This is a genomic window from Methanohalophilus halophilus (assembly GCF_001889405.1).
Lineage (GTDB): Archaea > Halobacteriota > Methanosarcinia > Methanosarcinales > Methanosarcinaceae > Methanohalophilus > Methanohalophilus halophilus.
On record NZ_CP017921.1, the window covers coordinates 1,263,731 to 1,321,401 of the forward strand.

Consider the following 57,671-nt stretch of genomic DNA (forward strand, 5'->3'; position numbering starts at 1 on the left):
CATCCGGCATAAAACCGGGAGAACCTGTAGCAAATACGGGAATGCCTCTTTCAGTAGAACTGGGTCCAGGCCTCCTGGAAAGTATTTATGATGGTATACAGAGACCTCTGGAAGTCCTCCAGCAAAAGATGGGAGACTTCATTGAAAGAGGAGTAACAGCAAACGGTCTTACCAGAGAGAAAAAATGGGAATTTACCCCTACAGTATCCAAAGGAGACAGTGTCAAAGGTGGAGATATTATCGGTGTTGTCCAGGAAACACCCAATCTCGAACACAAGATAATGGTCCCTCCAAGAAAGTCAGGAACTGTAGAAGATATCAAAAGTGGTAAATTCATAGTCGATGAAACCGTTTGTGTACTTTCTGACGGCTCTGAACTATCCCTTATGCAGAAATGGCCTGTAAGAGATCCCAGGCCAGTGGGCAAGAAACTCTCGCCAACAAAACCTCTTGTAACAGGACAGAGAATCCTTGATGGAATGTTCCCTGTGGCAAAAGGTGGTACAGCAGCGATCCCCGGCCCTTTCGGGTCAGGAAAAACTGTTACCCAGCAGCAACTTGCAAAGTGGAGTGACACTGATATTGTGGTTTACATCGGATGTGGCGAACGTGGAAATGAAATGGCCGATGTACTGAATGAATTCCCGGAACTGGAAGACCCAAAGACCGGAAGGCCACTGATGGAACGTACAGTTCTTATCGCAAACACATCCAATATGCCTGTGGCTGCTCGTGAAGCATCTGTTTATACAGGAATTACCATTGCGGAGTACTACCGTGACATGGGTTATGATGTATCGCTCATGGCAGACTCAACCTCCAGATGGGCAGAAGCAATGAGGGAAATTTCCTCCAGGCTTGAAGAGATGCCCGGTGAAGAGGGATATCCAGCATATCTGTCCGCCAGGCTTTCTGAATTCTATGAACGTGCAGGAGCAGTCCATTCCCTGGCAGGCCTTGATGGTTCCATTACTGTCATCGGTGCAGTTTCACCTCCTGGTGGTGACTTCTCCGAACCTGTTACACAGAATACCCTGCGTATCGTAAAGGTATTCTGGGCACTGGATGCAAAACTGTCCCAGAAGAGACACTTCCCCGCAATTAACTGGCTTACCAGTTACAGTCTTTACAATGACAGGCTCGCAGGCTGGTTTACAGAAAATGTCGGAAGCGACTGGAATGAACTAAGGGATAATGCAATGGATATTCTTCAGGAAGAAGCCGAACTTCAGGAAATCGTGCAACTCGTAGGTTCAGATGCACTCCCTGAGGACCAGCAACTAACCCTTGAAATTGCCAGGATGCTTCGTGAATACTTCCTGCAGCAGAACGCTTTCCATCCCGTGGACACATTCTGTCCCTTTGATAGGCAGTACAAACTTCTGAAATCTGTATCCCGGTTTGGCGAAAAGGCAACCGATAAAATGGAAAATGGTGTCCCCATCAACAAGATCATGGAAATGGAGTCCAAGGATGAACTTGCCAAGGTCAAATATGAAGAAGACTTTGATGCAGCCCTTGAAACAATCATGACAAAGATGGATGAAGAGTTCACACAGCTTGGAGGCAACTGAAAATGACCAAAGAATACAAAACCATTGTAGATATTGCAGGACCACTCATCTTCCTTGAAAAAACAGAGCCTGTAGGATATGGGGAACTTGTTCAGATTAATCTCCCTGATGGGACTACCAAGAGAGGTCAAGTCCTTGATACCTCCGCAGATATGGTTGTTGTACAGGTTTTCGAAGGAACTCAGGGTCTGAATAATGAATCCGGTGTAGTATTCAGTGGAGAAACCATCAAACTTCCTGTTGCAAAAGACCTTCTCGGTCGTATCCTTTCCGGTTCTGGAGAACCCCTTGACGGTGGTCCAAGAATCATCCCCGAAAAAAGGGTAGATGTGAATGGGGCTTCAATGAATCCCTATTCCAGGAGACCGCCTGAAGAATTCATCCAGACAGGAATATCAACTATTGATGGTACTAACACTCTTGTAAGAGGACAGAAACTTCCTATCTTCTCCGGATCAGGTCTGCCACACAATGAGATTGCTCTTCAGATTGCAAGACAGGCAAAAGTTCCAGGATCAGAGGAAGAGTTTGCGGTGGTATTTGCTGCAATGGGTATCACCAATGAGGAAGCCCAGTCATTCATGGAAGACTTTGAGAAGACAGGTGCTCTTGAAAGAGCGACAGTTTTCCTCAATCTTGCAGATGACCCTGCAGTCGAGCGTATTATTACCCCGAGGATGGCACTGACAGCAGCAGAGTATCTTGCATATGAACATGATATGCATGTACTTGTAATCCTGACAGATATCACAAATTACTGTGAAGCTCTCCGTCAGATGGGTGCAGCCCGTGAAGAAGTGCCCGGTAGACGTGGATATCCCGGTTACATGTACACTGACCTTGCATCCCTCTATGAACGTGCAGGTGTAATCAAAGGTAACAAGGGATCTGTAACCCAGTTTTCCATCCTGACTATGCCTGGTGACGATATTACCCACCCAATCCCTGATCTTTCCGGTTATATCACTGAAGGGCAGATTGTAGTATCCCGTGAACTTCACAGGAAGGGTATCTACCCACCTATTAATGTGCTACCATCCCTTTCTCGTCTGATGAACTCCGGTATCGGAGATGGTAAGACAAGAGATGATCATAAAGCAGTATCCGACCAGTTGTATGCCGGATATGCTGAAGGACGTGACCTTCGTGGACTGGTTGCAATTGTCGGTAAAGAATCCCTTTCCGAAAGAGACCAGAGAATCCTGGAATTTGCCGATCTTTTCGAAGACCGTTTTGTAAGACAGGCAAAAGATGAAGACAGGAACATCGAAGATACTCTGTCCACAGCATGGGAAATCCTTTCCGAGCTTCCGGAAGCACAGCTCACCAGGATAGACAATAAGTATATCGATAAATATCACCCTGCACATCAAAATGCAGAGTGAACAAAGAGTGATCCACTATGGGTACAAAGGATGTTAAACCAACTCGTTCCGAACTCATTGAACTGAAGAAAAAGATAAAACTGTCCCAGAGCGGCCACAAGCTGCTTAAAATGAAACGGGATGGTCTTATCCTGGAATTCTTTGAGATTTTGAACAAGGCCAAGGGTGTAAGGAACGAACTGGATGACGCCTATAACAATGCCACTGAAAAAATAGGGATCGCTGAGGCAGTCGAGGGCAGAATGGTAATAAAATCCACTGCTCTTGCTCTCAAAGATGGACCAGAAATAAGTCTTGAAAGCCACAACATTATGGGTGTGGTGGTCCCTAAGATCGAAGCATCCAGTGTGCATAAACCCATCAACAAAAGGGGATACGGTATTCTCGGGACAAGCTCCTACATCGATGAAGCTGTCGATTCATATGAGATCCTTGTTGACAAGATTATTCTTGCAGCAGAGATTGAGACCACTATGAAAAGGTTACTTGAAGACATCGAGAAAACAAAAAGACGTGTTAATGCCCTTGAATTCAAGGTAATTCCCGAAATGCAGGAAGCAATGGACTTCATCCGTTTCCGGCTGGATGAGATGGAACGTGAAAATACCTTCCGCTTAAAGAGGATTAAGGCATAATGCCTAACGCAGCACCTGATCGGCCAGGACTGGCCGACAGGCTTTTTTTAAAATTCACACAACCCCACAACCTTGCGCGTATTCTGCGCTGGGCATGGTTAATATCCCTTGTGATGCTGGTATTTGGGTATCTTATCATTTATTTCAGGGTTTCAGAGTACTTGAATATCTGATTGTATAATTGATTGGAACCAGTCAGTAAAGTATATATATCTTCTTCCACTATATATGAACCGATAAATAAACAACATGCGGTTCTACTAGTTGTGATATTTTGCTCAACAAAGGTGATATACCTATTTAATTTCATTTTGCCTGCATTATTTTTTAGCTGTGCGTATATTTTTATGCAACTTTTGCAGGCAAATTCATTCAATAAGCAATATAAATTTAAAATGTGGTACATTTATGACACAGCACACACAAGCACAAAAAGAAATAGCTAAAAAAATCGATTCTGATACTGTTATTGCCAACTGGAAGGACTGGAGATGGCAACTCAAGCATTCCATCGGGGATATTGATACATTTGAGACTTTACTCGGCATCAAATTCAAAGCCGGGGAAAAAGATGAACTCAAACAAACCCTGGAAAAATTCCCATTATCCATAACTCCCTACTACCTGTCCCTCATAGATGCCGATGATTTCAGGAATGATCCCATATTCCTGCAGGCCTTCCCTTCACCAAAGGAGCTGGACATCGATGAAGATGATCTTGAAGACCCTCTTTCCGAGGATGAGGACAGTCCTGTTGAGGGAATCACACACAGGTATCCGGACAGGGTACTGTTCCATATAAGTAACACCTGTTCGATGTACTGCAGGCATTGCACACGCAAGAGAAAGGTGGGAGATGTGGATTCCATTCCTACCAGGGATGCAGTCTCTGAAGGACTGGAATACATAAGGAACACCCCCCATGTACGGGATGTCCTGCTTTCAGGTGGAGATCCTTTTATGCTGCCTGATGCTTATCTGGACTGGATTCTGACAAAACTGAGGGAAATCCCCCATGTTGAGATTATTCGTATCGGTACAAGGATGCCTGTGGTGCTTCCTTACAGGGTAACTGATAATCTTGTAGAAATACTCAAAAAGCATCATCCTCTCTGGATCAATACCCACTTCAACCATCCACGTGAAGTAACAGCATCTTCCAGAGAAGCCCTGCGCAAACTTGCAGATGCAGGAATCCCCCTCGGAAACCAGACAGTGTTGCTTTCAGGAGTTAATGACTGTCACAGGATTATGAAAAGGCTTGTACAGAAACTTGTACAAAACCGTGTACGTCCTTATTACCTTTACCAGTGCGACCTTTCGGAAGGCCTGTCCCATTTCCGCACTCCTGTAGGGAAGGGTATAGAGATAATGGAACACCTCATCGGTCACACAAGCGGTTTTGCAGTTCCTACCTATGTTATCGATGCTCCCCACGGAGGAGGTAAGATACCTGTCATGCCTTCCTATCTTATATCCTGGTCCACCAACAGGGTGATTTTGCGTAACTATGAGGGTGTGATCACCTCTTATAAAGAACCGGATTCCTATGAGCCGATATACTGTGATCGTAAATGTGAAGATTGTAAACTCCAGCTCAAACTTGATGATGCAGCTGAATATAAATCTACAGGTATTGCAAAATTGCTTGCCGATTATGATGAAGTTGTAAGTCTTGTACCGGAAGATACCGAAAGAATGGAGAGAAGGGACGTTGAGTGATATAATCGAAAAAATAGGCAACTCCCTGATCCAGCACGGTACGTACAACAATCGTATTTACCTTATGAAACTGGATACTGGCGATTTGCCGGATATTATACCTGAAATGGATCAGTTGGCAGAAAAGCATGGCTATAGCAAGATATTTGCAAAAGTCCCTGCAGATTCCAGAGCTGCCTTTGATGCAAAGGGCTATGTAAAGGAGGCGGGTGTTCCCGGTTATTATTCCGGCAAGAAAGATGCCCTGTTCATGTGTAAATATTTCTCAGAGCACAGACAGGAAGACACACAGGCCGAGGATGACCGGATCATCTCCACTGCCAGAGGTAAGGCAGGAGACATAATGAAACCTGAATTGCCCGAAAGTTTCCTTATACGGATATGTACGGAAGCGGATGTGCCTGCAATGGCAGAAATCTACGCCAAAGTGTTCCCTACATATCCTTTTCCTATCCAGGACCCGGCCTACCTGAAAGAGACCATGGAAGATAATGTTGTATATTTCGCAGTTGAAAATGAAGGTGACATAGTTGCTCTTTCCTCTTCAGAGATTGATTTTGAAAACTGGAATGCGGAAATGACCGACTTTGCTACACTTCCTCAGTTCAGGGGAATGGGTCTGTCCACTTACCTCCTCTCAAAAATGGAAACAGAAATGAATAAGAAAGGGATCCTTACCCTTTATACCATTGCCCGGGCCGCATCCTATGGTATGAATACTGTTTTTGCAAGGCTTGGGTATGAATTTACCGGAAAACTTGTTCAAAATACCAATATCTCTGGCAATCTTGAGAATATGAATGTATGGTACAAGCGCCTTTGAGTAACTCTTAAATAAACATTCTCCATATAATTATTGTTTACCAAAAAGGGAAAGATGATATTTTATGGAAGGCAGAGACAATCCAGGGAATTACAAACAAGCAAGTATGGATAATGAAACTGTATTTCCCTGGGATGATGGGCCCCACCATTTGGAAAAAACACAACCTGATGAAAGTTATATTACTGAAAGTCCTGCGGGTTTTGTCCAAAAGTTGACATCAATTATAGGTCGATTGACCCGCCGCAGGGATTTCTTCCAGAAGATGGATAATATTAAGGAAGGAAATCAAAGATCCAAAACAAAAGATCCTGGAAAAAAATTCTCCCCTGCAGAGTTACAGGTTTCAGATGATTTTGACAATGAAGATTTTTTCGATAATACAGAAACCTACGGGAAAAATCAGGAATCATCCCAGTCGTACGCTGAAGAAGTGATATCTCTTCAATCCAATACGGAAATTGCAAAAATAAATACTCAGATAGAGAACATCTATCAGGCCATGCAGAGTCTTGAGAGTGAACAAAATACATTATCTTCAGAAAAAAAGCAAGTTCAGGAAACTTTTGCCTCACAGCTTGATTATAACGGCTCCAAAATAAACGATCTTCAGGACAAGATCGACACTATTGAATTAAATGTTCAGTCCCTGCAGGAAGAAAGAAATGAAATTCGTGATTCACTGCAGGCTATAGAACAAAATATGCAAACAATTAATTCTTCACATACCAACCTTCAGCAATTACTGGAAGAAAACAGGGAAGTTGCTCAATCAAGCATGGAATATTCCAACAAAATTGTCCAGGTTTTTGCGGATGACCTCGATGAACTCAAGATTTGCGGCCAAAAAAATGAAAACAGGATGGATACAATTACAGATACCCTTTCCCTTCTTATGGAAGACATATCACTTGTGAACAGTCTGAATCAGGAAGAAGGCAGTAAGGTTGAAGAGTATCGGAAGGAAAGTATGCAGGTAATCGAGGAAATGAAAGATTTTGTTGATGAAGAACTCAAAAAATCAGGTTCTTCCGGTTACCATACTGGCAACAATGGTGTGATGATAAATAATATTGCCAAGAATTCTACTAACATAAAACTCTGTATGGAATGGCTTGAATATCTCATGGAACTTGTTGGAAGGAACAATTTACAGGAAATCCTGGCTTATTACGAAGAACTTGGATGGATAAGTGAGGATGTACGCCTGGATCTTTTGAGGTATGCTGAAGGAATTGATTTCTATATCGAAAAAACTGATTGGAAAATATCTCCCGATGATCATGTACGATCCATCTGGTTTATGGAAAAACTGGCAGGACGTGAAATAGACAGGAATAAACTTTCTGTTGTGGAAAAAGACATAAAGAAAGTCAAGAACGGCACAGAAATATACGGGTTATAATAATAGTTATATTTTATAAAATACTAATGTATAATGATTAGTAGTATGAAAGATGAATCTGGACAGATAGCAATTGATTTTTTAGCGGGACTAGCACTCTTCCTGATAGCACTTACTTTCACTGTACAGTTTGTACCCGGCCTATTTTCAACTATATCTTCCAGTGATGAAGATTTAAGTATAATTTCGTACAGAACTGCCACTATCCTTTCAGAGGACCCCGGCTGGTGGGATGAGAAATCCGGAGTTCCAAATAGTACTGGTACTGATTGGGAAGATCATACAGATCATGTGTTCAGATTGGGGTTTGCAGAAGATTCCAGTCATCAATCCAGAACAACAAACAAACCAAATATTTTGAACTATTCAAAAATAGAAAGTACAAAAGGTCTTAATGAAGATGAAATCATCACAATGCTAGGGCTTTTTGATAATATAAATGGAGCAAGAATTGAATATGAATATAATATTTCGATTCTCCAGAACGGCATACCTGTTCGTATAGGTAACCAAACGGCAACATTTGGCACTCAATCCCCTAGCAGAGATAATGTATTCCAGACCAAAAGACTGGTTCTTGTGGAAAAAGGAGAAATTGCAAATTTTAGTGCAGATGATTTAAAGGCATTCAGTTCCAATGACGATATGGCTATACTAAATATCACAGGTACGATTGAAAAGAATATTATAGTCCAGATTTCAGGTTTCAATGTGACAAACAACACATCTTATATGAATTCGAAATTAAATGGGGATTTACTTATACAAGATTCACAAAATTACAGTGCCTATATAAAAAAGGACGGTAGCAATGACTTTAGGCCCTATACAGACCCCATTAATCCCAACGACACACTTAAACTTGTATATTATCAGGATATTTTCAATGAAACTCACAACCAGTTGGGAATCAATTTTTCGGAGATGAATATTGCACCGGGTCCTCCATATATAGAATATGCAGATTATGCCAAACAACATTATGAAAAGGCTGAATTGGTTGTGAAAGTATGGAGATGAATGATAAAGCCCAGCTCCAGACTATAGAGGGTCTTGCTGCCGCATTACTGATAACATTAACCATAATGACGGTGACACAGAACTCTGTACTTGTTACTCCACAATCTGAAATGCAAACAGAAGTGCAACTTCAGCAAATAGCAAATGATGCATTAAATATTGTTGATAGTGCCCCAGAAGGTACTTTCCAGACAAATCTTACAGAATCAGTTGCCGGGTTGAATCTAAGTCAAAATGCGAATTTCAACCAACCTATTACTGAAGAACTCGACTTGTTATTGAGTGGAAAAATCATTCCGGATACTGTGTACAACGTTGATATTGCATACGTTGAAGGAAATAACCTGAAAACAAAAAACGTCATAATGAATGGTGTGCCTACGGAAAATGCAGTTGTGGGAAGAAGACTTGTGACACTTGATAACAGTACCGTTACGGCAGCTGGAGGGAGCTGGAATATAAACGAATCCAGTATACGTGTTGTAGAAGTGAGGTTGATATTATGGAAGGTTTGAAAAACGACACATCCGGTCAATGGATATTGTTATCTGGTCTTGCAATTGCAATCGCACTTGTAACCATTGCAGTCTTATTAAATCAGGCAAATCTTAACGGATACTATTCAGCAGACACTGCAATTGGTTTCCCTAAGGATGACATTCGTGAACTTAAATTACAAACTCACGAAGTCGCAGGTATAGCTGCAGATATTGCTTATAGCGAGAATCAGACTTCAAATCAGAGTATTGATGTCGGACTTTCAACTGTAATGGATAGTTATAATGAACAAGTGCAAGTACTATATGCTGCCCATGGGGAATTTGTGGATGTGGAATACATGAAATACACAAGGGAAAATAACTCTACAAACAATTCCATTGGGCAGGTGTGGGTCAATGTTACTTTCCTTAATGCCGACACTTCCTACTCATCAAAACCTGAAATTATTGAGGTGGGTCCATGAAATCATTTCTGAAAAATGAGAATGCTGTTTCGATAACAATGGGATATATCATTTTTTCAGCTATTTTCATCTCATTTTTTATAATTGTCCAGTTTGGAATCACAGATGTCATCGTAGATGAGCCTACCGAAATTGTTATGGAAAAAAATTATGCGGATGTTGGAAATAAAGTCGCAACACTAGTTACTGAAATATATCTGATAGCTCCGGAAAACGGGAAAATAGAAACAAGTTATTCCATACCATACCGTATTGCTGGGGAATCTTATCTAATTAGTGCACAGCCTATAAAAGATGATCAAATTATCTCGGTAACTTCTTCTACCTCTGAAAAAGAGGTCAATGTAACCCTTGCGGGCATTTCACCTGTTGTTGGAATATATGGAACAACAATGAGCAACAATGAAACACATGGTATCACATATGTATCAAATGAATAATTTTATGGACGACAGGGCTGTCTCAGAAGTAGTGGGTTTTATCCTGATATTTGGGATAGTTGTACTTTCCATCGGTATGATTTATACAGTTGGTTATCCGATTTTAAGTTCAAATATGGAAGCCAGTGTATTTGAAAGTTCGGAGCAGAGTTTTGTTGTTTTACAGAGTAATATGGAAACAGTTGCCTTTAATGAATTGCCTGTAAAAACAATGAAATTCAAATTATATTCATCAAGCTTGGGTTTATCAAACAAATCAAATATAACCATAGATTATCCGGGGATAGACTCATCGCCCCAGGCCATTGGTACTGTGGAATACGGCAAAAATGATAAACGAATAGTCTATGAAAACGGCGCAGTCTTCAAATATTACCCCGGCCAGAGGGTGGTGCTTACTTCCGCTCCTCCGATATTCACTTCAAAACTTGATTCGGAAAATATTACCACGATCACAGTTATAAGGACTTCAGGAAATTCATTTCAATCCGGTAGCGGAGTATCCACTCTAAAAATGAGCTACAACAATAGTAGTCTTACAACGAACAGTTCTGTGAATAATTTAACAATTACCATAAACAGTGAATTTGCAAGTCTTTGGAAAGAATATCTGGAAGAAAATGATTTTTCCATATCTTCATCTTCACCAGATCAGGTAGTAGCTCATAGGAATGACACTTATCTGATATACGGCGAGCATCTTATTGATGTCGATATCAATTAAGGGTTATAGAGCCTTTTGGTCTGACATAGATTTTTGCTGAGTCAGAAACACTGTTATTTCCATTGCTTGCAAATGAATAAATAAATGCATTCCCGGCAGTTGAACTACTGAAATTGACAGTTTCAGAACCGCTTACCGTGAGATTAAATGGATAATGGCTTCCACCAAATCCTCCCAGGTTTGTATATAGCAACACATTTGCAATAGCAGGGTTGCCATCGGAATATCTTGCCGTTATTGTAACAGGATCATTATCACTGATATTGATAATATCTGATTGTGGCTCGATATTTACGTCTCCCAAGGATACATAATCAACAGAAGCCCCGCTTCCGCCAATACTTGTATCTCCACTGTAGGATATACTGATATCTATTGAAGTCCCATTGACATCAGTGTAGTTCAATGTGGATGTGGGGAGGATCAGTGGAACTGTACCTGCTCCCTGTACCTTCAATTGATACCAGACACCCCATTTGTCGCCCATACCCATAGTAGGGGGAAGATCCCACATGAGCACGTCTCTGTCACCTATATTTTCAATATCTGGCTCACTACTATCAGTTACGTTAGAAGGATAACTTGGCTCTACAAATGTAGAGTTGTTCCCTATCGTTGAGTTACTGCTATTGTCCCGATAAGTAGCCGTTGCAATGGAAAGATTGGTTATGTAGTTGTGAGGAATGTGCAGTTCAAGTCTTGGGCCTGTTGCACTAAAGTTTGTTATATCTGATGCAATGCCCACAAATATATCTTCAAGAACTGTGGAGTTGGGTGCAAAGTAATATTCCCCTCCCGTGATATTTGCAATCTGTTCCAGCACCGGATCAACTTCAGATTCGTTGTTACCAAAGCCCACGGTATATATCACTGTGTTCTGGTCACGTGCACGCTGTGCTTGCTCCAGAAGAGAATGGGAACCTGCATTGTCAATTCCGTCTGTCATGAGAACCATTGTGGAATTACCGGTTATTGAGGATAATTCATTATTGGATTCATACAATCCTTCATCTATAGCTGTCAATCCCTCACAACTCATTGTACCTATGGCATTTTCAATATGAGATATGGAATCATTGTTGAGATCTGAACTGAGCCATGCGGACCACGATTTCCAGCTTACGGATGCTTCTGCAGCGGTATTGTTCCTTTTTTCAAAAACCAGATCGAAATTTTCATATTCAGAGGAAGAAGACGTTTCAAGTTCAGAGGATACAGACCAGCTGCCATCATCCCATTTCTGGATGTTAATATCATCGTGGTCATCAGACGTGATCAGCAATATAGAATCTGAATATGGGTCAGGATGTAACTGTACCCAGTTCATATCATCGTATTCTGAAAGAGTAGATGCGTCCATCTCTTCACTCCAGCTGCCGTTCCATGTACGGTATTTTGGTGTGCTGGTTTTGTCACCCCATACTATCATACCGGTTCCACTATTCTTCTCAAAGACTACATCAAAGGCACGTTTATTGTAAGTATAACAGTCATTTTCGATCTGAATTCTGGAAGCTGACCAGTCACTACCATTCCAGGTACTTACATATAGGTCCTCATCAAGGTCCAGCATACCCATTATAAGATTATTTGAAGATGATTCAGAGGCCATTTTTATCCAGTATACCCTGTGACTATCATCAAAACTGTAAAGATCCTTTTCGGCACTCCACTGACTGCCGTTCCATGTACGAGAATGTACGTTCCCCTCGATGTCCGACCAAGCCACAATGGCATTACCTCTTTGCTGTTCATAGACCACATTGAAACACTGGTAACCATAGGCACGTGCACTGTTTGTAATGGTCACAGGATTTGCCCAGTTATTCCCATCCCAGACCTGTGCACGTATGTCCCTGGCATCATCCAGGGTTACCAGAATCATTTCATCGGAAGAAGGATGTGCTGCAAGGGATGCCCACCAAACGTCTCCTGCTCCCATATTACTACCGTCTACAGAAGATTCGGCAGACCATGAGTTCCCATCCCATATCCTGTATCTGGGTGTACTGGACGAATCAGCATAAACTGCCATTGCATCCGATGATAAGCTTTCATAGGCTAGGTCAAAACCCCTTCTTGAGTATGAATCAAGGGAAGTGGAAAATTCCCTTACCTCGCCCCAATCGTCGGAATATACTTGGAAGTTTGCATCATAATGGTTGTCCAATGTACCAAGAATTATTTCACCAGAAGCAGGTGAAGTTTCCAGTACCATTTGCCTGATGCTCCCTCCTACATAATTTGCCGAGTACTCAGAAGACCAGTCAAAACCCTCGAGGCTGCGATATCTGGGAGTTCCCGGGCTGCCGGTGTCATAGTATGCTACCATTGCCCCGTGCAATGGTTTTCTGGTTACATTGAAATCAAAGGCAGAATCGTTTAACTTACCACCTGTCTTTTCCACAACAAGACGATAATCATTACCAGCATAGAGGGTTGATGTCAGGTCGACGGGTGAAGCAGAAGCAGTGGTAGAATTGAGAAGATCAACGCCGTTATAGAGTCCGATCTCCATCGAAGAATTATCTTGCCAAGAAAGATCAAATGAATATGTTCCCTCCTCATCCACATTGAAGTAACCTGTCCATTCACTTCCATTACGCAAATAAGATGATAGACTACTACTGTTTACAATCGAATCAGTACTGTATAATACAAGGCCTATGCGATCCCCGTTACTTTCATTGAAACTTGAAAGGAATGAGTTCGATGCCAGTCTTGTTGCACTTTTTTTATCAATATAGGTTTCCAGATCAAATTCTCCTTCTGGGAAAGATGAGGCAATTCTGACAGTCCAGTTCCCTTGTTCAATTGTTTCATCGTCATCTTCAGGATAAGATCCGGAAAGGGGGTATAGCCAGATGTATTCCGAATTGTTGGCAGTGTAATAGCCGGTAGTATCCGCCCCATTTCCATATTCGGTTCCAGATGGGCTTTTCAAGTATAGGTCCATGTCAGTTGAATTATTTACCCAGCTTAGACTTACCTTAAGGTCATTAAGGGTATTGTTGACCAAAAATGAATCCTGAAAGCCTGTATATGAAGTATTGAATTCACAGTTATAAGATGTCAGATCACCGCTTTCTTCCGGATATTCTGCCAGCCTTATTTCATTTTCATAGATATTGATTTCACGAATCTCATTTGTATAATCTTTTTCATCCCGGAAGGTAACCGTGTTATCCCCATCTTCAACAAGAGGTGTAATATTATATTCAAAAGACACCCATTCTTCATTGGGATTTGAGGATGAGCCAGCATCTGTGAGATAATTGCCGTTCACTTCAATTACGCATTCGCCACTGAAGTCAAGGTCCCATCCTTCAAAGTAAAGGTAGTAAGGAGGTTCGGAATCCAAGACGTCTAAAGATATGTTATCAGCACTGTATGTGTAGGGAGTAAATCCCTCTTCTCCATATTCAATATCACTTATATCGTAATCCGATATTTCTTGTGCTATGGAATAATATACATCCTGAAGGTCTGCACCTGTGGGTGCGTTGTAATAGTTACCAGATGTTTCTAAGGCGATTCGTTGCAATGTCGGCTCATCTATATAATCTGGACTTCCCAGACCAATGGTATATATGGTGATGCCATTGGAGTTTGCCCTTTGGATACCATTAGTACAATCCTGATCGGAGCCGGCGTTACAAACACCGTCCGTAAGCAACACAATTACTTTTCTTGATGAATCTCGGCCATCGTCAATCAACATATCGATTGAATCAGCCAATCCGTCCCCCATTGCGGTAGATCCGGATGCGGAAAATGAATAGATTGCATCTTCGATCTGGTCTTTGGAACTCGAGGAGTTCAGGAGGGTAAGGTCTGATTCGATTGTACTGTCACTTGCAAAAGAGACAACACCAGTCAGGCTATTTGAGACAAGATTATCCATAAATGTCCTGGCAGCATCCTGAGCATCTGTAAGGGGTTGTTCCGGTGAGGATCCAAGGTCATTCATACTACCCGAGCGGTCCAGAACAAGTACCACATCAAGGGGGGTGCCTGCATATGAATCAGGGTCCATGCTGCCGGATCGATCCAAAGTGAGCATGGCAGTTGCTGCCTGTCTTGTTACAGGTAATTCACCTTCTACAGAGACTACCGTTGTTACATTTACTATATCGCCTGAATCGACTTCATCAGGTTCAGCCAAAACATATGAACTGATGAAAGGTGAATCACGTATGTCAATGATTGTAGAACTTTTTATGTCACCACTGGTGGCATTAATTGTACAATTGCCTTCAAGATTCTTGCTCTCAAAGGTTGCACTGAATCTGCCTGCTGAATTGGTGGTGGTGTTAATTGAGTTTGTTTCATTTATCCCTTCCATGGTAAGATTTCCCATGGATACATTCGTGTTAGCAAGGGATATATTCATATCACTTAGAGAATGGCCCCATTCATCAAGTGCTATCCCCCGAATTGAAGAAATATGGTTACCAATCAGATTTTTAGTTAAGATCATTGAAGGGGTTGCAAATAACTTTATCTGCGCAAGGTCACCTTTAATAAAATTCAAATTTGTTGAATTATTTATACCTGTATCACCGGTTTCATTTCTGAAACTCGCTGTCACGGAAATATTTTCTACATAAGGGGTAGGGCCCACTTTCGTAGTGGCAGTGCCATAAGGATTCAGGGGAATTTTTGTTGATCCTTCATCGAAGTATACCTGCTCTTTTATATTTGGGCCGTTTGGAAGGATTGGATTCAGGAACTGGTCTACAGGAGTTGCTGATAGGCGGTAATAGTCTACATTGTTTGCATAACACAGGGAAGGGGAATACGTCAAATGCATATCTTCTGCGGAATCTGCGATACCGGTTATGGATATTTCCTTATAGAGTGTCTCATTTTCAGATACTGATATATTTATAATGTTGTCCCCTGCTCTTTTATCAGTCCTGAATGTAGCATTGCCAATACCTTCGATGTTGGTTATTGTAGAAGAGGGATGAATTTCAAGTGAATCATAGGTAATAGGTGAGTTGTAACTCGTATTTATGGGTGGTGTAATGTTAAATATTAAAGTCGAATTATTGACCGGATTCCGGTAACGATCATAGATGTTGACTGATATGTCTTCTGTTGTATTGACCGTATATTCATCTCCATAGCTTATATCAAGTATTGAAGGACGAGCTGGAGAATAACTTATATTTGTTGCATTTGATATAGAATCAGAGGACACATTTAAATTCACTTTGGATGCAAAAGTAGAATTTATTTCAAAGGTAATGAAAGGGTTTGTTGTGGATGAAAAATTGAATTCCAATGAATCAGCAGTAATATTGACCCGACTCAGTTCATAAGGTGATATACTTGTAGAAGTGCTTGTTTCTTTTATGTTTCCTTTTAGGTCAATTACTGAAATCTCAACGTCCATAGGTGCAGTTGTGTTGATATTGCCGTAGGTATCGTATGCAGTGAAATTGATGGTAGAAATGTTTCCTACTACAAGAGCCTGAGACGAACTGGACCAGTCAATAAGGTTTACCTCAGCAGGTTCAACATCGATGGTCAGATTATCGGATATGTTCCCGTAGGTTGCGCTTATGTTTGCCCTTTCCGCTACTGTGGAGTTAAATATTGCAGTTGCTACACCTGAGTCATCGATAGTTCCATTGGAAGATATCTGGCCAACGTCAGCAGAAAAATTGATCATCTCACCGGAAACAAAAGTCGAATTATTACTCAAAGTGGCATAGATGAATGCATCTTCGCCTGCTTCTAAAGAATCAGGGCCACTTATTTCAAGAGTCTGTCCCGTCACAGGTGTAACTGATAATGCAAGAATAAAAAGGAAGCATATTGCAGGGATTATTTTCACTACCATCAATAAATATATTGTGTGTTTTAGTATGTAAGATTTATGGAAATTAAAAGATAAAAAAAATTGAAAAAAATTAAAGGGGCCTCTGAACCCCTTCATTTGCATCAGAAGAAGTGTCATCAACTTCTTCAAAATCCGCCACATAGGTATATGCGGTTTCATTATTTTCGATCATACGATATGTAACTACCACAGATGCGATCACAACAATCGGAGTGGTAATCAGGGAACCAAAGACTACATAGCTGCCAATGCCACTGATAATCCAGAGGATGACGGAGATGATTGCTGTATCCAGGAAATTGTTTTTTCCAATTTCAACACTTTCCTTGATGGCATCAACTCCACTGTAGCCCCTGATGACAAGTAATGGAAAAGCATACAGCAGCAGGATGGAAAGGATTAATCCCGGTATAATGAGCAACATGTAGCCGACTATCAATAAAACACCCGCCACAATAGCGAAAACCCAGCTTCTCACGAAGTGATCAAATCCACTGAATACATCTTTGTAATCAATAGGCTCTCCCTTAACGCCCCTGACGGCCATATCTACCAGCCCATAGAGCAGCGGGGCAATTGTTACAATAAGAATCGAACCGATCATAGCAACCAATGTAGCAATGATGTATGTTACGAAGTTTTCTTTGAAAACATCCCATGTGTCTGAAAATATCTTTTCATAATCCATAAATGATCTCCTGGAATTGTGTATAATAGCGACTCTAAAATATATGAGAACTTTATTATATAAATAGATAACCTGTCGATTTATAGTCGCCCCTGTGATATGGAGTGGAAATGGATTGCTCAGGTTGTATTCTCTTGAAAAGCAATTTAATGTAAAACATACATAGTAAAGCCAGGAGAGTAAGAATGAAAAATACCATCACCAAAAGTTTTGGACTGGGGGATTATGCAATAAAAGGAGCACAGATTGATGGATTCTCCATGACGCTGCATGACCGCGAACATTTGAGCACTGAAGTTAAATATGTGCCCGCCTGCTGTGACAGTTTTACAAAAGACCAGGTAGAGGAACTGATCCAAAGAATTATGGAAAAAGCAAGATATTTCATGGAAAAACTTCATGAAAACATCAAATGCAAAATCATTCTCATGGATTTTGAAGAAACAGGTTTCACGCCTGATAGTGACCTGCCATCAATAGAAGTGCGCTCCCTGGAAAAGTTACACGTAATATACAGGTTCTCAGTGGAATATTATATATAAAAAAAGAAATTACAGGAGCCGGGTAGATTCTTCCTGCTTTTGCATTTTCACAACCAAAAAGCGCAGAATCCCCTCGCCTGCGTTACCCACCAGATGGGGAATCTTTGCCGGACTCTCGACAATTGAATCCTTCTCCACAATCTCGGCTTCATCGCCAATCTCAACCCTGGCCTTGCCTTCAAGTATATAGAAAAACACATCTACCGGAGTAATATGTTTTTTTAGGGACTGTTTTGGTTCAAGGGTTATGTGCATTGCCTGGCCATGGTCTGATGCATACATCTTTCGCACATCTGCACCATGTGGATTCTTTTTTTGCTCGGCATCTTTTACGTATCTGATTTGCATATTCGATTCTCCTAAAAAGGGGATGGGAGGCTTTAGAGCAGCCTCTCCAGATCATTTTCTACAGTTGTGTTCTTGCTGATGTTGAAATTTTCAACCAGCACGTTCAACACATTCGGGGAAACAAACGCCGGCAATCTCGGTCCCAGTACAATGTCCTTGACACCAAGACTTAGCAGGGCAAGCAATACAAGGACTGCCTTTTGCTCATACCATGCGATATTGTAGGAAACGGGCAGGTCGTTTATATCATCCAGTTCAAAGGCTTCAGCCAGCTTTTGGGCAATGACAACCAGTGAGTAGGAATCATTACACTGGCCCGCATCCAGTACTCTGGGGATACCGCCGATGTCTCCAAGGTCCAGTTTATTATACCGATACTTGGCACAACCTGCTGTAAGAATTACAGCATCCTGTGGCAGTTGTTTTGCAAATTCAGTGTAGTATTCCCTGTCGTGCTGTCTCCCGTCACAACCCGCCATTACAATAAACCTGGAGATCTGGCCGGCTTTAACTGCATCCACGATCTTGTCGGCAACTGAAAGGGCGGCATTGTGGGCAAATCCGGCAGGTATTGCGCCATTTTCCAGTTGTTCGGGTGGTCTGGATTGTTTTGCCATTTCAATGATTTCAGAGAAGTCTTTTGTCCCGCCTTCTTTCTCTTCGATATGCTTGAGCCCTTCAAATCCGACCATTGCTGTTGTGAATACCCGGTCAGAATAGGAATCTTTTGGAGGTACAAGACAGTTTGTGGTCATAAGCACCGGGCCATTGAATTTTTCAAACTCGGTTTTCTGTTGCCACCATGATCCACCATAGTTGCCCACCAGATGTTCATACTTCTTAAATTCTGGATAGGCATTGGCAGGCAGCATCTCACCATGGGTATATACATCAACACCGGTGCCTTCAGTCTGCTTCAGGAGCTGGTCCATATCCTTTAGATCATGCCCGCTGATAAGGATACCCGGATTGTTCCCGGTTCCAATATTGATCTCTGTGGGTTCCGGATGGCCATAGGTTGTAGTGTTAGCTTCATCCAGCATTGCCATTGTCTTGACACCGAAACTTCCACATTCCAGCACCAGGCCTGTGAGGTCATCTACGGAAAGGGAGTCATCAAGAGTGGCTACCAGTGCCCTGTCAATAAAGACTGCAATATCTTTATCTTGGTGACCAAGCACACTGGCATGGTATGCATACGCAGCCATTCCCTTTAGACCGTATACAAGTAATTCTCTCAGGGATCTGATATCTTCATCTTCAGTTGCAAGGATACTGACTGATTCAGCGTTTCCAAGTTCATCGGGGTTGATCTTTGCAGCCTGTGGAAGATCGCTCAGGTCCACTCCATGTGCCTGAAGTTCGGATTTAATTTGTTCCCTTTTATCATATGCATCCTGGATCCACTTCTCGAAATCAGTAGCACTGAAGTTTACATTGGTTACTGTCGAGAAAAGGGCTTCTACCATGAAATGGGAATCAATATAATCTTCTGGTTCCCCTTCCTTTGATTGTTCGTTTCCTTTCAGGGCATTTATTAATCGGGTTTTCAGGCCCGGATTTTCATGTACTGTGTCTCTTGCTTTCTGGTTGACAGCGGCAAGACCTTTAAGCATATAAATAAGCTGATCCTGCAGATCTGCAACTTCATTCGATTTCCCGCATGCTCCACCCTTTGTACAGGCTTCTCCTTTTGCTGTTTCTTCGCATTGGTAACAAAACATATTTTTCCTCCACACTTTATTGGTATTTTTGACATTTGTCTCTATCAAAGTATCTTATCGATACTAAGTATTATTAGGATACTGGTTTATATAATAGAAGGTTTCTAACTAGATACTATGAAAGATTGCACCCTTTACAAGATGATGGACATAATTGGCAAGCGCTGGACCCTGTGTATCCTACTGGAATTGCATAAAGGCGATAGATACCAGAAACAGTTCAATGAACTCAAAGCAATGTTGGGAGATATTACGCCAAAAATGCTGTCTACCCGCCTGAAGGAACTTGAGGCACATGGCCTTGTCGAAAAAAGAATTGATTCCTCGGCTATTCCAGTAAAATCCTTCTATTCACTAAGTGAAAGTGGACAGGATTTTATCGAAATAATCAAGCAAATCAAGGGATGGGGACTCAAATGGAAATTTGACAATCCTCTTTGCAGTGTTTCCGATTGTAGGTATTGCGGTGTTGGGAAAACAGCCGGTAACTAAAACTGTAATTTTTATCGGGTAGAAATTTCCAATATTCCTCTTGCTGCCAGGACACCAGTTGCAGAAGCATTAACTATGTCCCTGGACAATCCTGCTCCGTCCCCGGCTGCAAACAGGTTCCTTATACTTGATTGCATATTTGCGTCAATCTGTATCCTCATGGAATAAAACTTGACCTCCGGAGCATAGAGAAGGGTGGAGTCACAAGCCACGCCGGGAATGATCCTGTCAAGGGTTTCCAGTCCTTCTATGATGTCCATAACTATCCTGTGAGGCATGGCCATCGAAATATCCCCGGGAGTTACATCTTTTAGAGTATTCACCACCGGATTCCTTACAAGACGCGCTTCGGTGGAACGCCGCCCTCTTCTCAAATCCCCCATTCTCTGGAGGACAGGTTTGCCACCTCCTATGGTGGTTGCCAGTTTTGCCACTGACCTGGCATACTTGATTGTGTTCTCAATGGGTTTTGTCAGTTCGATATGTACCAGAAATGCGAAATTGGTATTCTCAGAAACCGTGTCATGCATTGAATGCCCGTTAGTGGCAATGAATCCTTCATACTCTTCCCTGACTACAAAACCGTGTTCATTGGTACAGAAAGTGCGTACAAAATCGTCATATTTGCGGGTCTGGATGTGGAATTTCGGATCACGGTTTATTTTGGTCACAGGGTCCATTATAATTCCGGGAACTTCAACACGAATCCCGATGTCCACCCCTGCATAACGGGCACTGATTGAATGTTTATCAACTATTTCATTGACCCATTTCCCCCCAATCCGGCCTGGTGCCAGAAGTGTATAACTGCATTCTATTGTCCTGCCGTTATTCAGGAAAACACCTTTGCAGACATTGTTCTCTATCCAGAGGTCTTTTACATCAGTATTCAGGAGAAAATCCACTTCACTTTCATCCAGTTTCTTTTTAAATTTCCCAATAACAGCAGGTGCATTATCGGTTCCTATATGCCGTTGCTTTGTATCGATGAATTTTGCTCCCACCGATGCAGCCCGGCGTTGAAGTTGCTCTACATCTTCCTCCTTTGGTGAGATCATTTTTTTTGTGGCACCACACTGCAGGAATATATTATCCACATAATCCACAAGTTCCCATGCTCTCTTCTGGTCATGAGTGAATTCTAACAGGTCTCCTCCAATATCCGGTCTTAAATTCAGGGTCCCGTCAGAAAATGTCCCCGCTCCGCCAACTCCGCACATTATATTGCAGGGAGTACAGTGCATACAGTGTTGAACGGATTCCATGGGACAATGTCTTTTTTCGACATCTCTACCCTTGTCAATTACCAGGATTTTCAAACCATGACCGGAAAGTTCATTGGCTGCAAACATCCCGGCAGGTCCGGCTCCGATAATGATTACATCGTATCGATTGTTTACTGCCATAATGTCATCTTTCTCCTTATAAAACTGGATTTTTTATGATTAAATAGTTGCCCTTATTTTCATCCGGTATTTGATATAAGACCAAAATCTGCTGATGGTCAGGAGTAGTGTTCCTGACCTGACGTCCAAAATTAATATAAGTTATTTTGATAGAGTATTCTATAACAAATTTAGAAAAAAAAGCCAATACATACAATTTCAATGGGGGTATATTAATAGGGCATAGTAAAAAAGTAATTTTCCTGGTCAGTTTAATTCTACTGGGAACAATTACATCATGTTCTGCTTTTGTAGATAGCGACACACAGAGCACTGTAGTTGCATTTGATATCAGTGTAAACGGATATACGGATGTAGATGTAAATCAGGCAAAACAGATGCTTGATACTGAAGATATTTTCCTGCTGGATGTCAGGACACAAAGTGAATTCGATGAAGGCCATATCAAATATGCAAACCTGATCGGTGTCACCCAGCTGTCTTCCCGACTGGATGAAGTGCCGAGTAATGAAACAATACTGGTATATTGTAAAAGTGGGGTACGCAGCGCAAGTGCAAGCAACACGTTGGTAGGAGCTGGTTACACCGATGTGTACAACATGGACGGAGGTATCACTGCCTGGAAGGCCGCAGGATATCCTGTTGTGACATATGACATTTATGATGACAACGAAAATTACGTGATAGATATTGAAGAGATATCCACTTCAATAGATGATTATCTGGTGGGTCAATTGGAAATAAGTGAAATATCACAACTTGTGGATTATTTCCTTTCAGGAGATGAATATTGTTGAAAATAGATCTAAATCAGAATAATTGTAAAATTTATGCAAAGGAGGAGTTTTCATGGAGCAGAATAAACAGAAAAGCCCGATTATTGCTATTATTTTATCTTTCATATTTCCTGGACTGGGACAAACCTATATTGGCCAGCAACAAAAAGGTGTTTTATTCATAGTTATCGGAATATGCCTGGTCCTGATGATCTACATACTTATTGGAATTGTCCTATATCCTTTGTTCTGGTTATATTCAATGTATGATGTTTACACGTCGGCCACAAAACTCAATGCGTGATTAACTGTAAAATATTAGGATAGGACAATCATCAGAATCTTCTATGGTAATAGGTGAATAAAGTTGATGCTAAAAGCAGTTGGGTATGTGGTGGTGGTACGATACAAAAGCGGCTTTGAACTTTATTCACCTATTTTTTAATAGATTATGCAATAGATATAAACTTGGTGAATAAATAAAAAATAGTCAAATATATCATTCAAGGCTATTTTGTTCACCATAAGTAATTAGTAAAAGGCCAACTTATTCTTTTATAAAAATAGATTTATAGCCATACGACATTGCCGTTTAAACTGAATTAGAATATAAAATTTCCGGGATAAAATATGCAACTCAGTAATACAATACCTGAAAAATGTACAACAATGGGCCGATTCTTGTACACTAATTGTAACACTCTTTCAGAAAACGTTATCGAAAGACAATATGCCCGACAACCCGAATTGGCTGCAAAGTATGGCAAAAAAGGAAAGAAACTGTCCTTGCAGGATTGTAGATATCACATATTCTACCTGGGAGAGGCTATCTGTATTCATAGTAAACCTCTATTCCTGGATTACATGCAATGGGTCAAAGTTTTGATGCATAACCTAGGAATTCCGGAAAAATACCTGATCACAAACTTGCAGATTATAAAAGAAATTGTTTCCGAAAACATTGCTGAAAACCAGTTTACAAAGGAAGAAGCAGATATTATACATGAATATCTCGACGCTGGATTAATGGTATTTGAAAAAAAAGAAAATGATACAGTATCTTATATTGATCGAAATGCATATTATGGTAAATTAGCAGGCAAATATATTGACCTGCTTATTGAAGGAAAAAAGAATGCTGCATCCGATCTAATTTTCAGTGCTCTTGAAAAAGGAGCGACTATAGAAGATATCTATCTTAATATATTCCAGCCTTCACAATATGAAGTGGGAAGACTCTGGCAAACCAACGGGATAAGCGTTGCCAAAGAACACTATATTACTGCTTCAACTCAACACATTATGTCCCGGCTTTATCCAGAAATGATTTCACAGGGTAATAAGGATAGGACCGTTGTGGCTACCTGCATAGGGAATGAATTACACGAATTGGGCGTGAGAATGGTTGCAGACTTTTTTGAGATGGATGGCTGGAATAGTTATTACCTGGGAGCAAATACGCCTGCAGAAAGTATCATCCAGACAGTTAATGATACAAATGCACAGGTTGTTATTGTTTCTGCTACCCTTTCAATCAATGTTCATAAGCTAAAAGCATTGGTTCAGGAATTAAGGAATTCAAAAGACCTGGAAAATACAACCATCATGGTAGGTGGGCATCCATTCAATATCGATCCCGAATTATGGAAAAAGGTAGGAGCGGATCTCAATGCTCCGGATGCAAAACAGTCCCTGGCACTTGCAAATGAATTATTTGAATAAAAGAACCTTTAATTTGTTTGATCAAGGTAAATGATTTTCCTGTCCCAAAACTAATCAGGTGATCGAATGGGTATACGAAAAGAAGAAACACTCATCTCAATGCTTGAAAAAATCTACTGGATCGAAACGGAAATGGTTCAATTAAGCATATGGGAAGCACGTATTGAAATCGATGATAATTCAGATGAAGAATTAGAAAAAATGGCACTTGATGCAGAGAGACACGTAAATTTACTTATCCGATGGTTTGATGAAATCGGCAAAGGTGCTCCAGATGAAATACCCCCTGGTCTACCTGAAGAAAATATTGATTTTAAAGGGCTGGACACACCGGAAATATTTGAAGAAATTTTAAAGTATGTGATACTGGCACGAAAAGTGTATTCATCGATAAAAGAGGCAAAGGTTGAATCATTAGGTGAAGTAATTGCCGATAAAAATGTAAATACATTCTTCTCAGATATTGATAAAATAATGGCTGATAAAGAAAAGCATATTGAGATATGTGAAGAGAAAATAGGTAGTTACAAATCAATTAGTAGTAGCCATTCTTTTCAATAAAGCAAACGAATCTATGAAATATATTTAATACTCGAATACCATGGATGACAACGAAATCTACAACGAAATTTCGCAGTTGAATAATGAGTTAGTAAATACTCAACGTGATCTTGTAAAGACAAACAAAAGTCTGGAATATCAAATAGAGAGATTCAAAGTCACGCTCCAAAATATTGCAGATCCCGTTATTGTGACAGATGAGAATTTTAATATCACATTGGTTAATCAAAAAACACTCTCTTTTATCGGTAGTAAACGGGACATCATCAACAAACCAATAGATGAAGTGTTGCAATTTAAAGAGATAACATCAAATTCTGAAAATGTTGTATTTACAGTACCACAGCAGAAAAATATATTTCCATTACAGAATAAAGAAATATTACTGGTTCTGAAAGAGCAGGAACCGTTTTTTGTAGAACTCAGTATTTCTGCAATTGAGGAGAAACCCGGAAAAACAAATGGGTATGTAGTGGTAATTCATTCTATTGCTGAAAGAAAAAAAATAGAGATGCAACAAACTGAGATCAAAGATTTTTTGCAGGTAATCAATCGAATATTGCGCCATGATATATTGAATCACCTCAACGTGATTCAGATGGCAACATACCTGTCAGAAAAAAAAGGTGATTTTACTTATCTGGGCAAAGTCATGAAATCTGTAGAAGCCAGTATAAAATTGGTCAATGACATGAAAAATCTGGAGTATACGGTATCCAAAGGGGGTGAACTTGCAGTATATGAAGCTCGTGAAATAATAGAAGAAGTAAGTTCCTATTACCCTATCCAGTTCAATATTAGTGGTAATGGGAAGATTGTAGCTGATGAGGCCTTCCGTTCTGCAATTGACAATCTGATTCGAAACGCCATTAACCACGGCAAAACAGAAAAAATGGATATCGTGATATCTCCTAACAAAGACTATTGTGAGATCAGTGTTAGGGATTACGGGACGGGGATGGAAAAAGATATCCTTGACAAAATATTTGATGAAAATTTCAAGGCTGGAAGTACCGGGAATACTGGAATTGGTTTGCACATTGTAAAAAAAGTTATTGAAAGGTACGGGGGTAATATCAGGGTGGAAAGTGAATTAGGAGAAGGAACGACATTTACACTAAAGGTGCCATCACAGAACTAAAATTTGCAAAACCTACTACCTGGGATCGTAACAAGTACAGGGGTTTGCAAAAGAAAAGCATGAACAGAATAATAGTGACAGATTGGTGATTCATTCTTATTCTTCTTTTTTTTGTAACCTCCTTTTATGAAATACTTTATCTAAAACAGGCCACAGTTTTTCTCTAATTATATTCTCCAATAATATTATGGAATAATTTGGGTTATATAATATACTATAATATTTTCAAGAGCACAATGTGCACAATAGATACATTATATACTTTGTATATATCGGATTTGGGATAACAAATTCCAGTGGAAACTATGGGGTTATTATAGAAAGAAACGTAAAAAAAGAAAAACCACAACTAATTTTTATCACTAGCATTTTAAGTAGTTGTGACAACATAGTTTATAGAGAAGTGGGTTTTAGCAGTATTCGTTTTTGGGTATCGAAGTGGAAACTATCTCTATAAATAGCCATATCTCAGATATGTCAGTGTTAACTTACAAAGTGGCGACCACAATTTCAGACGGATAAATGGTTGCAAATCTATAATCGTAACTAAAAAATAAAGGTGACAAAATGTTCTGCTATCAGTGTGAAGAAACAATGAACGGGGAAGGTTGCACTAAGAGTGGTATATGTGGTAAGAAGGGGGAAGTTGCAGACCTTCAGGATGATCTCATCTATGTGCTTAAAAGCATTTCATTCTACAACCAGAAAGCAAGAAAGGCAGGCATCTCTGAGACAAGCACTGATGATTTTATGTTCGATGCGTTGTTCTCAACCATAACAAATACTGATTTCAGAGCAACCGGTATTCAGGAACGTATTGATAGGGGTTTCGAGCTTCAGAAGGATATCAAACAGAAACTTCTGGATAACAATGCACTTGACGAGAACGATCTGCCCGGGATAGCAACTGTGACCCCGCAAAATCTCAAGGACAGAAATACCGGCATACTTGCAACAGAGAACGAAGATATCCGGTCATTAAGAGAATTACTGGTATATGGTATCAAAGGAATTGCAGCATATGCACATCATGCTATGATGCTTGGGCATACCAATAAAAAAGTTAATTCGTTTATAGAAGAAGGCCTTGTGGCAACCACGGATGACAGCCTAACTGAAAAGAAACTTATCTCTCTGGTCCTGAGATGTGGAGAAAAGGGTTTTGATGTAATGGCAGCACTTGACATGGCAAATACCACTACATTCGGGCATCCGGAATCGACTCAGGTCAATATCGGAACCGGGAACAATCCGGGTATCCTTATCAGCGGGCATGACCTGAATGACCTGAAACAGTTGTTGGATCAGACAGAAGGCACCGGTATCGATGTATATACCCACGGTGAGATGCTGCCTGCCAATGCATATCCAGAATTCAAGAAGTATGAACATCTGGTGGGCAACTATGGTGGATCATGGTGGCAACAGAAGCAGGAATTCGAAAGTTTCAACGGGCCAATATTACTAACAAGTAACTGTATAGTTCCTCCAAAGAAGACCTACATTGACAGGTTATACACTACAGGCTCTGTAGGTTATGATGGTGCCACACACATAGTACCTAAAGATGGTAAGAAAGACTTCTCAGGAATCATCGAGCAGGCAAAGGCCTGTGAACCTCCGGTGCAACTGGAAGAAGGTACCATCACGGGCGGTTTTGCCTACAACTCTGTATTGTCTAATGCAGACAAGATTGTTGATGCTGTCAAAGCCGGCAGGATAAAGAAATTCATTGTCATGGCAGGGTGTGACGGACGTCGCAAAGAACGACAGTACTACACAGATTTTGCAGAGGCATTGCCTGAAGACACCGTCATACTTACCGCCGGATGTGCAAAATATCGCTACAATAAACTTAACCTGGGGGACATTGATGGAATTCCCAGAGTACTGGATGCAGGACAGTGCAATGATTCATTTTCACTGGTAATCATTGCACAGGGCCTTATGGCCAGACTTGGATTTGAAGATGTCAACGACGCACCGATCTCGTACAATATCGCATGGTATGAGCAAAAGGCAGTCCTTGTATTGCTTGCCCTCCTGAGGCTTGGAATAAAGGATATCACCCTTGGACCGAGGCTCCCGGCATTTGTTTCCCCGAATGTGTTGAAAGTGTTGGTGGAGAAGTTCAACATAACACCGAATACCACTGTAGAAGAGGACATGGGGAGACTCTTAAAGTAAATTTTTAAAAATGCAGACAGGACCCTTCGGGTCAACTGTTTTTTTATTCAATAATGGCCAATATGAGTAATTCCGTCATCAGACTCATCAATGGATAGTGGACAGTAAGGCAAAATGGCATCAAATTACTGCTTTTGCATATCATCCAACACAATAAAAGGGCAATACATTTTCTTTTGTTTTTGTAAAATTATTTATTTCCTATTTAATGTATCTTCTTCAAGGTCTGCTTGTTTAAAAGACAAATACTTTATTACTAAAAACCTTACTAAGGGCGGAATACTTCAGATAATCGGGAATTTTAAAATGGAAAGGATAATTGCTGTAGATATATCAGGGCGGCATCGGCATAATTCCAGATACCTGATGGTATGTGCCGCTGTATCCCTTTCGGTGTCAGGAGGGCATGTGAAACAGATACATGGTGTAAATATCAAACCATTTGTGAGTGACAACCCTCCCGAGGTTGTGGATGTTGTGAAGATGATTGAAAGAACAGTTGAAGGAATGGAAGGGATTACCATAGTGGCAGAGGAAGGAGACCTTTTCAACCAGCCTGAATGGCTTTCAAACAGTATGTTCACCGCATCTTTCAAATATCCCGAATCCCTGAGTGAAAGAATGGGTATCGAAATCGCTCACCATATATCCCTGAGCAGCCGCAATTTACTTCTTGATCCCCAATCATGGGAACCAATCAAAGAGAATCTATAAACTATATTTTCATAATCCAGAGTTAAACCATATGAAAGATGTAATTCTTGTACAGAGGAGAATTCCCCGTTGTAGTGAGTCGGAAAACCAACGCAAACTCGCTGAATTAAGGGAACTTGCCAGGGCTGGAAATTATAATGTGGTTCAGGAAGTGATCCAGACCCGTTATCCTGACAGGCAGTACCAGATAGGGAAAGGTAAGGCAGAAGAGGTTGCAGAACTGGCTCTGTCACAAAAACCTGCAAAAATTATATTCTACAATCCACTCTCCGTAACCCAGGTCTATAACCTGTCCGAGATGTGCAAGTGCGAGGTGATAGATAAGTTTCAATTGATCCTGGAAATTTTTGCAAGCCGGGCCACCACCAGGCGTTCCCGTATGCAGGTTGAGCTTGCCCGGCTGGAATATGAACTTCCCAGAGCCAGGAAAATCGTATCCCTGCTTAAAATGGAAGAACGTCCCGGTTTCATGGGGCTGGGAGGTTATGAAGACTCCTATGAGCAGGATGTCAAGAAACGTATAAGCCGCATAAAGAAAGAACTCAGTACAGGGCAGAGGGACAGTGAAAACCTGCGTGGTTACCGCCATTCCAAAGGTTTTTCCCTGTTGTCCCTTGCAGGTTATACGAATGCAGGAAAAAGCACATTATTCCGCACCCTGGTCGATGAAAATGTGGAGGTGGAAAATATGCTTTTTACCACCCTTTCTCCCACCACAAGATATCTGAACATTAATGGCCGATGGACCCTCCTCACAGACACCGTGGGATTTATAGAAGATCTCCCCCACTTTCTGGTGGATGCATTCCGCTCAACCCTGGAAGATGTATTCAGGGCCGATATTATCCTGCTTGTGGTGGATATCAGTGAGCCGGTAGATGTTATAAGGAAGAAACTCGCCGTATCACATGGAATATTCTGGGAACAGCTCGAAAAAGCCACAATAATCACCGCTATCAACAAGGCCGACAGGCTTTCCCACGAAGAGCTCAGCTCCCGGCTCAAATCGATTGCCTACCTGGCTCCCAATCCAGTGGTGGTCTCTGCAACGACCGGTGAAGGGCTGGATGAGCTCAAGGATATTATTTATGCCCATCTGCCTGAATGGAAACGGTTTACCCTGGAGTTGCCTATGTCAGGTGAAACCATGTCTGCTGTTTCCTGGCTTTTCGAGGAAGGAATTGTGCACAGTGTAAATTATGGTAATACTGTTGTTATGGATGTGGAGGCCAGAAATGAGGTCTATCACAAAGCCAAATCTCTCGAAAAAAGATTAAGTTTCCGGTAATATGGCCGAAACCACCTCCAAAGATTTATAAATTCAGATTGCATAGCCTTTATTATATGTTGATCGATCTGCATGTACACTCCTGTTTTTCAAAAGATAGTGATTCTCAATTTGATTCCATCCTGGAAGGGGCTAAAAAAAACGGGATAGATGGGGTTGCTATATGTGATCATGACAGTGTTGAAGGTGGTTTTGCCTGTGCAAGACGTGCGTTAGAAATTGCTTCGGACATACTGGTAATTCCGGGGCAGGAAGTAAGTTCTGCTGAAGGTCATGTGCTTGTGCTGGGTGCATCGGAAAGTATACCTGCGGGGATGAGTGTCCTTTCTACCATCGAATATGCACACAATCTGGGCGGCCTTGTAATTATTCCTCATCCCTACAAAAAAACCTCTCATGGAATCGGGTACCTGAAAGGGCTGGATGTGGATGCAGTTGAAGTTTTCAATTCCCGTTGTTTAACTTCTTATGCCAATACAAGGGCAAAGATAGTTGCCGATAAGCTGGGATTGCCGCAAGTAGGAGGCAGTGATGCTCATGAGCCATGTATGGTTGGCAGGTCCTATACTGACATCGATGTAGAAAATGAATCGGTGGATTCCGTTCTCTCCGCGATAAAAGCAGGGCGTGTAAAACCGGGGGGTAAGCTGACACCTCAGAAATATGTGGTAGGACAGATGTTCAGGAGCATCAGGAAAAAAATAAATATTAATTGAAAATCAGGTTTTGATGTAATCCTCATGGAACATTCTTAACATCAGCAGGAAGGAAGAAAGAACCAGTGGCCCAACCACGATACCGACCAGTCCGAATAGGTATATTCCTATGAAAATTCCCAGCAGGGAAACAAAGGGATGGATTGCACCTACCTTTTCCTGAATATAAGGACGCAGGAAATTATCTATATTGCTGATTATCATTCCTGCTATGAAAATGCCCCCTGCGGCAAAGAAATCTCCTTCTATAGCTTTGAAAATGATTGCAGGGACCCATACAAGAGGGGCACCTACAACAGGCATTATTGAAAGAATCAGTGTGACAAATCCCCATAGTACTGCTCCCTGGATGCCAAGCAGATAAAAGGTGAACGCAAGTAATCCGCCCTGCACGGCTGCTATGAAAAAGGTGGCTATTATTGTGGAATGGATGATATTCTTCATTTCCCTCATCAATTTATCCTTGTTGCTATCACTGAAAGGGATTATATTGGAAGTCATGTCCCTTAGTGTCTTATCATCCGTGGTAAACAGGTAGTACAACAGGAAAACCATTATAATCAGGCCAATAAGCTGGTTACCCAGGTTCTGAATGGTGCCCAGCACAAGCTGGCTGACGAATCCCCCGATTGTTGTGACGATATCCGATGCCTTCTGTTCCAGGTCCAGGGCCGGAGCCAGCTCATTTATTTTTTGCAAATCCCCGTAGACAATATCCATATTTGCTGTTACGATTTCCAGCACCTGTCCTACCTGCTGGGATAGAAGGATTATCAGGTAGTACAAGGGAATTATTATAATTACAATAGATAGCACTATCAATACAACAGAGGCAACCCGGTTATTGATTTTCAGTCTTTTTGTCAGCAAATCATGCGCGGGTTTCATTATTATATAAATAATCAGGCCGGCAAAAAAAGCTTCAATATAGGGATACAGGGCATAGGTAATTGCAATTGCAAGTATTGTTATAAAAAGCAGGGCGATTGCTATTTTTGCATCCTTTTCATTTTTCATCTTATACCTCCGCTTGAGGTTTGTTGCCGGGATTTGAAATAGGCTCGCCTTTTTTATTTGCCTGTGTTTTCGGACCTTTACATTTTCACACGTGTAATATCAATATGACGTATTTCATCGGCTTCGATTGCAAAGAGCATTTTTTTACGCACACTGTTGGCCAGCCTGATTGCCCTTGACATAACTGGTAGGGAAAATTCATGTTGTGTGCCGATCGAGTGGGCCAGGTATTCGGAATGAGGAATCTTTGATGCGGACTTCACTTCGCTGTAGACCCTGAAATGAGTACCAAACTTGAATCCGGTTTTAGGTACGAGTTTCCGGGTCCTGAGGTCTTCGTACACCCTGTATTTCCTCTGGAAAAGAGGCTCGATATGCGCGGCCCTTTTGCAGAATTCATCAAAATTGAGTTTATTGTCATCTTTTCGTGTGGTTACTTCAATTATGTTGTTCTTTAGCAGGAAAGCGCCTTCTACAAGAGACAGTTGTAGACGTTTCTGGTCCAGGGGTTTGCCATAAAAACCATTTTCGTACAGTTTACCGGAAGCTTCACCGTCCCAGACAATGACACGATCTTCAAGCATTGTTGCAGGAGTTTGCAGTGAAGGATACAGTTGTTCCATATTACCTGTAGGGTCTGATTCCTGCACTTCATAATAGGTAATGTCGCTTTCTTCGTCCACAACTGCAATTATGAGCTGTTTGCGCACGTTGCCGGCAGATTCCAGATTTTTCAGAAGGACAGAGAGGGGTAGGGCCACTCTTTCCGAATGGACATACACATAACTTCTGGATGAGGATTTCCCGGGTTTGCCACCCCGCGGATATACCCTGAAATCCGCAACTCCAGGCTGAACGTAAAATCCACGCTCTCGAAGGTCCTTATATACAATATATTTGAGTTCAAAATAAGGGTTTAACAGGGATGCATTTTTGAAATATTCTTCAAATCCAAGTGATTCGCCTTCTTTTTCAATTTCGAGTTTCTCGCGGTAAAGCAGGTGTGCTGCTTCAACCAGGGTGAGTATTAAATTGTCGTTTTTGGGTCTGCCGTAATAACTGGTTTCATATATCTCTTCAATTGCCTCTTTGCCGGCAACAACCCTGTCTTCTTTCAATTTTCCTATCAAGCCGAGCACCCGGTAAACAGTAAATAGCGATGGCACAATGAGATTTGCTTTTATTTATAAGTTGGTTTCATTCCAGTATAGAATCTACAAAGGACCTGGCAAATTCACGATAGGAAACACCTTCCAGATGTGCATAGGATCCCAGTGTATTTTCTACTGTCATTCCATCCCATTCACCTTTGATTCCGGTTCCCCGTGAAAGTTTAATGGCAAAATCCGTACTATCCGGGATATCCCTTATCTCAGAATGATGGAATTCATGCCCTCTGAATGTATTTCCCTTTTTGCCTATGATCGCATCCTTTACGATTTGGCCGTTATTGTAACTAACCACACGGGTATGTCCCATAAGGGTGTGGCCGGGTAATGCTCCTACCATTTCGGTTGTGGCTTCGGGCATTTCTGCCATATGGTATGTTCCTTTACCTTTTACGCCGGTGGTGAGTTTCTCTGTCAGGTACATAAGCCCGCCACATTCTGCATAAATGGGCATTCCTGATCTGGATGCTTCCCTTATCTCCCGGCGCAGGGATTCATTGTCCTGAAGTTGGGGGGCAAAAAGTTCGGGATATCCTCCCCCTATATACAATCCATCAACATCGGGTAACTTATTATCATGGACCGGGCTGAAATACTCCAGGTCTGCACCTGCCAGCTGGAGCAGTTCGATGTTATCATGATAATAAAAATTGAAAGCCTCATCAAGAGCCACACCTATTTTAGGCCTTTTTCCTTTTATATCACGTGATGTGAACATGGTTTTTGAAGGTTTTTCGACAGGTTCTGCAGATCTTGCGATTTTAAGTATCTCTGAAATATCCACTCCTTCATCCACCCTGTCCCGTATAGTCTCGATTCGCTGGTCCAGGTCACTGATACGCCTGCGTCCTTCAAGAGCCGGGATCAGCCCAAGATGGCGCATAGATATCTGCATTGCATTATCCCTGCGGATGGTTCCAAGTACGGGAATCCCGGTGTAGTATTCAATGGCTTCACTGGCCTTTTTTGCATGGCGGGGATTTCCGATATTATTCAGGATCACTCCTGCAATGTTTATACTTTCATCAAAAGAGGTGTAACCTTTTACAAGGGCTGCGGCTGAACGTGTGATACTGCGGGCATTGATTACCAGCACTACGGGGCAGTTGAGTATTTTTGCTATCTGGGCAGTACTGCCGGTGTCGGTGAAACTATCAAATCCTTCATAGAGGCCCCTTACACCTTCAATGATGGCAACATCTGCCTTTCCGTCAGTTTCACACCCATGGGTGAACACGTCACGGATTCCTTCCTCATCCATGAGGTAGCCGTCTATATTGCGGGCATTGCGGCCTGTGATTTCAGAATGATAACTCGGATCTATGTAGTCCAGGCCAACCTTGAATGGCTGTACCCTGTATCCCTTTGCAGTAAGGGCTGCCAGCATTCCGGCAACAATTGTCGTTTTACCTGAAGAAGAACGATCTGCGGATATCAGCAGACGGGGCATCTCCATAAGCTTTTGGTCGGGCATACAATTCCTTACCGGGTAAGTTCCCTGAGCCGCTCATCTTCAAGTGCCCGGGGGTCGACCGCACAATCGCTGGCCATTATATTTCTTGCAAGGGTGCGATACACTTCAGCAATATCTGTATCTCCTGCCTTTTCAAGCACGGAATAGCCATCCCTTTCGCAGTCCTGAACGATCTGCTCCTTGGGGATAAAGGCCACCAGTTCACTTCCAATCTCATTTGCAAATTTGCTTACTATCTTTTCTTCCCGACTGACGCTGCGTGAGTTGCAGATTACACCGCTAAGTTTCGTATTGATACGGGACAATCCTTTGCAAATATTGTTGGCTGCATATAGGGGCATGTATTCGCCGGATGTAAGGACGTAGGCTTCACTGACCAGTCCTTTCCTGATCGGGGCGACAAAACCGCCACAGACGATATCCCCGGGCACATCGTAAATGATAAGGTCCATTTCTTTCATGGATTGGGATATCTTCTTGAGTTTCTGGATTGCAACAATGATTCCCCTGCCTGCACAACCTATACCAGGTTCCGGTCCACCGACCTCTACACATTTCACTCCCTTGTATCCCTCAAAGACCACTTCATCTTCCTCTTCTATCTCCATACCATCCCTGAGTAGATCCAGGATAGTGGGGATACGTTTTCCGCCCAGGAGGGTTATGGATGAATCGCTCTTGGGATCACATCCGATGATCATTACATTATAGCCCTCATCGGCACACGCGGCAGCTACATTGGATGCAGTACTTGATTTCCCGATGCCGCCTTTACCGTAGATTGCAATTCTTTTTTGCGGATTCATTTCACTCCTCCCGGGCAAGTTGTCTCAAGGTAGCTCCGAATTCGGATTCGACTATATTTGTCACGCCCAGTGTTTTTGGATGGAGGTCTATCTCCACAAGCACATGCTCATGGCCCATATCTTTCAGGGGATGAACCTGGCGGGGGCCGTTTGTGATTGATATAAGTTCCATGCCTTCAAGCGCTTCCATTGGTATTGCATGGGGTACACCGGAGATTACGGCAAAATCAAAATCCCTGTATTTTGCTTCTATCAGTTGCCTGACCTGCTGGCCTGCAATGGGATATTCATCAAGTCCGCCTATAATTTCATCTATTTTTACGTTATCATCCATATCTGCAAGAATATGTTCTGCATGCTGGCGTACCCGGGGTAAGCCAAGTTCTGTATCAAGATTTGCGAAATTGACTATATTGTCCTCAACACCGAGATTTTCGGCCACTTCCTGCAGGGCCAGCGTTATATCGGCAAACATGTAGGCGGTCTCTTTTTTGGCATTGAGGATGCAGATTCCTTTTTTCCCTTCCTTGAGCATTTCTATGACTCTTTTTGCCACGGTATATTTTACATCGCCACGGGAAGGTTCAAGATACTCCTTGCTGGCTGCACCATATTTTTTTTCGACATTTGTGGCTTCATTGAGAAGATGTTGCTGTCTTTCAAATTCCTGCCTGTCGATGATTCCGACATCAAGGGCGGATTCCAGGGCAAACAAAACACCTTTGGTGTTATCATTGTAACCGGCATGGACCTCTACTTCGATTACGGGGGCATCCAGATTTGCTTCCATGACCGCTTCATGGAGTTCCTCGCCGATTATCATGCTCACACATGTCCCGACGACACCGATGCGTTTCGGGCTGAACCTTTCTTCGACTTTCTGTAACATATCTACAAGTCGGTCATGTCCCCCAAATACGAAACCGTTTTCATCCAGGGCAGTGGTCACAACCCTGATCCCGTCCTCTTCCAGCAACCTTGCATGCTTGAAAGAACAACCCGGGGGCCCGTGGAGGATTGCGACTTCTACATTAAGGTCTCTCAAAGTGTACAGCGCCGCGACTATGGAACTCGGGCGGGGATGCATGATAGAAAGATTCTTCTGCTGCATTTTTTCTCCTCTTTTTTACCTGAAACATTTAACACAGGATATAATGGTGTCGCCGCTGTCGGTTAACGAAAGGGCACATTCCAAGCCTTCCTGCAGATTTTTCATGTGAATGATATTCTGTGAACTTAAGTTTTCCATGCGTTTGCCTATCAGGATCACATGGTCAAGGAACTGTTTGTATTCTGAAAGCAGGATCTGGACGTTTTCCGGAGCAAAGCCTTCGCATACCTGGGCGGCATGTTCTCCGATAATCAACACATTCTTTGCAGATTTATTCAGTCCCATTTCAATGGCCGATCTTGCTGAATCAATACCCAATCCCGAACTGGAGTTATCAATTAGTCTCCTTTGTTGAAACTCCACCTGTCGCATTCTTCCTTCCAAACCACTAAATCCTTCAAAGGTTCTCTTTATGTCGTGCGGGTCTGCTCCTGCCTGCAGGCCGGCACATGCGCTGGCGGCAAAAGCAATTGCATATTCTTCAGGATTGTAACCTGGTTGGAGTTTGCATTCGATGGTTTTCCAATCATAAGTAATACTGATATTTTCTCCGGATATTCTGCTGATAAGATCGGCTTTTTGATTGCTGTTAGCAAATGTTATGATCTCAGTCTTTGTGTTATTTTCTATGGGCCCGATGTCCTGATGATTCATTATCACAACAGGATGTTGCATAATCTGCAATTTGGCTTCACTTGCCCATTTGCTGTCTGAAGCGATCCTGTAGTCAGGGGTGAGGGTTGTGAGTATACCCATTTCTCCCGTGCCAGTTGTGCCCAGCGATTCTTCCAGCACATATACAGATGGCTCAATTTCCTGCTCTATGACAATATTAACAACTTCAAGTATGCTTGCGGGAGTTATACTGAGACCTTTATGGAGCATGATGTGTTGGTTTTCTGATAGGTATTCTATGCCCCGGGTAGTATGTAGTATGACTTTTTCTTTAAAGGAAAGTATCCTGGCCAGAAGGGTTGCAGTACTGGTCTTGGCTTTAACCCCGGTGATCTCGATTACTTTTGCTTGACTGAAGATGCCTTCCTCGCGCAGGATCTGGCCGGTGATGTAATGGTGAGAATAGATGGTATTTCCCTGCGATCTGGCTTTTGCAAGAACAGGATAGTTGGGATCCAGATGAACAGGTGTGATTATAATAGCGTTTTTGTCCGGCAGAGGTGGCTTACTAACCACCTCTACTCCAGCAGGCAGGTCAGAGAATTTCTCTTTTGGGAGTGTGCCGTAAACATCCACTGCGGTTACTCTGTATCCGTGGCCTGCAAGTTTATTGCTTATCAACAGGCCACCGTGATTCAGGTCAAGCACTATGAAATGTCTCTTCCCTGCTGTCATGTGGTCTCAGAAATTATTTCAGATTACTTCCTTTGCCCTTTCAAAGACAAGATCTGCAAGCATTTCGTGGTTACCGAGGGGTTTTCCGTAGACTACGGGAACTTCATTGCCATCGACCTCAAATTTTCCTTCATTTGTTTGGGGGTCGAGTTTGAGAATCTCAGGAATGTCTTCGGTGATATGTACGCCTGATGCCAGAAATACCGGTACTGCTGCAATCCTGGTGACGCCGGTTCCCTCGAATTCTTTCATGGCTTCTTGCACGGAGGGGCCGCAGTTTTCCATGAAACCTGTACGGATTACATATTCAGGATGTTTTTCTGCGATGGTGTTGGCGATGTTTGTCACTACTTCTTTGTTGTAAGGTAATCTGCTTCCATGTCCGATTGCTAGAATTCCTATTTTTTCACTCATGTGGAATACCTCTTTTTTGTCAGTGTAAGACACATATAAAAACACCAGTCTTACTTTAGTAGGGTGTTTGTGTTACTCCCTATGAATGAGTGATTACATAAAAATAATTCGGATCGATTTTGCAGGGTGAACTTTTATTAAAAATAAGGGTGGAGGGGATCAAAAAGGTTGGATTTCAGACAACGTCGTATTCGCCATCGTCTTCCTTGTAACTGTCAGTACCTACCATTGCGGCTTCTATGGAATCAATTCCGTCCATCCATTCGGCAACAATGCCATAGGGCATATCTTCCATTTCTTTGCCCGGAAGTTCCTTGCCATCCAGTACAAGGGCACCTATCCTTGCAACATATCCCAGGGCGGCCTCGAAATCTTCATCCTGTTCGGCTTCGACTGCACCTTTTATGAGGTCGGATATTTCTGATTCCTGATCAAAGTCCCCGTTCAGGTAGCATTCAAAGGAGACAAATGTTGCCAGTAAAGAATTCTGCAGCGATTCGATCATCATATCGGTGTCTTCGGATATGGAATCTACCTTTTTCAGAACGATTTCTTCGATGCTGGAGAGGATATCAAGGGTTTCTTCTACAGAATTTTCTCCACGCTGGTAGGTAGCTATGACCTTCAGGCATGCCAGGATTACATCATCCTGCATGTTCACAAAAATAGCACTATCCTTCTCGGGAGTATCCCCGGATTCTTCAAGCTTGAAATTACTTTCTCCAACTTTTTGAAGCCAGTTGTTCCATCGCTTTTCCGTATAAAATTCATGAAATATCTGTTTATCACTAGTTTCTGGCATTCTAGCCCCTCGCATTATAAATTATATCGGGATTTCCTTTTCAAAACTTAAGTTTGACTTTCTTATGTCCGCTGCATTTGTCACTTTCAATATTTCCCATGACTTCTGCAACTGTACATTTATCACCATTTTTTATTCCTGCAGGGTGGAACAGGTCGTATAATTCCTGGTCATCTGTGTCACATTTTGGTTCCTTATAGCTGATAGTGGAACCCTGGACAGCATTGCGTGAATCAATGGCAGCAACAATCGGAGCTTTTGCCACATCAACTACGTATGCTCCTTGTTCATGAACAAAACATTCGTGCAGGGTATTTGTCCTTATTTTCCGGACTACATACTTGCGTCCCTTTTCCAGATTCATGCATGTATTCCTGAGTTTGCATTTTTCGCATTCAGGAGCTTCCCCTTCAAATATGAACTCTTCCCCTTCCCGGGCAAGTTGAGTTCCGATGAGTGTAATCATGGTATCTTCTTCATCCATAAGCATCACCTGTAATGACCAATAATCATGAAATTACTCCGGTGGTCCTTGCCACCACCTCGGCTGCGTCAGGTGTTATCCCGGTCCCGAGTATTGTGTACCTTTCCGGCCTAATTTTATGAGACTCAACAAGCGCTTGTAATATATATTTATCTTCGATGCCCAATTCATGGGCGGTTGTGGGAGCACCAATTATCCTGAGTGCATCCCTTATTTCCTTCCAATCCCCGCCATGCAGGTACATCATCAGGATCGTCCCGATACCACATTGTTCTCCATGCAGGGCAGGATTTGGAGCTATGCGGTTTAATGCATGGCTGAACATGTGCTCTGAGCCTGAAGCGGGCCGGGATGAACCGGCGATACTCATGGCAACCCCACTTGAAACAAGGGCTTTGACAACGATGCGGACCGAACTTTCAAGGTCAGGCTTAATGGAGTCTGCAGATTCTATGAGAATGTTTGCAGTCATACTGGCTAAAGCTGCCGCATACTCACTGAATGCAACATTCTGTAATCTGTGTGCCAGTTGCCAGTCAAGTACTGCCGTACAATTTGAGATAATGTCCCCGCAGCCTGCTGCAAGTAACCTGAATGGTGCTTTTGCGATGACTTCGGTGTCGGCGATTACTGCCATGGGTGCACTTGCCTGAATGGAGGTTGTTTCTCCGTTATGTGTTATGGAAGCCCTGGACGAGACGATGCCATCATGGGAAGCTGCTGTGGGTATGCTCAGGAAAGGTACATTGTGTCTGGTAGCAGCCAGTTTGGCTACATCTATGGATTTGCCACTGCCCACTCCCAGCAGGAAATCTGTATCCATCTCTCTGGCAATTTCCATGACATTTTCCACTTCTTCCATGGAAGCACTGCCTGATACATGGATCTGGACATTTATGCCGGTCTCTTCAAGTTCTTCTGCGACCTTAATGCCTGCGATATCCCGGGTTTTCTGGCCCGTTACGATAAGCGCATTGCGGCCGAGTTGAAGATCGCTGCATACATCGGATACCTTCCCTAACATGTCGCTGCCAACCAGAACGTCCCGGGGCAGTTGCATCCACTTGTTGCTCTTGAGTTCGTTCAATTGAATTACCCTGCTCTTATTTGTGAAAACACTTATATTATATCTATCTCTTCTATAATTGTGTTTTCCGCCGTACTCTTCTGTATTTTAGCCCCAACGGGAATTTTCGGATTGTGATTTATAGATGAATACGTTTACTGATAAGATTTTGCAATTTGTAAATAAGTATTATATTGAACCCATTATTTATGATAGTGGTTACAACCCGGTTAATACACTAACATGGGCGCTGATTCTTGGTGCATGTGTTTTTGGTGTTATAAAGTTGCTTGACCGGATGAAAGTTGAAGTGGATGAACGCTTCATTTTTTCCATAATTCCCTTTATCCTGGCAGGTTCGTCCCTCAGGGTGCTTGAGGATGCCAATGTATTCAGTGCTCCCCTGAAATATCTCTTTATTACCCCCAACATCTACTTCGTGGTTTTTGTTGTGACCCTTGCCTGTCTGGTAGTATCCAAAAAACTCTATGATCTGGATGTTGTAGGCGACTGGAAAAAGACATTTGCTGCTGCAGGAGGATTGTGGTTTTTATCCAACCTGTACGCCCTGCTTTATTTTGAGGATATTGTAAGACCCGATGCACTTATCCTGATTCTGGTGATAGGGACATTGGTTGCCTTTTCTATCTACGGCCTGGCACGCTGGCAGGGAATCGGCCTGATCACAGACAGGCTCAATTTCACCATTCTCTGGGCTCATTTAATGGATGCATCTTCCACATTTATCGGTATTGATATGCTGGGATATTACGAAAAACATGTTGTGCCTGCCTACCTGATCGATCTGACAGGAACGGCACTTGTGATGTATCCCCTCAAACTTGCGATCTTCATCCCGGTGATATATGTGCTGGATTCCCAGTTTAACGATAGCGAGGAATCAATATCTTTAAGAACTTTCGTAAAGATGGTTATTATTGTACTGGGATTGTCTCCTGCTACGAGAAACACACTGAGGATGGCACTGGGTATCTGAAATGAAACGCAATAATATCTTTCCCGGCTCTCTGGTTGCTGAAGACCTGCAGAGGTACTTTATTTCACTGAAAAGCCTTTTTGTCCTGTCCATTGCGGTATTTTTCATCTCGGCAGTGGCGGGTTATATTTATACTTCCATGAATCCTGCCTCAGCTGACATGTCCCTGCAGGAGTTGCAGAGCCTGGTTGATATCATCAAGGAACTTTCTCCCCTGCAGATAATGCTCTTTATTTTCCTGAACAATGCCCTGAAAAGCCTGGCGGCTATACTGCTGGGCGTGAGTCTAGGTATCATTCCCCTTTTGTTCCTGGCTTATAACGGTTATGTGCTGGGTGCAGTGGCCTATATAACCGGTGCCCAGGAGGGCCTGTCATTTGTATTGCTGGCGATAATTCCCCATGGTTTGATCGAGCTGCCGATGATATTTATCTCGGTTGCTATCGGAGTACGTATAGGATTGACCACTCTTGCAAGGCTGCGGGGCCAGACAGTATCGGTAAAACAGGAAATAACAGCAGGCGTGGCCGTTTTCCTGCGCTTTGTCGCCCCTCTCTTGCTGGTGGCATCAGTGATCGAGACATTCGTTACACCCATGATCATTGCCCTTGTCTGAGGGCTTACAACAAATCTTTTATTGCAGATTCCTATTATGTTCCAGAAAGATTCACGAGGATTATCCCATGATTGACAGGAAAGAGATCATCGATATAGTTAATGATTATAACACGGACAATATTCGGATAGGTACAGTAGCTTCCCACTCGGCTCTTGATGTTTTTGACGGGGCTGTCGAGGAAGGTTTCCACACTCATGCCATATGCAAGAAGGGACGTGAAAAGACCTATTCGGATTATTTCCGCGCCCAAAGGGACCTGAATGACAATGTTGTACGTGGCGTGGTCGATGATTATGTGAATTATGATAATTTCGATGAGGTCCTGCTTGAAAAAAACCAGAAAAGCCTTGTGGACAATGACGTGCTTTTCATTCCCAACCGCTCCTTTACTTCCTACTGTGGGATTGATGAGATAGAGAATGATTTTGCAGTTCCGCTTGTGGGTAGCAGGAACATGTTGCGCAGTGAGGAAAGAGGACTGGAGAAGGATTATTACTGGCTTCTGGAAAAAGCGGGAATGCCCTTCCCGGAGAAGATCAGTGATCCACAGGATATCGATGAACTCTGTATTGTCAAACTGGCCCATGCTGTGAAGAAACTGGAGCGGGGATTCTTTACGGCTTCAAGTTATGAGGAATACCTTGAGAAATCCGAGTCCCTGATCAAGCAGGGAGTTATCACCCGAGATGCACTTGCTGAGGCACGTATTGAGCGCTATGTTATCGGGCCGGTGTTCAATTTTGACCTGTTCTATTCCCCTCTTGAAGAGGATATGAACCCGATAGAACTGCTGGGAATCGACTGGAGGTTCGAGACGAGCCTGGACGGTCATGTGAGGCTGCCCGCACCACAGCAGATGGCCCTGGCAGAGCACCAGTTGACACCTGAGTATACCGTTTGTGGACACAATACCGCAACCCTGAGGGAATCCCTGCTGGAGAAGGTTTTCGAACTGGCAGAGATGTATGTGGATGCTTCCAGGGAATACTATGACCCCGGTGTTATCGGGCCATTCTGCCTGCAAACCTGCGTGGACAAGGACCTGAATTTCTACATCTACGATGTGGCACCCCGGGTTGGCGGTGGTACCAATGTGCATATGTCTGTGGGCCACCCCTATGCCAATACCCTGTGGAGAAAACCCATGAGCACGGGACGCAGGGTGGCTTACGAGGTCAGAAGGGCCATCGAGACCGAACAGCTGGATAAGATAGTAACCTGATTAGTATTTTTTAGCAAGGTAATGCGGCTAAGTTGCCGCAATTTCTTTTTATTTATACTTTTGTGCTCTTCTTTCTACCCAGAGTTAACAAGATTCTTATACCATAATTCCATTATAATAATTATGAGGAAAGACCTGAATCTATACTCACAATTTATATATCGGGAGTGTTATAAATGAAAATCGTACATGCTCAAACTGTACTGACGGACGAGCAACTCGAGGCACTGAAGAAGAAAAGTAATGAATCTTCCACCAAAGATGCGCTCAGTATTGCAGTTCAACATTACCTTGAGTGTGAGTACACCGACATGGATGATGAAATGTGGACTCGCAAGCTCGAAAAGGTCGTACAGAAAAAGAACCAGAAATACTGAAAAGGAGAGTTATAATGAGGATTCCTGAAATGTTTAAAAAAGACGATGCAGTATCCCCGGTCATCGGTGTCATTCTGATGGTCGCCATTACTGTCATCCTAGCAGCGGTTATAGCAGCGTTCGTATTCGGACTTGGCAGTCCTGAGACAGCACCACAGGCAAGTGTAAAGGGTAGTTCTGTAGACATGAATGACCAGAATGCCATCAAAATTGAGCACCAAGGTGGTGAAGTAATCACTTTGACTGATGCAAATACCAAAGTTACCTTGAATGGTGGCACTGTCAATCTTTCAAAGTTAACTACCACTGACCTTGAAGCATTTGAAGCAGGTGAAACACTTTACATCTACAATGAAACTGATAGTATCCTTTACCTTGGAACTTCCACAGATGCAGCTACTGCAAATTCATCTGCTGTCAGCACTGGAGAAACCGGTGAAGTTAAGTTTATTGATGTCGGTAGCCAGCAACTCATTGGCGACTTCGATGTAAGGTTCTAAACCCTAACCTAACACCTACCGCCGCATCACATGCGGCACCATTTTCTCTTTTTTCCCGAAAACCCTGTTTTGCGTATGCCATGAATCCAATGGGAGTCATGTTGTCATGTAACTTCGATTTGTCCGGTCATTGATCGCCTCGCTAATTCATATCAAAAAGATAAACAAAAAGTACATTACAAATTATTGAGTTTAAACCATTGAATCATGGCAGGGATACAAAATATTGATAAAGATCTAAAAGGTGATCTGGTACGCAAATCCATACATATACTGTCCGGTTTGCTTTACATACCGCTTATTTATATTTCAGGGCCTTTTGCGTTTGAAGTTCTGGTTTTACTTGCATTGATTTATGCTTGTGTGATCGTGTCCCTTCTAGTCCTCCACAGAATGCATTACCGGCCGGTTCGTGAAATGATTAAATGCTGGGGGCGGCGAAATGAAAATTACATCCCTCTAAAACCAACACTTTTGTTGCACACCGGTATTGGCATATCGTTATTGCTTTTTCCCGCCCACATCGTTTATGCTTCAATAGCTATAACTGCTATGGGGGACGGGATTGCAACAATTTCGGGCAAAAAGATCGGTAAACATAAATTACCCTATTCCAAAAGTAAATCTGTCGAAGGAACAATTGCAGGATTCGCAGCCGCCTTTTTAGGAGCAGCCCTTTTTGTCCCTTCCCTGCAGGCAATTGTAGCAAGTGCAGGAAGTATGTTGCTGGAAAGTTTAATAGGGAGGGATATAAAAACGAATTCCCCGATAAAAAAGGCATTCAACCTGCTAAAAAATGACAATTTGTTGTTGCCTGTCTTTTCAGGCTTCCTGATGATGCTAACAGGTTGAATGGTATTTATTTCAAATTGACATCAATGGCCAAAAAAAGAATTGATGAATTATATTCATCTGTCTTTTTTAAAACAGACCTCTATAGTATTCATCAATTTCCCCAATGATTTCAGAATACATATTCATGTATTCCTCAGTTGGTTTCATTTCGTATTTCGAATTTACATCATAACATGATTCGAAATCTTTTCCTTGCGGGGCATCTGAAAGCCGGTCTACGTATTTAGAATAGAGCATTTCAATAATTTCATTTGCCTCTGCCAGGTCCAGATTCAGGGCCATCTTGCTCACCTCGCCCATGAATCTTGATTCCAGGCCAGTTGAATGATCAACTTTTTCTCCTCTACCACCAAGAGGTCCGATCAACATTTCTCTGCCGCAAACCGTATCGCTTATTGCCTGAGCTGCGGTTTCATAAAACATCATATCAGTACAGCACCCTGCAATGTTGTGGTAATATTTTGCTGTAGAATGTTGCATATTACGTGAAACCGCGAGGGAGGAAATATTTGAAGCCCACAATATTTCTTTTGTAGATGAAGATTTTGTAGCCGAATCAATTGCTCCGCAGGCATGTATGCTTGCACTTGTAACCAGCCGGGATTGTATTGTTTCTGCAACATCAATAATTGCCAGTGCTTCAGGTGAATCTATAGCATCTTTGCCCAGAACGGGACACTGGCCACTTATGAAATTATTCCCGTGCTCCTGATGGAATATTGATTTATGAAAAGTTTCAAAATCGGTTTTCAGGTTACCAGATTGGTATACCTCATGAATATCATTTTTTGAATATAACTCATTTGAAGATACGACCATATGTGCCTGTGAGGTATTTGGTGTTGCCGGACCTACAAGGGTCAACCCCTCCCTGCCGGCGATTTTTGTAGCCAGTCTTTCAAGTCTTGCTTCTTCTAAAGCTACAAACATTTCCTCTGGAGTATTGGTTCTTATAGGACCGTCATTGATTGTTTGCATGGATCCCGGATATATTCCCTGGACTATGGGCTCAATTGCAGAACTGATATGAATATTCAGGAAATTTTTTTCAGAAACCTTTCCACCCATTGGCCCTCCTATAATTACAGGGGGTTTGCAATCCATTTCTGTCCTGCTAACAACATTTATTTTTTCCTTGAATCTCCCAATGTCCACGGCATTGGGCGTACCAAGAGACTTCAATATTTCATCGTTATTTACCTGGATAGTTCTGCCTGTATCAGTACAGTATATTCCTACATTTGTCAGAAGTTCGATAGCGGCTGAAAAAACAGCATCTGCCATGTCAAGTTCGTATGGTATGAATTCTTCGCCGTCATTTATTATATCATAATCAGCAGCCAGTTCGGTGGATAATTTTAAAACATCTTCATTATGGGTATTTTCACTTTTTTCTTCACCTGAAAAAGAGTTTCTTAGATATTTATATATGTCTGACATGTAGTATACCTCCTATATTTCTATTACTTATTCCCTTATATCAATAACTGGTAATCTACAAACAACATTCAATATCTTACTAAACAAAATTTATTGTTTATAAAATTATAATATAGATGTTTTTACACATAAATGTTTAATAACTATTGTTTTATATTGATATACTTTAAATAAAAATAGGACGATTTTGAATTTTTTCATTTAAAGACTCTATTTCTAAAAGTTACATATATAATGAAAGGATACTTTATAGTTTAATTAAGAAGTAAAATCAAAGTTGTTTTTGTCACATTGGGTATAAAATAATGTAACTTAAACACTTTTTATTATTGAAGTTAAACAGAATCTTCACGACTAAATATATAAAATTTCAAATTTGTTCATGGTTCTTATAATTATCAAAGGAGGCATGTAATGAGAAAAATGCAAAAAGGACTCACAGAATTTTCAGACACTTTAAAGACACCGACACTATTGGTATCGTTATTTTTATCTTTTGCATTTGTTTTAGCCGGAACGGTTTTTCCGGAGCGTTTCGGAGTTTATATGGATTTCACCTTTAATTGGATGGTCGGAAATCTTGGTTGGTCTTTCTTATTTGGTGGCAGTATTTTTTTATTGCTTATTGTATATTTGATGCTAAGTCCACTTGGGGATATAAAATTGGGCGGGGACTATGAAAAACCTGCTTATTCCAATCTTTCATGGTTTGCCATGCTTTTCAGTTGCGGAATGGGGATTGGCCTACTTTTCTGGGGTGTTTCAGAACCGATATGGCATTATATGTGGCCGCTTTATGAACAACCCAATACATCTGAATCCCTGCATGCAGCCATGAGATATTCTTTCTTCCACTGGGGCTTCCACCCGTGGGCAATATATTCTGTGGTTGCGGGCTCATTAGCATATTTTTCCTACAGGAAAGGCCTGCCGATGCTATTGAGTTCTACACTGGAACCTATCCTGGGAAGAGAGGGCATTGATAAAAAGTGGGGTATTGCTGTTAATACCATTGGTGTCCTTGCAACTCTCTTTGGTATTGCGACAACTCTTGGTTTAGGTGTTATGCAGATAGGCGCCGGGCTTGAGGAATTATTCGGTTATTCCAGCGGACCTACGTTATGGGTACTTATAATTACTGTTGTTACGATTCTTGCGATAATGTCCACAGCATCCGGTATTGACCGGGGTATAAAATGGTTGAGTCAGATTAATCTGGGCGTGGCAGCTCTTTTAATGATTCTGATATTCATTCTTGGACCAACGCTATTTACCCTTGAGTTATTCACTCATTCAGTAGGAGGCTATTTGCAAAACTTGCTCCAGATGTCCTTTGGAACAGATCCTGCAGGGGTCGGAGCTGAAGGCTGGGGAGATTCATGGACTATTTTCTATTGGGCATGGTGGATTGCCTGGGCTCCATTTGTTGGGTCATTCATTGCCAGGGTTTCAAGGGGCAGGACAATCAGAAGCTTTGTTGTAGGTGTAATGCTTGCTCCTACAGTTGTCAGTATGGTATGGTTCAGTATCTTTGGAGGATCTGCTCTTTTCATCGAGCATTTCGGAGCCGGTGGAATTGCTGAGGCTGTTGAAGTTGATTCTGCACTGGGCTTTTTCAGTATGCTTAGTTTTTTCCCTTTCTCTGACATCCTTATTGCAGTTGCAATGTTCTCAGTAGCGATCTTTTTCATAACTTCGTCTGACTCGGGTACTTATGTCATAGGAATGCTGACCTCTAAAGGCAATCCCAATCCTCCGCTTCCACTGAGGATTATCTGGGGTAGTCTTGAAGGAGCTGTTGCAGCAGTTCTTCTGCTTGCAGGTGGTCTGGGTGCCCTCCAGACAGCTTCAGTAGTCGGTGGATTTCCCTTCATGATAGTTATGCTTTTGATGCTCTATTGCTTATTGAAAGCATTGTTTATGGAACTGCAGGAAGAGTCCCTGCCGTTAGAGAGGGCTAAATTAAGGGCAACAATTAATGAAATTAAAATACGGGAAGATCAAAAGGATAAAGAGTGAGAACTGAGATTCGATTGTTTTAGGGATGATTGATAGAAGCTACATCATCCCCTTTATTTCTTGTTTTTCATTTCATCATAAATCTTAACCTATGCACCCGCTGCAGCACATGCGGCACCACTTTTTTTGAAATAACCATTTGGTGAATATATATTTAAATGATCGATTTAGTTTTCAAAAAAAGAGCCGCCGTGTAGGCGGCAATATTTTGTTTTCACTCAAGACTGCAATCTGATATCTCGTTAGCTCTTTTTTCCTGCATCAATTTTCGCACTTCTGGCAGGTCGGATGTCTGGCCCAGTACACACATAAGTTTTACAAGGGCAACTTCCGGCAACATGTCCTCGGCCTCGATTGCTCCGGCTTTGAGCATATCCGTGCCGGTGTCATAGACACGGTCACAGACACGTCCGTGCAGACACTGGGATGCGATCACTATCGGTATGTTTGCTTCTGTTGCACGCTTGATTTCAGGGACCCAGTCGGTGGATACATGGCCCAGCCCGGTTCCTTCGATTACAATGCCCTTGTAGCCTGCATCGATATAATGACCCAGGATTTCAGCTTTTGCGCCGGGTGTGAACTTTACAATAGCACATTCTGGCTCGATTTTCTCCTTGAGGGCCAGTTCTGTCTCTCCGCGTGCGGTATATTCTGATTCTGTGGTAATCTCGCCTGTGGCATAATCCACAAAACCAATCTGGCGGGAATTGATGGACTGGAAAGCATCCCTGCGTGAGGTGTGCATCTTCCTGACTCTGGTAGCATAATGGATGGCACATCGATCATCGGAACTGCTCTCATGCATGACTGTGCAGATTTCTGCAATATCACTGACAGCAACCTTCGTTGCACAGATTGCATTCATCACATTGTCACTGCTTGGCCTGTCTGCACTGCGCTGGGAACCTACAAAAACAACGGGAACCGGCGTGTCAAGCATGAATGCCAGGGCTGCTGCGGAATACATCATAGTATCCGTACCATGAGCAATCACTATGCCGTCTGCTCCGTTACTAATTTCTTCATATACGGCCCGTGCAAGTTCGGTCCAGATATGTGGCTTCATGTTCTCGGACAGGATATTCGTAACAACCCGTCCTCTTATATTGGCAATATCATCAAGTTCAGGGATTGTCCGGACAATATCATCTGCAGAGCACTGTGAGCTCACAGCACCGCTACGGTAATCGATCTTACTGGCAATGGTACCTCCGGTGGAAATGAAAACAACATTTTTAAGTCCTTTATTTTTGGTAACCTTGCCTTGCTTTTCGGGCTTTTGAATTTCCTTTTTTTGCTCCAGGAAAGTGATCTGTGCACCATCCGGCTCAATTCCTACATTGTATCCACTGACCATTTTCAGCACAATATGGCCGGTGACACTGGGCATAACAACTCCTTCGTAGGCAGCTCCGCCCTTCTCGACCCTTATCCTATCTCCTTCCTTGTAATCCATAATTATCCCTGCAATGAATTTATTATCTTATTTTTGCTGTATGTAATATTCGACAACCTGCATCAGCTTTTCAATGGAATCTGTGGTATGGTCCCTGATCCTTTCAACCTCTTCAGTCCACATTCCCGTTTTAATACCAAAGTTATCGATTGATATTTTCATGGCTTCCGGGCCGGGTCCTCCGGTGACCTTTCTCTTCTGTATATTGAGCATTGGGTCCAGAGCCTGTTTTACCATATCCTCATTCAATCCCTTTTCTGTCAGGCTTTCCCCGAGGACCGTGCGCCCCACAGCTTCTACATCTTCCAGGGTTGGTTCGACATCTCCTTTTGCCAGGATGCCCACAATCTGGTGTGCGGTCCTGAAAGGTATCCCGCATTCCCTGACCAGGGTGTCGGCAAGTTCGGTGGCGGTAGTAAATCCGGTTGAGGCCTGCACTTTCATAGCATTATTATTAATTTTCATGCTATCCAGCATGCCTGCCATGATCCTTACTGATGCACGTGTGGTTTCCACGGATTTCCAGATATGGGGACTGGCGTCCTGCATATCCCTGTTATAACTCATTGGCAGGGATTTGCAGACCGTAAGTAATGACATAAGGCTTCCCACAGCGATCCCGCTTTTTCCTCTTACAAGTTCTGCAGTATCAGGATTCTTTTTCTGTGGCATTATAGATGAGGTGGATGCGTATTGATCGGATAATTCAATAAAACCGAATTCTGTAGAAGACCACAGGACCAATTCCTCTGAAATCCTGCTCAGTTCGATCATAATGTTTGCAAGTACAGAAGCCGTTTCCAGCAGGAAATCCCGGCCACTGACCGCATCCATGGAATTTTGCATTACTTCTTCAAATCCGAGTAACTCTGCAGTCCTGCTTCTGTCAATCGGAAATCCCGTGGAAGCAAAAGCCGCAGCTCCGAGGGGGCAACGATTGATCCTGTCCAGGCATCCAAGTATCCGTTCCACATCTCTTCCCAGGCTCTCCGTGTGGCCCATGATATGGTGGGCCAGTGTGGTAGGTTGGGCATGCTGCAGGTGTGTATATCCCGGCATAATGGTATCATAGTTCTTAGAAGCAATTTTTGCCATAGTGTTAACAAGCTGCAACATTTCTTCTGCCAGTTCCAGTACCTCTTTGCGCAGTCTCAGGCGGATACAGGTAGCCACTTCATCATTGCGGGAGCGGCCGGAATGCATCCTTCCACCGACGTCTTCCCCTGCCATATCAATAAGCCGGGCTTCCAGGGATATGTGTATATCTTCGTAACTATGGTCAAGGGAATCGATTCCCTCCTCACGGATGCGTTTCAATCCATCCAGGATTTTGGCACAATCATCTGCGGGGACGATTCCCTGCTCTTTCAGCATGACCGTGTGGGCAAAATCCACCAGGACATCAGAATCAAATATCCATTTATCGTCTTCCATGGATGAAGTATAACGCATAATTTCCTCGTCCGGGAGAGAATCAAGGCGTCCTCTTCGTAAAATATCACTCATGATTATTCCTCAAATGAACAAGTTTAAAGGGCCTGCACTCACGAAAAGTTATTTAGCGGGACTTTCTGACTGCCCTTCTATTTAAGGTCTTAGCAAATAAAAGTAGCTGTTCTGATAAATGTAATTTTTCAATTTTCGGCTACAGGAAGTTTGATATGGACTTCTGTTCCCTTTCCTTTACCTTCGCTTTCCACCCAAATTTCTCCCTCATGTGCCTCTACTATGGTCTTGGAGATATAAAGGCCAAGCCCCGTACCGCCGTATTTACGTTTCTGGGAAGAATCTATCTGGTAAAATCTCTGGAACAAGTTGTCTATCATATCTTTCGGTATGCCGATACCCGTATCTTTGATATTGGTATGTATGTATCCATCTTCTTTGTTTGCAAAGAAGGTAATGGAGCCACCTTTAGGTGTGAATTTGATTGAATTATCTATAATATTGGTAAACATATCTGTAAGTTTGTCCCGGTCTCCTTTTATGGGGGGAAGGTCCCGTTCAATTTTTTTAATCATTTCCAGGTCTTTCTCTTCTGCTTGGATTTGCAGGTCCTCTATAATCTGGTCTGCCAGTTCTGATACATTCAAGGTTTCAAAATCATACTGAACAGTGCCTGCCTGTGTGCGACTTAGATATAGCAGTGAATCCACAAGTCTCTGCAGCCTTTTTGTATTACGCATCACGGTTTCTTCTGCATGTTTCTGTTCGTCTCCCAGTTCTCCGAGACTGCCGTCATTTAGAAGTTCTGTATAACCCATGATCGATGTGAGGGGTGTTTTCAATTCATGACTTACATTGGAAAGGAACTCATCTTTCATTTCATCCAGTGACTTCAATTCCTCATTTGCCTTTGCCAGATCTTCTGCATATTTCCTGAGTTCTTCTTCGGCCCTTTTACGTTCGGTAATATCACGGGCAACAACCAGTATTGTTGGTTTATCATTATATTCAATTACCCGGGCACTTATTTCCACTGGGATTGTAGTATCATCCTTGCGTCTGTATGTAGCCTCAAAGATTGCATGTCCCTTTTCTTTGACCTCTTTGATCCTTTGGGGTATCTCTTCCATAGACAGACTGGTGTTTATTTCTTTTGTCTTCATGCGGAGTAATTCATCCCTGCTATAACCCACGGTTTCACAGGCTGCCTTATTAACTTCCATGATGTTGCCTTTAAGGTCATGCATAAATATCGCATCATTGGTGCTGGCAAAAATTGTGCGGAACTTATCTTCTGATTTTGCAAGCTCCTTTTCAGCTTTGCGGCGCTGTACGATTCTCCACATTCCCTGCATGAGGAGGGTAAGCTGTCTTACATCAGAACTGTCATAATTTTCATTCTTATTCCCCACACCTGCAAGGGCTACAATCTTTCCCCGCTCAAAAATGGGTACATCCATATGTCGAATCAGTTCCACATGGTCCTTTGGGTATCCGCTTTTCCTGGGATGTGGTTTTTTGTAATCGTTATTTATAAATGGACGTCTTTGTCGTATACTCTCTCCCCAGAGTCCCACATCTTCGATCTTGTATTCTATCTTCTTGTCCTTAATTTTACAACGGTTCATTGGGGTATCGGACCAGGATTTAAGTTGTATGGTACCTATATCTTCATCCACAAATGCAAGATAACCAATCTTGCTTTCTGTAAGTCGCACTCCCTCAGCTCTTGCAAAATCGATGATTTCTTCCAGGGAGGCCTCTGTCATCTGGTTAAGCTTTACAAGGGTTTCCAGGCGCGATTCATCCAGGTGGAGGGCTTCTTCGGCTTTCATACGGTCACTGATATCTTCAACAATCCCGACTCCTCCCAACAACTCGCCATCTTCTGATATGTAGGGGCTGTAATCGGCTTTTATGGGGGTTACCTTTTCGCTTGTGGTGGAATGGTAATTTCCCTCATAATGGCCGGAGCGTCTCCTGAATACTGCTTTTACGGCTTCATACATCTTTTCGTCCTTCAGGTCTTTAAGCATGTTGAAACCGATTATTTGGTCTCTGGTTACCTCGAGTATTTGCATTATATTTTCGTTGCAGTGGGTAATCACCCCGTTTTCATCAAAATGGAATATTCCCAGGGGTGAATTCTCAAAAATCAATCTGTATTTCTTTTCAGATTCTCGCATAGCCTCTTCGGCCATTTTACGGTCTGTAATATCAATTATGATGCCCTGGTAGTACGAAGGTTCCCCAACTTCATCTCTTCCTATAAAGGACCGCTCGATCACCCAGCGTACTTCTCCGGATTTGGTGAGTATGCGGTACTCCTTGGAAAAAAAGATCTTACCTTCAATTTCATGTTCGGTTACCTCGCTGCGTACCATATCGAGGTCCTCTGGGTAGATTATGTCTCCATAGATAAGTTTGCCGGAAGTGAAATCTTCGGGGGTATAACCAAATTGGGATATGTTTCCGGATACGAATTCCACGGGCCAGTCTTTCTCTGCGGTCCACAGGAAGGCCACAACTGGACTGTTTTTATAGATCTCTTCGAGTTTCCTGTCCGAACGGAGTCTTTTACGTAAAGTTTTCTGGCTTATCTTCTGCTCACTAACACTTTCTACAGTACAGATCATCCCGTCATAATTTCCTTTTCTGTTGAGTAAAGGAATCAATCTGCCTGTCTGGAAACTTAAGTTGCCACCCTTTGTAATGATTGGCATGGTTTTGTAGGGTATGGGTTTAAGAGAATCTCTCGCCCTCAGGAACATTTCCCTGAAATGGGCCTCATCACCAACGCTGTGGCGGGAAGCGGACATATATTGTTCTAGTTTTTTGCCCACCACTTCTTTGCTTTCGATACCGGTGATCTCTTCCATTCCTTTGTCAAAATAGATGAAAACTTCATCTTTGTCAACGGCCCATGTGCCTTTGCAGATAGTGTCAATTATTCTTTCCAGAAGATTTTCCATTGTAGTACCCTTTGTCATCTCGCCCATAAAAAGATTGCAATAATTGATATCTGGCTGATTCAATTAATATTTTATCATTAATCTCATGCTGTTTTCATATTTTTTCCCTTGAATGGGAAATGCAGCATATAACCGGCTGCCATTGTTAGTATTATAGTGGCTCCGGAAGGTACGTCTAAGTAGTAGGACAAAAACAGGCCTGTAAAAGTAAATACCGTGCCGAATATAACGGCAAGCATCATCATCCTGTCAAGTCTGTCTGTAAATTCACGACTCAATGATGCCGGTATTGTTAAAAGGGCAATCACAAGGATCAATCCTACAACTCTGATCATGACTATTATGGTAAGGGCTATCAGGCAAAGCATGTACAGACTAAGTTTTTCAACCGGCAGTCCTGAGACCTGTGCAAATTCTTCATCAAAACTTATGGCCATGAATTCCTTGTAGAGCAGATAGACACTTGCAATGATCAGGATATCAATTACTATCATCAAATAGAGGTCATTTATAGGAACTGTCAGTATATTGCCAAAAAGGTAGGTCATAAGATCCGGTGCATATCCCGGTGTAAGGCCTATGAATAGGACTCCCAGTGCCATACCTACAGACCATAGTATTCCGATTGCGGTGTCTTCGGCGATATTGGTACGTCTGTTGACAAGGCCTATTACCAGTGCAGAAAGCAGGCTGAAGGGCAGGACACTGAAAAGGGGATTCATTCCCAGGTAATAACCCAGGCCAATACCTCCAAAGGAGGCATGGGCGATACCTCCGCTTATGAAAACGATTTTCCTGACAACCACATATACCCCGATAATCCCGCACGCTATGCTGGCCAGCAGGCCTGCAACGATAGCATTTTGCATGAATGTGAATTGTAAGATATCCAGCATGTTCGATCTCCTTAATGGGCTTTCAATACCCTGTGGGGTACACCATGTGCTATCATTTCAACGGGACACCCATAGGCCTCTTCAAGGTCTTCGGGTTTTATTTCTTTAGTACCGTGGTAGTAGAGTTTCTGGTTCAGGCAGGCCACTTTGTCCACATAAACAGAAATCGCACTTATATCGTGGGTGGCCATAATGATCGTTACGCGGGATTTGAGTTCTTCAAGTATTTCATAGAACTCTTTTTGCATAGTTGTATCTATTCCGGCCACAGGTTCATCGAGAAGTAACAGTTTTGGCTCCGATGCGAGTGCCCGGGCTATGAAAACTCTTTGCCTCTGCCCTCCGGAAAGTTCGGCAATATGGCGGTCCCTGTATTCATACATTTTGACCTTTTCTAGGGATTCCTTCACCACTTTCCTGTCATTGGGATTGTATTTCCTCAGAAGGGATGTTTTTCCAATGCGTCCCATCATAACCACATCCCAGACATTGATCGGGAAATCAAGTCTGGATGCACTGTGCTGGGGTACATAACCTACAATCTTTCTCCCTTCCTTAGGTTTTTTACCGAATATACGTACATCGCCCCTGTCTGGTTCTATCAGGCCAAGAATTACTTTTAATAAAGTACTTTTTCCTCCGCCGTTAGGCCCAATGATTCCCAGGAAAGTTCCTTCCTGCACGTCAAGTTTTATCTCTTTGAGGGCAGGTACATCGTGGTAGTACGACCACACATCTTTAATTTCCACTGCATGTTGGTGGTTATTTGAGTCCTTCACTGAATGCCTCGGATACTTTATACATATTGTCTGTATAATTGCGTGCAAGGGGGTCCACTTTCACAACTTTGCCGTCAATTTCTTCTGCAACCGTTTCTGCACTCTGTGTACTGAATTGGGCCTGCACAAAGATAACAGTTATGTTTTCCTGCTTTGCAAAAGTTATTATCTCACTGAGCTGTCTGGCACTTGCTTCCTTTCCTTCGGTTTCGATTGGTACCATATTAAGGTCGTACCTTTCTGCAAAGTATCCCCATGCAGGATGATAGACCATGAAACTATCCCCTGACTTGTTTTCAAGTGTTTCCTTAATTTGCCTGTCAAGAGATTTAAGTTCCTCGGTGTAGGAATCTCGGTTTTGTGTATATGTTTCTTTGTTGGATGGGTCAACCTCTATCAGGGCTTTGTATATATTATCGACCATTATAATTGCATTATTGGGATCATTCCATACATGAGGATCCATTCCTTCGGAAGAATGATGATGGTCCTCTTCTTCTGAAGAATGGTGGTGTTCCTCTCCTTCTGAAGAATGGTGGTGTTCCTCTTTTTCTCCCATTGGCCTCAGATCAATTCCCTTAGAAGAATTCACAAGTAACATATCTTCATTCAGGTCCTTTATTTTTTCAAGCCATACTTTTTCAAAAGGTAATCCTGAACCAACTTTTACGTATATTCCTGCTTTGCTGAGTTCTTTCAGCTGGCTTGAAGTTGGTTCATAGGTGGCAGGACTTGCACCCGGTGGGATCATTACAATTGTTTCAACATGCTCTCCACCAACTTTTTCCACAAATTCGGCCTGGGGAAGTATGCTTACAACAACGGTTATTTTTTCCTGCTCGTCTGAACTATTTTCCTCCATACAACCTGAAGTGGCAATTATGGCTATTGTTAATAGAAGTAAAAACACCTTTTTGGTATTTATCCAAAAATGAACGTTTCCAAACGTATTTTTCATATTATATCTCCCTGATCATGTGAATTATATATAAAGCATTACTGTATTCCACTCATATGATACTTTTCAAGTTTAAATCTTTTGGTATTTTTGGTACTAATAAAAAACGGGGTATATATGTTTATTATAAATTCACCTTCACATTTATGGTTACAATGTTAGGTAAAATGACTACAATATCACCCTAACACAAAAAAAATATTTATACATTTATTGTTATACACTTCCACATGATCAATAATGTCTGGCGTATTGCCCTGCTGAGCGTTCTGCTATTTCTCGCTTTTTCAGGTTGCACCGCAATAATGGATGAAACTCCCGTCTCCAATGATGATGTTCTTTTCCAGATATCTACAATTGACTCTTTAATTGCCGGTTCCTATGATGGGACTATGCAGGTTTGCGACCTCAAAGAACAGGGTGGCTTCGGATTGGGTACCTTTAACAGACTGGATGGTGAAATGATCGTTATGGACGGTGAAGTTTATCAGGCAAAAGCAGACGGACATATTTATCAGGTAAATGATACAACTACCACTCCCTTTGCTGCAGTGACTTTTTTTGAAGCAGATGATACGATTACAATTGGGT

At 42.3% G+C, this 57,671-nt stretch carries 53 protein-coding genes (2 of these 53 running past the window's edge); 31 read left to right on the forward strand and 22 right to left on the reverse strand.

Translation table 11 applies throughout. The features are described 5' to 3' along the window. The 12 genes from BHR79_RS06540 to BHR79_RS06590 all read left to right on the forward strand — a co-directional run. On the forward strand, nt 1-1,574 hold the 3' portion of the coding sequence (locus tag BHR79_RS06540; RefSeq protein WP_072561596.1) for an ATP synthase subunit A. The gene continues 163 nt to the left of window position 1, outside the view; 1,574 of the gene's 1,737 nt are visible here — the last part of the coding sequence; its start codon lies beyond the left edge, outside the window; its stop codon occupies nt 1,572-1,574. 2 nt (nt 1,575-1,576) lie between these two features. Next, entirely contained in the window at nt 1,577-2,959 is a 1,383-nt protein-coding gene (locus BHR79_RS06545) for an ATP synthase subunit B (RefSeq protein ID WP_072561597.1), read from the forward strand. Nucleotides 2,960-2,976: 17 nt separating this feature from the next. After that, entirely contained in the window at nt 2,977-3,594 is a 618-nt protein-coding gene (locus tag BHR79_RS06550) for a V-type ATP synthase subunit D (RefSeq protein WP_072561598.1), read from the forward strand. Continuing rightward, on the forward strand, nt 3,594-3,767 hold the full coding sequence (locus tag BHR79_RS10650; protein ID WP_169818160.1) for a hypothetical protein: 174 nt from the start codon (nt 3,594-3,596) through the stop codon (nt 3,765-3,767). The genes BHR79_RS06550 and BHR79_RS10650 overlap by 1 nt, the downstream gene beginning before the upstream one ends. A 235-nt stretch (nt 3,768-4,002) precedes the next feature. After that, entirely contained in the window at nt 4,003-5,316 is a 1,314-nt protein-coding gene (kamA, locus tag BHR79_RS06555) for a lysine 2,3-aminomutase (protein WP_072561599.1), read from the forward strand. After that, nucleotides 5,309-6,139 carry a putative beta-lysine N-acetyltransferase gene (gene ablB, locus BHR79_RS06560; protein ID WP_072561600.1) on the forward strand — a complete coding sequence of 277 codons (831 nt, stop codon included), beginning with the start codon at nt 5,309-5,311 and terminating at the stop codon, nt 6,137-6,139. The genes kamA and ablB overlap by 8 nt, the downstream gene beginning before the upstream one ends. Before the next feature lie 64 nt (nt 6,140-6,203). Further along, complete coding sequence (locus BHR79_RS06565) at nt 6,204-7,544, forward strand: FlaD/FlaE family flagellar protein (protein WP_072561601.1); 1,341 nt, start codon at nt 6,204-6,206, stop codon at nt 7,542-7,544. A gap of 45 nt (nt 7,545-7,589) precedes the next feature. Beyond that, entirely contained in the window at nt 7,590-8,564 is a 975-nt protein-coding gene (locus BHR79_RS06570; protein ID WP_072561602.1) for a DUF7287 family protein, read from the forward strand. Continuing rightward, nucleotides 8,555-9,079, forward strand: coding sequence for a DUF7288 family protein (locus tag BHR79_RS06575; RefSeq protein ID WP_234970440.1), 525 nt, complete (start codon nt 8,555-8,557; stop codon nt 9,077-9,079). The genes BHR79_RS06570 and BHR79_RS06575 overlap by 10 nt, the downstream gene beginning before the upstream one ends. Further along, complete coding sequence (locus BHR79_RS06580; RefSeq protein ID WP_072561603.1) at nt 9,067-9,528, forward strand: DUF7261 family protein; 462 nt, start codon at nt 9,067-9,069, stop codon at nt 9,526-9,528. Before BHR79_RS06575 ends, BHR79_RS06580 begins: the two co-directional genes overlap by 13 nt. After that, nucleotides 9,525-9,968 carry a DUF7266 family protein gene (locus BHR79_RS06585; RefSeq protein ID WP_072561604.1) on the forward strand — a complete coding sequence of 148 codons (444 nt, stop codon included), beginning with the start codon at nt 9,525-9,527 and terminating at the stop codon, nt 9,966-9,968. The genes BHR79_RS06580 and BHR79_RS06585 overlap by 4 nt, the downstream gene beginning before the upstream one ends. Then, nucleotides 9,961-10,692 (forward strand): DUF7289 family protein, encoded by a 732-nt coding sequence (locus tag BHR79_RS06590; protein WP_091829018.1) that lies wholly within the window; start codon nt 9,961-9,963, stop codon nt 10,690-10,692. The genes BHR79_RS06585 and BHR79_RS06590 overlap by 8 nt, the downstream gene beginning before the upstream one ends. On the opposite strand, the gene BHR79_RS06595 is transcribed toward BHR79_RS06590, so the two are convergent. Together BHR79_RS06595 and BHR79_RS06600 are read right to left on the reverse strand one after the other, a co-directional pair. Beyond that, the gene (locus tag BHR79_RS06595; protein WP_159429234.1) at nt 10,685-16,543 is read right to left on the reverse strand and encodes a VWA domain-containing protein; all 5,859 of its coding nucleotides are present in this window, start codon (nt 16,541-16,543) and stop codon (nt 10,685-10,687) included. The genes BHR79_RS06590 and BHR79_RS06595 overlap by 8 nt on opposite strands. A gap of 70 nt (nt 16,544-16,613) precedes the next feature. After that, a complete protein-coding gene (locus BHR79_RS06600) occupies nt 16,614-17,231 on the reverse strand; it encodes a glycerophosphoryl diester phosphodiesterase membrane domain-containing protein (protein WP_072561607.1) in 618 nt (205 codons plus the stop codon). Between the two features lie 185 nt (nt 17,232-17,416). Between BHR79_RS06600 and BHR79_RS06605 the strand changes: the two genes are divergently transcribed. After that, nucleotides 17,417-17,773, forward strand: a complete 357-nt coding sequence (locus BHR79_RS06605; RefSeq protein ID WP_072561608.1) for a hypothetical protein — start codon at nt 17,417-17,419, stop codon at nt 17,771-17,773. Nucleotides 17,774-17,782: 9 nt separating this feature from the next. On the opposite strand, the gene BHR79_RS06610 is transcribed toward BHR79_RS06605, so the two are convergent. Then, on the reverse strand, nt 17,783-18,121 hold the full coding sequence (locus BHR79_RS06610; RefSeq protein WP_072561609.1) for a cupin domain-containing protein: 339 nt from the start codon (nt 18,119-18,121) through the stop codon (nt 17,783-17,785). 32 nt (nt 18,122-18,153) lie between these two features. Beyond that, nucleotides 18,154-19,845 (reverse strand): hydroxylamine reductase, encoded by a 1,692-nt coding sequence (hcp, locus tag BHR79_RS06615; protein WP_072561610.1) that lies wholly within the window; start codon nt 19,843-19,845, stop codon nt 18,154-18,156. A 117-nt stretch (nt 19,846-19,962) separates the two neighbouring features. Here hcp (BHR79_RS06615) and BHR79_RS06620 point away from each other — a divergent pair, with 117 nt between their 5' ends. Then, nucleotides 19,963-20,337, forward strand: coding sequence for a winged helix-turn-helix transcriptional regulator (locus tag BHR79_RS06620; RefSeq protein WP_072561611.1), 375 nt, complete (start codon nt 19,963-19,965; stop codon nt 20,335-20,337). 11 nt (nt 20,338-20,348) lie between these two features. On the opposite strand, the gene BHR79_RS06625 is transcribed toward BHR79_RS06620, so the two are convergent. Beyond that, complete coding sequence (locus tag BHR79_RS06625) at nt 20,349-21,743, reverse strand: NAD(P)/FAD-dependent oxidoreductase (RefSeq protein ID WP_072561612.1); 1,395 nt, start codon at nt 21,741-21,743, stop codon at nt 20,349-20,351. Nucleotides 21,744-21,889: 146 nt separating this feature from the next. Between BHR79_RS06625 and BHR79_RS10725 the strand changes: the two genes are divergently transcribed. The 9 genes from BHR79_RS10725 to BHR79_RS06670 all read left to right on the forward strand — a co-directional run bounded on the left by BHR79_RS10725 (nt 21,890) and on the right by BHR79_RS06670 (nt 30,848). Beyond that, nucleotides 21,890-22,540 carry a rhodanese-like domain-containing protein gene (locus BHR79_RS10725; protein WP_072561613.1) on the forward strand — a complete coding sequence of 217 codons (651 nt, stop codon included), beginning with the start codon at nt 21,890-21,892 and terminating at the stop codon, nt 22,538-22,540. 52 nt (nt 22,541-22,592) lie between these two features. Further along, nucleotides 22,593-22,823, forward strand: a complete 231-nt coding sequence (locus BHR79_RS06635; RefSeq protein ID WP_072561614.1) for a hypothetical protein — start codon at nt 22,593-22,595, stop codon at nt 22,821-22,823. A gap of 326 nt (nt 22,824-23,149) precedes the next feature. Next, the gene (locus tag BHR79_RS06640) at nt 23,150-24,241 is read left to right on the forward strand and encodes a cobalamin B12-binding domain-containing protein (protein ID WP_083433046.1); all 1,092 of its coding nucleotides are present in this window, start codon (nt 23,150-23,152) and stop codon (nt 24,239-24,241) included. A gap of 66 nt (nt 24,242-24,307) precedes the next feature. Further along, nucleotides 24,308-24,802 carry a hypothetical protein gene (locus BHR79_RS06645; protein WP_072561615.1) on the forward strand — a complete coding sequence of 165 codons (495 nt, stop codon included), beginning with the start codon at nt 24,308-24,310 and terminating at the stop codon, nt 24,800-24,802. A gap of 40 nt (nt 24,803-24,842) precedes the next feature. Next, complete coding sequence (locus BHR79_RS06650) at nt 24,843-25,943, forward strand: ATP-binding protein (RefSeq protein WP_072561616.1); 1,101 nt, start codon at nt 24,843-24,845, stop codon at nt 25,941-25,943. A gap of 567 nt (nt 25,944-26,510) precedes the next feature. Further along, complete coding sequence (hcp, locus tag BHR79_RS06655) at nt 26,511-28,130, forward strand: hydroxylamine reductase (RefSeq protein WP_072561617.1); 1,620 nt, start codon at nt 26,511-26,513, stop codon at nt 28,128-28,130. Between the two features lie 306 nt (nt 28,131-28,436). Then, nucleotides 28,437-28,844 (forward strand): DUF2209 domain-containing protein, encoded by a 408-nt coding sequence (locus BHR79_RS06660; RefSeq protein WP_072561618.1) that lies wholly within the window; start codon nt 28,437-28,439, stop codon nt 28,842-28,844. A gap of 31 nt (nt 28,845-28,875) precedes the next feature. Further along, nucleotides 28,876-30,132, forward strand: a complete 1,257-nt coding sequence (gene hflX / locus BHR79_RS06665; protein ID WP_072561619.1) for a GTPase HflX — start codon at nt 28,876-28,878, stop codon at nt 30,130-30,132. 56 nt (nt 30,133-30,188) lie between these two features. Then, the gene (locus BHR79_RS06670) at nt 30,189-30,848 is read left to right on the forward strand and encodes a PHP domain-containing protein (RefSeq protein WP_072561620.1); all 660 of its coding nucleotides are present in this window, start codon (nt 30,189-30,191) and stop codon (nt 30,846-30,848) included. 3 nt (nt 30,849-30,851) lie between these two features. Here the strand turns inward: BHR79_RS06670 and BHR79_RS06675 are convergent, their stop codons facing one another. From BHR79_RS06675 to BHR79_RS06720, 10 genes are all read right to left on the reverse strand, one after another. Continuing rightward, nucleotides 30,852-31,865, reverse strand: a complete 1,014-nt coding sequence (locus BHR79_RS06675; RefSeq protein ID WP_072561621.1) for an AI-2E family transporter — start codon at nt 31,863-31,865, stop codon at nt 30,852-30,854. Nucleotides 31,866-31,942: 77 nt separating this feature from the next. Further along, the gene (gene endA, locus BHR79_RS06680; RefSeq protein ID WP_072561622.1) at nt 31,943-32,995 is read right to left on the reverse strand and encodes a tRNA-intron lyase; all 1,053 of its coding nucleotides are present in this window, start codon (nt 32,993-32,995) and stop codon (nt 31,943-31,945) included. Nucleotides 32,996-33,062: 67 nt separating this feature from the next. After that, the gene (gene cfbB, locus BHR79_RS06685; protein ID WP_072561623.1) at nt 33,063-34,508 is read right to left on the reverse strand and encodes a Ni-sirohydrochlorin a,c-diamide synthase; all 1,446 of its coding nucleotides are present in this window, start codon (nt 34,506-34,508) and stop codon (nt 33,063-33,065) included. A gap of 8 nt (nt 34,509-34,516) precedes the next feature. Next, the gene (gene cfbC / locus BHR79_RS06690; RefSeq protein WP_072561624.1) at nt 34,517-35,314 is read right to left on the reverse strand and encodes a Ni-sirohydrochlorin a,c-diamide reductive cyclase ATP-dependent reductase subunit; all 798 of its coding nucleotides are present in this window, start codon (nt 35,312-35,314) and stop codon (nt 34,517-34,519) included. A gap of 1 nt (nt 35,315) precedes the next feature. Then, nucleotides 35,316-36,425, reverse strand: coding sequence for a Ni-sirohydrochlorin a,c-diamide reductive cyclase catalytic subunit (cfbD, locus tag BHR79_RS06695; RefSeq protein WP_072561625.1), 1,110 nt, complete (start codon nt 36,423-36,425; stop codon nt 35,316-35,318). 15 nt (nt 36,426-36,440) lie between these two features. Further along, on the reverse strand, nt 36,441-37,775 hold the full coding sequence (cfbE, locus tag BHR79_RS06700; RefSeq protein ID WP_072561626.1) for a coenzyme F430 synthase: 1,335 nt from the start codon (nt 37,773-37,775) through the stop codon (nt 36,441-36,443). Between the two features lie 18 nt (nt 37,776-37,793). Beyond that, nucleotides 37,794-38,189, reverse strand: coding sequence for a sirohydrochlorin nickelochelatase (gene cfbA, locus BHR79_RS06705; RefSeq protein WP_072561627.1), 396 nt, complete (start codon nt 38,187-38,189; stop codon nt 37,794-37,796). 175 nt (nt 38,190-38,364) lie between these two features. Beyond that, nucleotides 38,365-38,991, reverse strand: coding sequence for a DUF2150 family protein (locus tag BHR79_RS06710; protein ID WP_072360086.1), 627 nt, complete (start codon nt 38,989-38,991; stop codon nt 38,365-38,367). 40 nt (nt 38,992-39,031) lie between these two features. Then, a complete protein-coding gene (locus BHR79_RS06715) occupies nt 39,032-39,475 on the reverse strand; it encodes a UPF0179 family protein (RefSeq protein WP_072561628.1) in 444 nt (147 codons plus the stop codon). A gap of 25 nt (nt 39,476-39,500) precedes the next feature. Next, the gene (locus tag BHR79_RS06720; RefSeq protein WP_394328861.1) at nt 39,501-40,562 is read right to left on the reverse strand and encodes an NAD(P)-dependent glycerol-1-phosphate dehydrogenase; all 1,062 of its coding nucleotides are present in this window, start codon (nt 40,560-40,562) and stop codon (nt 39,501-39,503) included. Nucleotides 40,563-40,686: 124 nt separating this feature from the next. Between BHR79_RS06720 and BHR79_RS06725 the strand changes: the two genes are divergently transcribed. The 6 genes from BHR79_RS06725 to BHR79_RS06750 all read left to right on the forward strand — a co-directional run bounded on the left by BHR79_RS06725 (nt 40,687) and on the right by BHR79_RS06750 (nt 45,108). Further along, nucleotides 40,687-41,538 carry a DUF63 family protein gene (locus tag BHR79_RS06725; protein WP_072561629.1) on the forward strand — a complete coding sequence of 284 codons (852 nt, stop codon included), beginning with the start codon at nt 40,687-40,689 and terminating at the stop codon, nt 41,536-41,538. A 1-nt stretch (nt 41,539) separates the two neighbouring features. Further along, nucleotides 41,540-42,154: a stage II sporulation protein M gene (locus BHR79_RS06730; RefSeq protein WP_072561630.1), complete on the forward strand. Its 615-nt coding sequence runs from the start codon at nt 41,540-41,542 to the stop codon at nt 42,152-42,154. Nucleotides 42,155-42,221: 67 nt separating this feature from the next. Further along, a complete protein-coding gene (locus tag BHR79_RS06735; RefSeq protein WP_072561631.1) occupies nt 42,222-43,379 on the forward strand; it encodes a formate--phosphoribosylaminoimidazolecarboxamide ligase family protein in 1,158 nt (385 codons plus the stop codon). Between the two features lie 176 nt (nt 43,380-43,555). Further along, complete coding sequence (locus tag BHR79_RS06740) at nt 43,556-43,756, forward strand: DUF5371 family protein (protein ID WP_072561632.1); 201 nt, start codon at nt 43,556-43,558, stop codon at nt 43,754-43,756. Between the two features lie 14 nt (nt 43,757-43,770). Further along, on the forward strand, nt 43,771-44,256 hold the full coding sequence (locus tag BHR79_RS06745) for a type IV pilin (protein ID WP_072561633.1): 486 nt from the start codon (nt 43,771-43,773) through the stop codon (nt 44,254-44,256). A 207-nt stretch (nt 44,257-44,463) separates the two neighbouring features. After that, nucleotides 44,464-45,108: a diacylglycerol/polyprenol kinase family protein gene (locus tag BHR79_RS06750; protein ID WP_072561634.1), complete on the forward strand. Its 645-nt coding sequence runs from the start codon at nt 44,464-44,466 to the stop codon at nt 45,106-45,108. A 69-nt stretch (nt 45,109-45,177) separates the two neighbouring features. Here BHR79_RS06750 and BHR79_RS06755 read toward each other — a convergent pair whose 3' ends face one another. Then, a complete protein-coding gene (locus tag BHR79_RS06755; protein WP_072561635.1) occupies nt 45,178-46,551 on the reverse strand; it encodes a monomethylamine:corrinoid methyltransferase in 1,374 nt (457 codons plus the stop codon). Nucleotides 46,552-46,974: 423 nt separating this feature from the next. Here BHR79_RS06755 and BHR79_RS06760 point away from each other — a divergent pair, with 423 nt between their 5' ends. Next, nucleotides 46,975-48,570 carry a BCCT family transporter gene (locus BHR79_RS06760; RefSeq protein WP_244888359.1) on the forward strand — a complete coding sequence of 532 codons (1,596 nt, stop codon included), beginning with the start codon at nt 46,975-46,977 and terminating at the stop codon, nt 48,568-48,570. A 214-nt stretch (nt 48,571-48,784) separates the two neighbouring features. Here BHR79_RS06760 and gatD read toward each other — a convergent pair whose 3' ends face one another. From gatD to BHR79_RS06790, 6 genes are all read right to left on the reverse strand, one after another. Next, nucleotides 48,785-50,029: a Glu-tRNA(Gln) amidotransferase subunit GatD gene (gatD, locus tag BHR79_RS06765; protein WP_072561637.1), complete on the reverse strand. Its 1,245-nt coding sequence runs from the start codon at nt 50,027-50,029 to the stop codon at nt 48,785-48,787. 27 nt (nt 50,030-50,056) lie between these two features. Beyond that, complete coding sequence (gene argH, locus BHR79_RS06770; protein ID WP_072561638.1) at nt 50,057-51,535, reverse strand: argininosuccinate lyase; 1,479 nt, start codon at nt 51,533-51,535, stop codon at nt 50,057-50,059. A 128-nt stretch (nt 51,536-51,663) separates the two neighbouring features. Further along, entirely contained in the window at nt 51,664-54,447 is a 2,784-nt protein-coding gene (locus BHR79_RS06775; protein WP_072561639.1) for a PAS domain S-box protein, read from the reverse strand. 83 nt (nt 54,448-54,530) lie between these two features. After that, on the reverse strand, nt 54,531-55,343 hold the full coding sequence (locus BHR79_RS06780; protein ID WP_072561640.1) for a metal ABC transporter permease: 813 nt from the start codon (nt 55,341-55,343) through the stop codon (nt 54,531-54,533). A gap of 11 nt (nt 55,344-55,354) precedes the next feature. After that, entirely contained in the window at nt 55,355-56,122 is a 768-nt protein-coding gene (locus BHR79_RS06785; protein ID WP_083433048.1) for a metal ABC transporter ATP-binding protein, read from the reverse strand. Beyond that, the gene (locus tag BHR79_RS06790; protein ID WP_072561641.1) at nt 56,106-57,080 is read right to left on the reverse strand and encodes a metal ABC transporter solute-binding protein, Zn/Mn family; all 975 of its coding nucleotides are present in this window, start codon (nt 57,078-57,080) and stop codon (nt 56,106-56,108) included. The genes BHR79_RS06785 and BHR79_RS06790 overlap by 17 nt, the downstream gene beginning before the upstream one ends. Before the next feature lie 230 nt (nt 57,081-57,310). On the opposite strand from BHR79_RS06790, the gene budA reads away from it, so the two are divergent. Further along, on the forward strand, nt 57,311-57,671 hold the 5' end (the start) of the coding sequence (gene budA / locus BHR79_RS06795) for an acetolactate decarboxylase (RefSeq protein WP_072561642.1). 437 nt of this gene lie beyond the right edge of the window; only the first 361 of its 798 coding nucleotides appear in the window; its start codon is at nt 57,311-57,313; its stop codon lies beyond the right edge, outside the window.

Coding starts and splice junctions, on each gene's coding strand:
- BHR79_RS06550 (WP_072561598.1), top strand. CDS start 2,977: ATGGGTACAAAGGATGTTAAACCAACTCGTTCCGAACTCATTGAACTG.
- BHR79_RS06565 (WP_072561601.1), top strand. CDS start 6,204: ATGGAAGGCAGAGACAATCCAGGGAATTACAAACAAGCAAGTATGGAT.
- BHR79_RS06750 (WP_072561634.1), top strand. CDS start 44,464: ATGGCAGGGATACAAAATATTGATAAAGATCTAAAAGGTGATCTGGTA.
- BHR79_RS06760 (WP_244888359.1), top strand. CDS start 46,975: ATGCAAAAAGGACTCACAGAATTTTCAGACACTTTAAAGACACCGACA.
- BHR79_RS06610 (WP_072561609.1), bottom strand. CDS start 18,121: ATGCAAATCAGATACGTAAAAGATGCCGAGCAAAAAAAGAATCCACAT.
- BHR79_RS06635 (WP_072561614.1), top strand. CDS start 22,593: ATGGAGCAGAATAAACAGAAAAGCCCGATTATTGCTATTATTTTATCT.
- BHR79_RS06570 (WP_072561602.1), top strand. CDS start 7,590: ATGAAAGATGAATCTGGACAGATAGCAATTGATTTTTTAGCGGGACTA.
- cfbB (WP_072561623.1), bottom strand. CDS start 34,508: ATGCCCGACCAAAAGCTTATGGAGATGCCCCGTCTGCTGATATCCGCA.
- BHR79_RS06780 (WP_072561640.1), bottom strand. CDS start 55,343: ATGCTGGATATCTTACAATTCACATTCATGCAAAATGCTATCGTTGCA.
- BHR79_RS06660 (WP_072561618.1), top strand. CDS start 28,437: ATGGAAAGGATAATTGCTGTAGATATATCAGGGCGGCATCGGCATAAT.
- BHR79_RS06580 (WP_072561603.1), top strand. CDS start 9,067: ATGGAAGGTTTGAAAAACGACACATCCGGTCAATGGATATTGTTATCT.
- BHR79_RS06585 (WP_072561604.1), top strand. CDS start 9,525: ATGAAATCATTTCTGAAAAATGAGAATGCTGTTTCGATAACAATGGGA.
- cfbA (WP_072561627.1), bottom strand. CDS start 38,189: ATGAGTGAAAAAATAGGAATTCTAGCAATCGGACATGGAAGCAGATTA.
- BHR79_RS06715 (WP_072561628.1), bottom strand. CDS start 39,475: ATGGATGAAGAAGATACCATGATTACACTCATCGGAACTCAACTTGCC.
- kamA (WP_072561599.1), top strand. CDS start 4,003: ATGACACAGCACACACAAGCACAAAAAGAAATAGCTAAAAAAATCGAT.
- BHR79_RS06600 (WP_072561607.1), bottom strand. CDS start 17,231: ATGGATTATGAAAAGATATTTTCAGACACATGGGATGTTTTCAAAGAA.
- hcp (WP_072561617.1), top strand. CDS start 26,511: ATGTTCTGCTATCAGTGTGAAGAAACAATGAACGGGGAAGGTTGCACT.
- BHR79_RS06775 (WP_072561639.1), bottom strand. CDS start 54,447: ATGGAAAATCTTCTGGAAAGAATAATTGACACTATCTGCAAAGGCACA.
- BHR79_RS06605 (WP_072561608.1), top strand. CDS start 17,417: ATGAAAAATACCATCACCAAAAGTTTTGGACTGGGGGATTATGCAATA.
- BHR79_RS06735 (WP_072561631.1), top strand. CDS start 42,222: ATGATTGACAGGAAAGAGATCATCGATATAGTTAATGATTATAACACG.
- BHR79_RS06730 (WP_072561630.1), top strand. CDS start 41,540: ATGAAACGCAATAATATCTTTCCCGGCTCTCTGGTTGCTGAAGACCTG.
- BHR79_RS06670 (WP_072561620.1), top strand. CDS start 30,189: ATGTTGATCGATCTGCATGTACACTCCTGTTTTTCAAAAGATAGTGAT.
- BHR79_RS06640 (WP_083433046.1), top strand. CDS start 23,150: ATGCAACTCAGTAATACAATACCTGAAAAATGTACAACAATGGGCCGA.
- gatD (WP_072561637.1), bottom strand. CDS start 50,029: ATGGATTACAAGGAAGGAGATAGGATAAGGGTCGAGAAGGGCGGAGCT.
- hflX (WP_072561619.1), top strand. CDS start 28,876: ATGAAAGATGTAATTCTTGTACAGAGGAGAATTCCCCGTTGTAGTGAG.
- BHR79_RS10650 (WP_169818160.1), top strand. CDS start 3,594: ATGCCTAACGCAGCACCTGATCGGCCAGGACTGGCCGACAGGCTTTTT.
- cfbC (WP_072561624.1), bottom strand. CDS start 35,314: ATGAATCCGCAAAAAAGAATTGCAATCTACGGTAAAGGCGGCATCGGG.
- BHR79_RS06625 (WP_072561612.1), bottom strand. CDS start 21,743: ATGGCAGTAAACAATCGATACGATGTAATCATTATCGGAGCCGGACCT.
- BHR79_RS06590 (WP_091829018.1), top strand. CDS start 9,961: ATGAATAATTTTATGGACGACAGGGCTGTCTCAGAAGTAGTGGGTTTT.
- BHR79_RS06575 (WP_234970440.1), top strand. CDS start 8,555: ATGGAGATGAATGATAAAGCCCAGCTCCAGACTATAGAGGGTCTTGCT.
- BHR79_RS06645 (WP_072561615.1), top strand. CDS start 24,308: ATGGGTATACGAAAAGAAGAAACACTCATCTCAATGCTTGAAAAAATC.
- hcp (WP_072561610.1), bottom strand. CDS start 19,845: ATGTTTTGTTACCAATGCGAAGAAACAGCAAAAGGAGAAGCCTGTACA.
- BHR79_RS06725 (WP_072561629.1), top strand. CDS start 40,687: ATGAATACGTTTACTGATAAGATTTTGCAATTTGTAAATAAGTATTAT.
- BHR79_RS06790 (WP_072561641.1), bottom strand. CDS start 57,080: ATGAAAAATACGTTTGGAAACGTTCATTTTTGGATAAATACCAAAAAG.
- BHR79_RS06545 (WP_072561597.1), top strand. CDS start 1,577: ATGACCAAAGAATACAAAACCATTGTAGATATTGCAGGACCACTCATC.
- cfbE (WP_072561626.1), bottom strand. CDS start 37,775: ATGACAGCAGGGAAGAGACATTTCATAGTGCTTGACCTGAATCACGGT.
- BHR79_RS06745 (WP_072561633.1), top strand. CDS start 43,771: ATGAGGATTCCTGAAATGTTTAAAAAAGACGATGCAGTATCCCCGGTC.
- BHR79_RS06595 (WP_159429234.1), bottom strand. CDS start 16,543: ATGGTAGTGAAAATAATCCCTGCAATATGCTTCCTTTTTATTCTTGCA.
- BHR79_RS06710 (WP_072360086.1), bottom strand. CDS start 38,991: ATGCCAGAAACTAGTGATAAACAGATATTTCATGAATTTTATACGGAA.
- cfbD (WP_072561625.1), bottom strand. CDS start 36,425: ATGCAGCAGAAGAATCTTTCTATCATGCATCCCCGCCCGAGTTCCATA.
- BHR79_RS06620 (WP_072561611.1), top strand. CDS start 19,963: ATGAAAGATTGCACCCTTTACAAGATGATGGACATAATTGGCAAGCGC.
- BHR79_RS06755 (WP_072561635.1), bottom strand. CDS start 46,551: ATGTCAGACATATATAAATATCTAAGAAACTCTTTTTCAGGTGAAGAA.
- BHR79_RS06740 (WP_072561632.1), top strand. CDS start 43,556: ATGAAAATCGTACATGCTCAAACTGTACTGACGGACGAGCAACTCGAG.
- BHR79_RS06650 (WP_072561616.1), top strand. CDS start 24,843: ATGGATGACAACGAAATCTACAACGAAATTTCGCAGTTGAATAATGAG.
- argH (WP_072561638.1), bottom strand. CDS start 51,535: ATGAGTGATATTTTACGAAGAGGACGCCTTGATTCTCTCCCGGACGAG.
- BHR79_RS06675 (WP_072561621.1), bottom strand. CDS start 31,865: ATGAAAAATGAAAAGGATGCAAAAATAGCAATCGCCCTGCTTTTTATA.